The organism is Bacillus sp. iso_77, from assembly GCF_056173625.1.
Genome location: NZ_CM149683.1, coordinates 2,355,349 through 2,413,019, shown reverse-complemented (window position 1 = coordinate 2,413,019; position 57,671 = coordinate 2,355,349). Strand labels below are relative to the sequence as shown.

At 41.3% G+C, this 57,671-nt stretch carries 55 protein-coding genes, 1 other RNA gene, 3 pseudogenes and 2 other annotated features (2 of these 61 only partly in view); of the genes and pseudogenes, 50 read left to right on the top strand and 9 right to left on the bottom strand.

Annotated elements, in window-relative coordinates:
- The 4 genes and pseudogenes from recJ to dtd form a co-directional block, all read left to right on the top strand.
- Positions 1-1,223, top strand: the 3' portion of a protein-coding gene (gene recJ, locus AC0VYC_RS12405; RefSeq protein ID WP_072368029.1) for a single-stranded-DNA-specific exonuclease RecJ. It extends 1,111 nt beyond the left edge of the window; 1,223 of the gene's 2,334 nt are visible here — the last part of the coding sequence; its start codon lies off the left edge, out of view; its stop codon occupies positions 1,221-1,223.
- Between the two features lie 23 nt (positions 1,224-1,246).
- Complete coding sequence (locus AC0VYC_RS12400; RefSeq protein ID WP_008342729.1) at positions 1,247-1,759, top strand: adenine phosphoribosyltransferase; 513 nt, start codon at positions 1,247-1,249, stop codon at positions 1,757-1,759.
- A 142-nt stretch (positions 1,760-1,901) separates the two neighbouring features.
- Positions 1,902-4,111, top strand: a pseudogene (locus tag AC0VYC_RS12395) (RelA/SpoT family protein).
- An 18-nt stretch (positions 4,112-4,129) separates the two neighbouring features.
- Positions 4,130-4,573: a D-aminoacyl-tRNA deacylase gene (gene dtd / locus AC0VYC_RS12390; protein WP_472594360.1), complete on the top strand. Its 444-nt coding sequence runs from the start codon at positions 4,130-4,132 to the stop codon at positions 4,571-4,573.
- Between the two features lie 96 nt (positions 4,574-4,669).
- On the opposite strand, the gene AC0VYC_RS12385 is transcribed toward dtd, so the two are convergent.
- A complete protein-coding gene (locus tag AC0VYC_RS12385; RefSeq protein ID WP_144684074.1) occupies positions 4,670-6,250 on the bottom strand; it encodes an SH3 domain-containing protein in 1,581 nt (526 codons plus the stop codon).
- Positions 6,251-6,387: 137 nt separating this feature from the next.
- Here AC0VYC_RS12385 and AC0VYC_RS12380 point away from each other — a divergent pair, with 137 nt between their 5' ends.
- The 5 genes from AC0VYC_RS12380 to AC0VYC_RS12360 all read left to right on the top strand — a co-directional run bounded on the left by AC0VYC_RS12380 (position 6,388) and on the right by AC0VYC_RS12360 (position 11,116).
- A complete protein-coding gene (locus tag AC0VYC_RS12380) occupies positions 6,388-6,558 on the top strand; it encodes a YrzK family protein (RefSeq protein ID WP_003216250.1) in 171 nt (56 codons plus the stop codon).
- Between the two features lie 58 nt (positions 6,559-6,616).
- Positions 6,617-6,856, top strand: a binding site (T-box leader).
- 73 nt (positions 6,857-6,929) lie between these two features.
- Positions 6,930-8,204: a histidine--tRNA ligase gene (gene hisS / locus AC0VYC_RS12375; protein WP_024718378.1), complete on the top strand. Its 1,275-nt coding sequence runs from the start codon at positions 6,930-6,932 to the stop codon at positions 8,202-8,204.
- Positions 8,205-8,222: 18 nt separating this feature from the next.
- A complete protein-coding gene (gene aspS / locus AC0VYC_RS12370; protein ID WP_026050119.1) occupies positions 8,223-10,001 on the top strand; it encodes an aspartate--tRNA ligase in 1,779 nt (592 codons plus the stop codon).
- Between the two features lie 77 nt (positions 10,002-10,078).
- Positions 10,079-10,259, top strand: a non-coding RNA gene (gene ssrS / locus AC0VYC_RS12365) — 6S RNA.
- A gap of 92 nt (positions 10,260-10,351) precedes the next feature.
- A complete protein-coding gene (locus tag AC0VYC_RS12360) occupies positions 10,352-11,116 on the top strand; it encodes a tRNA threonylcarbamoyladenosine dehydratase (RefSeq protein ID WP_008342718.1) in 765 nt (254 codons plus the stop codon).
- A gap of 32 nt (positions 11,117-11,148) precedes the next feature.
- Here AC0VYC_RS12360 and AC0VYC_RS12355 read toward each other — a convergent pair whose 3' ends face one another.
- On the bottom strand, positions 11,149-12,414 hold the full coding sequence (locus tag AC0VYC_RS12355; protein ID WP_047946496.1) for a replication-associated recombination protein A: 1,266 nt from the start codon (positions 12,412-12,414) through the stop codon (positions 11,149-11,151).
- A 207-nt stretch (positions 12,415-12,621) separates the two neighbouring features.
- On the opposite strand from AC0VYC_RS12355, the gene cymR reads away from it, so the two are divergent.
- The 8 genes from cymR (at position 12,622) to AC0VYC_RS12315 (ending at position 19,440) form a co-directional block, all read left to right on the top strand.
- The gene (gene cymR, locus AC0VYC_RS12350; RefSeq protein WP_008342713.1) at positions 12,622-13,041 is read left to right on the top strand and encodes a cysteine metabolism transcriptional regulator CymR; all 420 of its coding nucleotides are present in this window, start codon (positions 12,622-12,624) and stop codon (positions 13,039-13,041) included.
- Between the two features lie 18 nt (positions 13,042-13,059).
- Positions 13,060-14,202 (top strand): cysteine desulfurase family protein, encoded by a 1,143-nt coding sequence (locus tag AC0VYC_RS12345; RefSeq protein ID WP_008342711.1) that lies wholly within the window; start codon positions 13,060-13,062, stop codon positions 14,200-14,202.
- A 94-nt stretch (positions 14,203-14,296) separates the two neighbouring features.
- Complete coding sequence (gene mnmA, locus AC0VYC_RS12340; RefSeq protein ID WP_041506814.1) at positions 14,297-15,415, top strand: tRNA 2-thiouridine(34) synthase MnmA; 1,119 nt, start codon at positions 14,297-14,299, stop codon at positions 15,413-15,415.
- Between the two features lie 61 nt (positions 15,416-15,476).
- Positions 15,477-16,130, top strand: a complete 654-nt coding sequence (locus AC0VYC_RS12335) for a tetratricopeptide repeat protein (protein WP_008342707.1) — start codon at positions 15,477-15,479, stop codon at positions 16,128-16,130.
- A 19-nt stretch (positions 16,131-16,149) separates the two neighbouring features.
- Positions 16,150-18,534 carry an SF1B family DNA helicase RecD2 gene (gene recD2 / locus AC0VYC_RS12330; protein WP_475388564.1) on the top strand — a complete coding sequence of 795 codons (2,385 nt, stop codon included), beginning with the start codon at positions 16,150-16,152 and terminating at the stop codon, positions 18,532-18,534.
- Positions 18,535-18,624: 90 nt separating this feature from the next.
- The gene (locus AC0VYC_RS12325; RefSeq protein WP_340959296.1) at positions 18,625-19,083 is read left to right on the top strand and encodes a PRC-barrel domain-containing protein; all 459 of its coding nucleotides are present in this window, start codon (positions 18,625-18,627) and stop codon (positions 19,081-19,083) included.
- Between the two features lie 13 nt (positions 19,084-19,096).
- The gene (locus AC0VYC_RS12320) at positions 19,097-19,288 is read left to right on the top strand and encodes a hypothetical protein (RefSeq protein ID WP_003216308.1); all 192 of its coding nucleotides are present in this window, start codon (positions 19,097-19,099) and stop codon (positions 19,286-19,288) included.
- A gap of 20 nt (positions 19,289-19,308) precedes the next feature.
- The gene (locus tag AC0VYC_RS12315; protein ID WP_008342695.1) at positions 19,309-19,440 is read left to right on the top strand and encodes a YrzQ family protein; all 132 of its coding nucleotides are present in this window, start codon (positions 19,309-19,311) and stop codon (positions 19,438-19,440) included.
- 38 nt (positions 19,441-19,478) lie between these two features.
- Here the strand turns inward: AC0VYC_RS12315 and AC0VYC_RS12310 are convergent, their stop codons facing one another.
- The 4 genes from AC0VYC_RS12310 to AC0VYC_RS12295 form a co-directional block, all read right to left on the bottom strand.
- Positions 19,479-20,129 (bottom strand): amino acid ABC transporter permease, encoded by a 651-nt coding sequence (locus AC0VYC_RS12310; protein ID WP_008342693.1) that lies wholly within the window; start codon positions 20,127-20,129, stop codon positions 19,479-19,481.
- Between the two features lie 16 nt (positions 20,130-20,145).
- Complete coding sequence (locus tag AC0VYC_RS12305) at positions 20,146-20,799, bottom strand: amino acid ABC transporter permease (protein ID WP_268363284.1); 654 nt, start codon at positions 20,797-20,799, stop codon at positions 20,146-20,148.
- Positions 20,800-20,879: 80 nt separating this feature from the next.
- Positions 20,880-21,689, bottom strand: coding sequence for a transporter substrate-binding domain-containing protein (locus AC0VYC_RS12300; protein ID WP_113767040.1), 810 nt, complete (start codon positions 21,687-21,689; stop codon positions 20,880-20,882).
- Positions 21,690-21,703: 14 nt separating this feature from the next.
- Positions 21,704-22,432 carry an amino acid ABC transporter ATP-binding protein gene (locus AC0VYC_RS12295; RefSeq protein WP_007501456.1) on the bottom strand — a complete coding sequence of 243 codons (729 nt, stop codon included), beginning with the start codon at positions 22,430-22,432 and terminating at the stop codon, positions 21,704-21,706.
- Positions 22,433-22,656: 224 nt separating this feature from the next.
- On the opposite strand from AC0VYC_RS12295, the gene AC0VYC_RS12290 reads away from it, so the two are divergent.
- From AC0VYC_RS12290 to AC0VYC_RS12215, 16 genes and pseudogenes are all read left to right on the top strand, one after another.
- Positions 22,657-23,721 (top strand): AI-2E family transporter, encoded by a 1,065-nt coding sequence (locus tag AC0VYC_RS12290; RefSeq protein WP_017358104.1) that lies wholly within the window; start codon positions 22,657-22,659, stop codon positions 23,719-23,721.
- 43 nt (positions 23,722-23,764) lie between these two features.
- Positions 23,765-23,972, top strand: a binding site (T-box leader).
- 79 nt (positions 23,973-24,051) lie between these two features.
- The gene (alaS, locus tag AC0VYC_RS12285) at positions 24,052-26,688 is read left to right on the top strand and encodes an alanine--tRNA ligase (protein WP_039167093.1); all 2,637 of its coding nucleotides are present in this window, start codon (positions 24,052-24,054) and stop codon (positions 26,686-26,688) included.
- 89 nt (positions 26,689-26,777) lie between these two features.
- Positions 26,778-27,044, top strand: a complete 267-nt coding sequence (locus AC0VYC_RS12280; RefSeq protein ID WP_024718370.1) for an IreB family regulatory phosphoprotein — start codon at positions 26,778-26,780, stop codon at positions 27,042-27,044.
- 3 nt (positions 27,045-27,047) lie between these two features.
- Positions 27,048-27,464 (top strand): Holliday junction resolvase RuvX, encoded by a 417-nt coding sequence (gene ruvX / locus AC0VYC_RS12275; RefSeq protein ID WP_003216519.1) that lies wholly within the window; start codon positions 27,048-27,050, stop codon positions 27,462-27,464.
- 15 nt (positions 27,465-27,479) lie between these two features.
- Positions 27,480-27,764: a DUF1292 domain-containing protein gene (locus AC0VYC_RS12270; RefSeq protein WP_017358102.1), complete on the top strand. Its 285-nt coding sequence runs from the start codon at positions 27,480-27,482 to the stop codon at positions 27,762-27,764.
- A 156-nt stretch (positions 27,765-27,920) separates the two neighbouring features.
- Complete coding sequence (locus tag AC0VYC_RS12265; RefSeq protein WP_475388559.1) at positions 27,921-28,487, top strand: biotin transporter BioY; 567 nt, start codon at positions 27,921-27,923, stop codon at positions 28,485-28,487.
- Positions 28,487-29,944, top strand: a complete 1,458-nt coding sequence (locus AC0VYC_RS12260; RefSeq protein WP_475390053.1) for an acyl-CoA synthetase — start codon at positions 28,487-28,489, stop codon at positions 29,942-29,944. Before AC0VYC_RS12265 ends, AC0VYC_RS12260 begins: the two co-directional genes overlap by 1 nt.
- The gene (locus AC0VYC_RS12255; protein ID WP_327871837.1) at positions 29,932-31,020 is read left to right on the top strand and encodes an acetyl-CoA C-acyltransferase; all 1,089 of its coding nucleotides are present in this window, start codon (positions 29,932-29,934) and stop codon (positions 31,018-31,020) included. The genes AC0VYC_RS12260 and AC0VYC_RS12255 overlap by 13 nt, the downstream gene beginning before the upstream one ends.
- Positions 31,021-31,093: 73 nt before the next feature.
- On the top strand, positions 31,094-32,176 hold the full coding sequence (gene mltG, locus AC0VYC_RS12250; protein WP_024718365.1) for an endolytic transglycosylase MltG: 1,083 nt from the start codon (positions 31,094-31,096) through the stop codon (positions 32,174-32,176).
- Positions 32,177-32,388: 212 nt separating this feature from the next.
- Entirely contained in the window at positions 32,389-33,054 is a 666-nt protein-coding gene (locus AC0VYC_RS12245; RefSeq protein ID WP_008342672.1) for an O-methyltransferase, read from the top strand.
- Entirely contained in the window at positions 33,051-33,980 is a 930-nt protein-coding gene (locus AC0VYC_RS12240; protein ID WP_008342670.1) for a peptidase U32 family protein, read from the top strand. The genes AC0VYC_RS12245 and AC0VYC_RS12240 overlap by 4 nt, the downstream gene beginning before the upstream one ends.
- A 20-nt stretch (positions 33,981-34,000) precedes the next feature.
- Positions 34,001-35,269, top strand: coding sequence for a peptidase U32 family protein (locus tag AC0VYC_RS12235; RefSeq protein WP_017358097.1), 1,269 nt, complete (start codon positions 34,001-34,003; stop codon positions 35,267-35,269).
- 7 nt (positions 35,270-35,276) lie between these two features.
- A pseudogene (gene udk / locus AC0VYC_RS12230) lies at positions 35,277-35,908 on the top strand (uridine kinase).
- Positions 35,909-36,556: 648 nt separating this feature from the next.
- Positions 36,557-37,029: pseudogene (gene greA / locus AC0VYC_RS12225) on the top strand (transcription elongation factor GreA).
- A gap of 50 nt (positions 37,030-37,079) precedes the next feature.
- On the top strand, positions 37,080-38,822 hold the full coding sequence (locus tag AC0VYC_RS12220) for a peptidoglycan D,D-transpeptidase FtsI family protein (protein WP_327871838.1): 1,743 nt from the start codon (positions 37,080-37,082) through the stop codon (positions 38,820-38,822).
- Positions 38,823-38,889: 67 nt separating this feature from the next.
- Positions 38,890-39,552, top strand: a complete 663-nt coding sequence (locus AC0VYC_RS12215) for a YrrS family protein (protein WP_007501430.1) — start codon at positions 38,890-38,892, stop codon at positions 39,550-39,552.
- Between the two features lie 140 nt (positions 39,553-39,692).
- Here the strand turns inward: AC0VYC_RS12215 and AC0VYC_RS12210 are convergent, their stop codons facing one another.
- Entirely contained in the window at positions 39,693-39,899 is a 207-nt protein-coding gene (locus AC0VYC_RS12210) for a YrzA family protein (RefSeq protein WP_024718362.1), read from the bottom strand.
- A gap of 187 nt (positions 39,900-40,086) precedes the next feature.
- Between AC0VYC_RS12210 and AC0VYC_RS12205 the strand changes: the two genes are divergently transcribed.
- The 7 genes from AC0VYC_RS12205 (at position 40,087) to AC0VYC_RS12175 (ending at position 44,760) form a co-directional block, all read left to right on the top strand.
- Positions 40,087-40,728, top strand: coding sequence for a class I SAM-dependent DNA methyltransferase (locus AC0VYC_RS12205; protein WP_327871839.1), 642 nt, complete (start codon positions 40,087-40,089; stop codon positions 40,726-40,728).
- 15 nt (positions 40,729-40,743) lie between these two features.
- Complete coding sequence (gene mtnN, locus AC0VYC_RS12200) at positions 40,744-41,439, top strand: 5'-methylthioadenosine/S-adenosylhomocysteine nucleosidase (protein ID WP_039167112.1); 696 nt, start codon at positions 40,744-40,746, stop codon at positions 41,437-41,439.
- 45 nt (positions 41,440-41,484) lie between these two features.
- Positions 41,485-42,408: a PLP-dependent cysteine synthase family protein gene (locus AC0VYC_RS12195; RefSeq protein WP_024718360.1), complete on the top strand. Its 924-nt coding sequence runs from the start codon at positions 41,485-41,487 to the stop codon at positions 42,406-42,408.
- A gap of 1 nt (position 42,409) precedes the next feature.
- Positions 42,410-43,558 carry a bifunctional cystathionine gamma-lyase/homocysteine desulfhydrase gene (locus tag AC0VYC_RS12190; RefSeq protein WP_327871840.1) on the top strand — a complete coding sequence of 383 codons (1,149 nt, stop codon included), beginning with the start codon at positions 42,410-42,412 and terminating at the stop codon, positions 43,556-43,558.
- A 72-nt stretch (positions 43,559-43,630) separates the two neighbouring features.
- On the top strand, positions 43,631-43,861 hold the full coding sequence (locus AC0VYC_RS12185; RefSeq protein ID WP_148943687.1) for a YrhC family protein: 231 nt from the start codon (positions 43,631-43,633) through the stop codon (positions 43,859-43,861).
- Positions 43,862-44,304: 443 nt separating this feature from the next.
- On the top strand, positions 44,305-44,439 hold the full coding sequence (locus AC0VYC_RS12180; protein ID WP_008342648.1) for a YrzI family small protein: 135 nt from the start codon (positions 44,305-44,307) through the stop codon (positions 44,437-44,439).
- Between the two features lie 159 nt (positions 44,440-44,598).
- On the top strand, positions 44,599-44,760 hold the full coding sequence (locus AC0VYC_RS12175) for a hypothetical protein (RefSeq protein ID WP_154666048.1): 162 nt from the start codon (positions 44,599-44,601) through the stop codon (positions 44,758-44,760).
- 43 nt (positions 44,761-44,803) lie between these two features.
- Here the strand turns inward: AC0VYC_RS12175 and AC0VYC_RS12170 are convergent, their stop codons facing one another.
- Entirely contained in the window at positions 44,804-44,929 is a 126-nt protein-coding gene (locus AC0VYC_RS12170; protein WP_008342643.1) for a YjcZ family sporulation protein, read from the bottom strand.
- A 267-nt stretch (positions 44,930-45,196) separates the two neighbouring features.
- On the opposite strand from AC0VYC_RS12170, the gene AC0VYC_RS12165 reads away from it, so the two are divergent.
- The 5 genes from AC0VYC_RS12165 to AC0VYC_RS12145 all read left to right on the top strand — a co-directional run bounded on the left by AC0VYC_RS12165 (position 45,197) and on the right by AC0VYC_RS12145 (position 50,893).
- Positions 45,197-45,799 carry a class I SAM-dependent methyltransferase gene (locus AC0VYC_RS12165; protein ID WP_017367683.1) on the top strand — a complete coding sequence of 201 codons (603 nt, stop codon included), beginning with the start codon at positions 45,197-45,199 and terminating at the stop codon, positions 45,797-45,799.
- Positions 45,800-46,224: 425 nt separating this feature from the next.
- Positions 46,225-47,439: a formaldehyde dehydrogenase, glutathione-independent gene (gene fdhA, locus AC0VYC_RS12160; protein ID WP_017367682.1), complete on the top strand. Its 1,215-nt coding sequence runs from the start codon at positions 46,225-46,227 to the stop codon at positions 47,437-47,439.
- 209 nt (positions 47,440-47,648) lie between these two features.
- Positions 47,649-48,593, top strand: a complete 945-nt coding sequence (locus tag AC0VYC_RS12155) for an ABC transporter ATP-binding protein (RefSeq protein WP_327871841.1) — start codon at positions 47,649-47,651, stop codon at positions 48,591-48,593.
- 19 nt (positions 48,594-48,612) lie between these two features.
- Positions 48,613-49,779, top strand: a complete 1,167-nt coding sequence (locus tag AC0VYC_RS12150) for an ABC transporter permease (RefSeq protein WP_475388551.1) — start codon at positions 48,613-48,615, stop codon at positions 49,777-49,779.
- The gene (locus AC0VYC_RS12145; protein WP_327871843.1) at positions 49,772-50,893 is read left to right on the top strand and encodes an ABC transporter permease; all 1,122 of its coding nucleotides are present in this window, start codon (positions 49,772-49,774) and stop codon (positions 50,891-50,893) included. The genes AC0VYC_RS12150 and AC0VYC_RS12145 overlap by 8 nt, the downstream gene beginning before the upstream one ends.
- A gap of 138 nt (positions 50,894-51,031) precedes the next feature.
- Here the strand turns inward: AC0VYC_RS12145 and AC0VYC_RS12140 are convergent, their stop codons facing one another.
- Positions 51,032-51,925 carry a LysR family transcriptional regulator gene (locus tag AC0VYC_RS12140; protein WP_335350377.1) on the bottom strand — a complete coding sequence of 298 codons (894 nt, stop codon included), beginning with the start codon at positions 51,923-51,925 and terminating at the stop codon, positions 51,032-51,034.
- 130 nt (positions 51,926-52,055) lie between these two features.
- Between AC0VYC_RS12140 and AC0VYC_RS12135 the strand changes: the two genes are divergently transcribed.
- The 5 genes from AC0VYC_RS12135 to AC0VYC_RS12115 all read left to right on the top strand — a co-directional run.
- Positions 52,056-53,498, top strand: coding sequence for an alanine/glycine:cation symporter family protein (locus tag AC0VYC_RS12135; RefSeq protein ID WP_475388548.1), 1,443 nt, complete (start codon positions 52,056-52,058; stop codon positions 53,496-53,498).
- On the top strand, positions 53,495-54,652 hold the full coding sequence (locus AC0VYC_RS12130; RefSeq protein WP_212361339.1) for an iron-containing alcohol dehydrogenase: 1,158 nt from the start codon (positions 53,495-53,497) through the stop codon (positions 54,650-54,652). Before AC0VYC_RS12135 ends, AC0VYC_RS12130 begins: the two co-directional genes overlap by 4 nt.
- A 232-nt stretch (positions 54,653-54,884) precedes the next feature.
- Entirely contained in the window at positions 54,885-55,634 is a 750-nt protein-coding gene (locus tag AC0VYC_RS12125; RefSeq protein WP_025207689.1) for a glucose 1-dehydrogenase, read from the top strand.
- Between the two features lie 371 nt (positions 55,635-56,005).
- The gene (locus tag AC0VYC_RS12120) at positions 56,006-57,226 is read left to right on the top strand and encodes an MFS transporter (RefSeq protein WP_327861748.1); all 1,221 of its coding nucleotides are present in this window, start codon (positions 56,006-56,008) and stop codon (positions 57,224-57,226) included.
- A gap of 70 nt (positions 57,227-57,296) precedes the next feature.
- Positions 57,297-57,671: the start of a 2,3-butanediol dehydrogenase gene (locus AC0VYC_RS12115; RefSeq protein ID WP_008342621.1), read on the top strand. Its footprint extends 666 nt past the window's final position; 375 of the gene's 1,041 nt are visible here — the first part of the coding sequence; it begins with the start codon at positions 57,297-57,299; its stop codon lies beyond the right edge, outside the window.

Sequence of the window (57,671 nt, the reverse complement as noted above, 5' to 3'; positions counted from 1 at the left end):
GTCCGGCTATTGTGCTTGGAATAGATGAAGAAACGCAGATGGCGAAAGGGTCAGCCCGAAGTATTCCTGGCTTTGATTTATTTTTCCATTTGAGCAAGTGCCGTGACATCCTGCCGCATTTCGGTGGACACCCGATGGCAGCAGGAATGACACTTCGAGCGGATGATGTTCCTTTACTTAGGGAAAGATTGAATCAATATGCAAATGAAACGTTGACAGAAGAAGATTTCATTCCAATTCAACGGGTCGATGCAGTATGTAAAGTGGACGAAATGACGGTGCAAGCCATTGAAGAAGTGGGGCTGCTGTCCCCGTTTGGCATGCAGAATCCTAAGCCGTTCATTATGATTGAAGACGCCCAGCTTGAAGACATCCGAACGATCGGGGCCAATCAAAATCACATTAAAATGTCACTAAAAGACGAAGACAAGCTGCTCGACTGTGTCGGTTTTCACCAAGGCAAACTAAAAGAAGAACTTGTCCCAGGGAGTCAAATTTCTGTCGTTGGTGAGGTCTCGATTAATGAATGGAATAACCGAAAGAAACCTCAGCTCATGCTAAAAGACGCTAGAGTCGATGAATGGCAGCTGTTTGATTTACGCGGGAAAAAAGATTGGGAAAAGAAAGTATCAACACTTGATCCAGCAAAAACGATGGTCTTCTGTTTTGACGAAGAAACAAAAAAGCAATCGGAGCTGGTGGATATTCCGATTCATCTTATTGATGCAGAAAATGTATCCACGTTTGATGTGCAGGAAAAGTATGTGATCTTTGCCGATGTTCCTGCCGATGAACACTTGCTCAAGCTGCTTTTAGAAAATCAACAACCAGCAAGAATTTATACGGTGTTTCAGCGGAAAGAAGATCACTTTATGTCCTCATTCCCGAGCCGTGATCAATTCAAATGGTTTTATGGGTTCTTGTTCAAACGGGGAAGTTTTCCTATTAAAGAACAAGGCATGGAGCTTGCCAAACATAGAGGTTGGACAAAAGATACAATCATTTTTATGACAAAGGTGTTTTTTGAACTCGGTTTTGTTAAAATAGAGAATGGTGTGCTGTCAATAGTGCGTGATGCCCCTAAAAAAGATTTAACGGCATCATCGTCTTATACAGCAAAACAACGATTGATGGAACTCGATCAAACACTAACATATTCCTCAGCCAAAGAGCTGAAGGAATGGCTGAATAGCATGATGAGCGAAGTCTCACCTGTGCTTTGACGTACGAGGAGGAAAAGGAAAAGATGGATTTAAAACAATATGTGACAGTTGTACCTGACTACCCAAAGGAAGGTGTACAATTTAAAGATATTACAACGTTAATGGATAAAGGCGAAGTGTACCGTTATGCAACGGATCAAATCGTTGAATACGCGAAGGAAAGAGATATTGATCTCATTGTTGGACCTGAAGCGCGTGGATTCATTATTGGCTGCCCTGTAGCATACGCACTTGGTGTAGGTTTTGCCCCAGTTCGTAAAGAAGGAAAGCTTCCTCGTGAAGTCATCAAAGTCGATTACGGTTTGGAATACGGTAAAGATGTATTAACGATTCATAAAGATGCAATTCGTCCTGGTCAGCGTGTACTGATCACAGATGATTTGCTTGCGACAGGTGGAACGATTGAAGCATCCATCAAGCTGGTTGAGGAATTAGGCGGCGTTGTGGCAGGGATTGCATTTTTAATTGAGCTGACGTATCTTGATGGCAGAAAGAAGCTTGACGGTTACGACATCTTGACGTTAATGCAATACTAATGGAGTTTTACGAAAAAAGCACTCAGTAAGAAGGGTGCTTTTTTCCTATCAAAAATCTTTTAGCGGACTTCTTCTCTTTACATCTATCGAATTTTTCTTGATAATAAACTACAATACAGTTTTCATTTAAAAAGGTGATTCCATGGCGAACGAACAAGTTTTAACGGCGCAGCAGGTCATTGATAAGGCAAGAGAATACCTGTCCGCTGAACATATTCAATTTATAGAGCGTGCATACGAATATGCTGAAAATGCTCACAAGGAGCAATACCGGAAATCCGGTGAGCCCTATATTATCCATCCTATTCAAGTGGCGGGAATTCTTGTTGATCTTGAAATGGACCCTTCGACCATTGCTGGCGGCTTCTTGCATGATGTTGTCGAAGACACGGATGTGACATTAGAAGATTTAAAAGAGCATTTTAACGAAGAAGTAGCCATGCTTGTTGATGGTGTGACAAAGCTCGGAAAGATTAAATATAAATCACAAGAAGAACAACAGGCTGAAAACCATCGTAAAATGTTTGTTGCAATGGCGCAGGATATTCGCGTCATCTTAATTAAGCTGGCAGACCGTCTTCACAATATGAGAACACTCAAACATCTTCCGCAGGAAAAGCAGCGAAGAATTTCAAATGAAACCCTTGATATTTTGCACCGCTTGCGCACAGATTAGGGATTTCAAAGATTAAGTGGGAGCTTGAAGATACAGCCCTCCGCTATTTAAATCCGCAGCAATACTACCGGATTGTGAATCTCATGAAGCGTAAACGAGCGGAACGTGAGGAATACTTGGACGAGGTTGTCAATGAAGTAAAAGACCGCGTGTCTGAGGTGAACATTAAGGCTGAATTCTCCGGCAGACCGAAACATATTTATAGTATTTATCGAAAAATGGTCATGCAAAATAAGCAATTTAATGAAATATATGATTTGCTGGCTGTACGTATTTTGGTTGACAGCATTAAAGACTGCTATGCGGTACTTGGTATTATCCATACATGCTGGAAGCCGATGCCAGGCAGATTTAAGGATTATATTGCGATGCCAAAGCCGAACATGTATCAGTCTCTTCATACAACGGTGATTGGTCCAAAAGGGGACCCGCTTGAAGTTCAGATTCGTACAGTGGAAATGCACGAAATTGCGGAATACGGAATTGCGGCACACTGGGCGTATAAAGAAGGCAAAGAGTCAGCAGAATCGACGGAAGAAGCCGTTTTCCAGAAGAAGCTGTCTTGGTTTAGAGAAATCCTTGAATTCCAAAATGAATCCACAGATGCGGAAGAATTTATGGAATCGTTAAAAATCGATCTCTTCTCTGATATGGTGTTTGTATTTACACCAAAAGGTGACGTCATCGAGCTGCCGTCTGGTTCCGTACCAATTGATTTCTCATACCGGATTCATTCGGAAATTGGGAATAAAACAATCGGAGCCAAGGTCAACGGTAAAATGGTCACACTTGATCATAAGCTAAAAACAGGTGACATTATTGAAATTCTGACATCTAAGCATAGCTATGGACCAAGCCAGGATTGGGTCAAACTTGCCCAAACCTCCCAAGCGAAGCACAAGATCAGACAGTTTTTCAAGAAACAGCGCCGTGAAGAAAATGTCGAAAAAGGCCGAGAACTTGTGGAGAAAGAAATTAAAAACCTTGAGTTCGATGTTAAAGACATCTTGACCGCTGAAAATCTGCAAAAAGTGGCCGATAAATTTAATTTCTCAAATGAAGAGGACATGTATGCAGCTGTCGGTTATAACGGAATTACGGCACTCCAAGTGGCGAATCGTTTAACGGAAAAAGAAAGAAAACAAAGAGATCAGGAAGAACAAGAGAAAACCGTTCAAGAAGTGTCTGTAGAGTCAAAACCATATCACGGGAAAAAACGGGAAGCTGGCGTGCGAGTGAAAGGCATTGATAACTTGCTTGTCCGTTTATCTAAGTGTTGTAATCCTGTTCCTGGTGATAGCATTGTTGGCTTTATTACAAAAGGCCGTGGCGTATCTGTTCACCGTGATGACTGTCCGAACGTGAAGACAGGAGAAGCGCAGGAACGGTTAATCCCGGTTGAGTGGGAGCATGAACAGCCTGCTCGAAACCGTAAAGAATACAATGTGGAAATCGAAATATTAGGATATGACAGACGCGGCTTACTTAATGAGGTGCTTCAAGCAGTCAACGAAACCAAAACGAACATCTCGTCGGTTTCTGGTAAGTCTGATCGTAACAAAGTGGCGACGATCCATATGGCGATCTTTATCCAAAATATTAACCATTTGCACAAAGTGGTCGAACGCATCAAACAAATCAAAGACATTTACTCAGTTCGCCGATTTATGAATTAGAAAGGAAGTATATCGTCTATGAGGCTTGTTGTTCAGCGTGTGACGAGTGCATCTGTGAAAGTAGAAGAAGAGATCACAGGTGCCATCAATGAAGGCTATATGGTGCTCGTTGGGGTTACACATGAAGACACAGAAGAAGATGTGCATTACTTAGCTGAAAAGCTCGCACACTTGCGTATTTTTGAAGATGAAAACGGGAAAATGAATCGTTCTTTGTTAGATGTAAAAGGAAGTGTACTGTCTGTGTCTCAATTTACCCTTTATGGTGATACGAGAAAAGGCAGACGGCCGAACTTTATGAAAGCTGCCAAACCGGATGTAGCGAATTCACTTTACGAATGCTTCAATGAAACGCTTAGAGAAAAAGGCATCCATGTTGAAACTGGACGTTTTGGGGCGATGATGGACGTCTCATTGACCAATTCAGGACCCGTCACCATCTGGATGGATAGCAAAGAATAGATTCACTTTAGACTGTAGATAAACTCTTGCTGAGAGTTTGTTTAGAGTCTTTTTCTTTTGCGATCAAACAAAAAAGAGGCGCGCGGCCTCTTTTTTCTATCGGAAATATTGTTTTAATCCTTCTGTCATTCCTTCTGTCACTCGTTCTTGGTAAGAGGCGCTATAAATGATCGCTTCTTCTTGAGGATTGCTTAAATAGCCGAGTTCATATAAAAGGGAAGGGCGCTTGTTTTCTCTTAAAACAAAATAATCTCCAAATTTGACTCCTTTATCAGGGATCTGTGATCGTTTTGCGACTTCCGTATGAACGCTTGTCGCCAGACGTTGATCTTTGGATGCCTGATAATAATATGCGGTGCTCCCTCTGATACTTGGGTCCATAAAGCTATCATAATGAAGACTAATAAATGCATCTGCATTTCGGTAATGTGAAGTGGCAACCCTCGATTGAAGGCTGATGAATGTATCATCACTTCTTGTTAAATAGACATTTGCTCCAGAAGCTCTTAACTTACCCGCCAGCAAATGAGCGGTTTTGATCGTGATATTCTTTTCAAATGCACCGTCTGCGCCGATCGTGCCGCTGTCTTTTCCGCCATGCCCAGGATCAAGAACAATTGTTTTGCCTTTTAAAGATCCAGTGCCAGACGATGAATCCTGCTGAGGTCTTGGTGCTTCGCTGCTATTTTTCTTTGTTTGAACGACCCAGCTGGCCACGTAGCCTGTTCCGCCGTTTGATAATGTCACCTCGTACCAGTCACCTTGCGTACGAACAATTTGATAAGCAGCTCCTTTTGTTGCTCTTTCTGCAATTCCAGCAGAGGTAGAAGCGCTTTTTCTAATATTCGTCCCATCATAAACGATGTACGCTTTCTGATGAGATGACGAAGAGGATGAATTCTTTTCAGGTGCTGCACTTGCTCCCTGGTTTGAGACAATATAATAACTTGCAACCCAGCCTTTAACGCCTTTTGCTTCGATTTCATACCAGCCATTTTGCTCCCGTAAAATGGTGACTTGAGTGTTGCGGGAAAGTGAAGCGGCCACTTGTGCGTTTGGTGCCGCCGATTTTCGAACATTCAAGCTTGATACGCCAACTGTGCCGGACTGTTTAGAACGAGCGGGCTCAGCTGAACTGGATGAAGAAGCGTTTTGTCCGCCAGAAATATAATCAGAGTGGACCCAGCCTTCCGCTTGTTTGTACGATATTTTTGTCCATTCGCCGCTTGTGTCCAGCTTTTTAGCGGAAGCGCCCTGCGGGAAAGTGCCAATGACTTGATAGGAAGTCCCTGGGCCTGTCCGAATGCGAAGGTCAGAGGCTGTTGACGTAATTGAACTGCTTCCTTGCGTACTTTGACCTTGCGTCTTTTGCTTAGCAGGCTTTTGTGCATCAGATGACTTGGTAATCAGCCATGAGACGACCCAGCCTTTTTGTCCGTTCGATAGCCCGATCTGTACCCATTCTCCTTGTTCAGTGAGAATCGGGTAGCTTTCTCCTCGTTTCACAACTGCTGCGATCCCGTAGCTTAAACCTGGTCCGGTTCGCACATTGATTTCATCTGTTGCAACGACAGCTTGATCTGTTTGAGCCGTCGCATGTGTCATTGGCCAAGTGCTGGCAATGAGGACAAAACAGGTGAGCAGCAACATCATGTGATGGTGTGTTTTCAGATTCAAAACGGTGTTTTCCCCTCCCTTGTAAAACCGATGAATGTTAATTCGTTATGTAATGGATGAATTCCTTGCAGTTTCCCTAATAAAATTGAATCAATCTGTTTATACTAGATAAAAATGTGATAAAAGGATGTACAAACATGAGATTAAGCAGAAAATTAGGACGAGTGCAATATAATGGACATCGTGATATCGACCGCTGGCAGCACGACGAAATGGATCAACCAGGCTTCCTTGAAGAAACAGCATCTGAATACGGATGCACATCAAAAGAAGAGCTGGAAAAGAAAAAGAGACACGGCAAGGGTTGACAGAGTGGCAGCACCGACCTTATTATAATATAAATCAACACACTTGAAAATTTAAAATGTGGAACTGATGATAGAGAATAGTAGGGTAAATTGCGTGAGCAGAGAGGAATCGCCTTAGGCTGAAAGCGAATCCGCATGGCATTTATCACGAAAGAACACTCTGTAGGTTTCCTGCTGAACACTCAAAAAATGAGTCATTAGGCGGAGAACGTGAATCTGCGTTAAGGATTTGAGCGGGAACATGGCTAGATCATGTTCCAACTAGGGTGGCACCACGGGTATAACTCTCGTCCCTACTATACACATAGTAGAGGCGGGGGTTTTTTATATGTCCACATAAAAAATGAATGATGGTCGTAGGAGGACGAAAAATGAGTTTTAATATTCCAAGAGGCACACAGGATATTTTACCGGGAGAATCAGAACGCTGGCAGTATGTTGAACAAATTGCGAGAGATACATGTGCAGCCTTTCAATACAAAGAAATCCGCACACCGATTTTTGAGCATACGGAACTATTTGCACGAGGAGTAGGCGAGTCAACAGATATCGTTCAAAAAGAGATGTACACATTTGAAGACAAAAAAGGACGTAGCATCACACTTCGCCCAGAAGGAACAGCTTCGACTGTCCGTTCTTATGTTGAAAATAAACTGTTTGCACAGCCTGCACAGCCTACAAAGCTGTACTACATTGGACCAATGTTCCGCTATGAGCGTCCACAAACGGGAAGATATCGTCAATTTTATCAATTCGGAATTGAAGCGATCGGTTCAAAAGATCCTGCCATTGATGCAGAGGTCATTTCATTAGCGATGAGTGTGTATGAGAAAGCGGGTCTTTCCAACTTAAAACTCGTCATTAACAGCCTTGGTGACAAAGAAAGCCGTGCAGATTACCGTCAAGCACTTGTCGAGCATTTTGAACCAAGAATTGATGAATTCTGTCACGACTGCCAAATTCGTTTACATCAAAATCCATTACGTATTCTTGATTGTAAAAAGGACCGCGATCACGAACTGATGGCAACGGCACCATCCATTCAAGATTACTTAAATGAAGAATCACGGACTTATTTTGAAAAAGTAAAACAATACTTAACCGATCTAGGCATTGAATATGTCGTCGATCCGAACTTAGTGCGCGGTCTTGATTATTACAATCACACTGCCTTTGAGATTATGAGTAATGCAGAAGGCTTTGGCGCGATCACAACATTAGCCGGTGGCGGCCGTTATGATGGACTTGTTGAAGGAATTGGCGGTCCTGAATCACCAGGTATCGGCTTTGCGATGAGTATTGAACGTTTCCTATCAGCGATTGATGCAGAGAAGATTGAGCTTCCTGTTCAAGACGGCATTGATTTATATATTGCGGCATTAGGAGATCAAGCAAAAGATTATGCTGTTGGCTTATTGAATCGCCTAAGAAAAGAAGGCATTTCAAGTGAAATGGACTATACAGCGAAAAAGCTAAAAGCACAATTTAAAGCGGCAGACCGCTTGAAAGCCAAGTTTATTGCAGTTCTTGGTGAAGATGAGCTGGCGCAGCAAATTGTAAACGTAAAAGATACGACAACGGGTGAACAAATTGAAGTGAAGCTTGATGAGCTGATTCAAATGATGAAAGCCCACCAGAAAGCGTAAAGAAGGAGTGGAATGTTTGTGTTTGGTAGAACTTTTTATTGTGGAGAAGTAACAGAAGACCAAATCGGTCAAACCGTTGTATTAAAAGGATGGGTACAAAAACGTCGTGACCTTGGCGGATTAATCTTTATTGATCTGCGTGATCGCACAGGCATTGTGCAAGTTGTCTTTCATCCAGACCAATCAAAAGAGGCTCTTGAGACAGCAGAATCGATTCGGAATGAATATGTCCTTGATATTAAAGGGACAGTGGTCGCAAGAGAAGAAGCCACGATCAACCCAAATTTAAAAACAGGCAAAATTGAAATTCAAGTCGACACAGTCACTGTTTTAAATGAAGCCAAGACGCCTCCATTTGTGATTTCTGATCAAGCAGATGAGGTATCAGAAGATGTGCGCTTAAAATACCGCTACCTAGATCTTCGCCGTCCTGCGATGTTTGAAACGATGAAAATGCGACATGAAGTCACAAAAGCATTCCGCCATTTCTTAGATGATCACGGCTTTCTAGACATTGAAACGCCAATTTTAACAAAAAGTACGCCAGAAGGTGCGCGTGACTATCTTGTGCCAAGCCGTGTACACGAAGGAGAATTCTATGCGTTGCCGCAGTCTCCGCAATTATTTAAGCAATTGCTCATGGTGTCTGGGATGGACCGCTACTATCAAATCGCTCGTTGCTTTAGAGATGAAGACTTGCGTGCTGACCGTCAGCCGGAATTTACACAAGTCGATATTGAAATGTCCTTTATGAGCCAAGAAGACATCATGACGCTTGCTGAAGAGATGATGGCAAAGGTGATGAAAGATGTCAAAGGTGTTGACCTGACATTGCCATTACCTCGTATGACGTACGATGAAGCGATGAATTCCTATGGTTCTGACAAGCCAGATACCCGATTTGACATGAAGCTTGTCAACATTTCAGACACGGTAAAAGACTCAGATTTCAAAGTCTTCAGCGGTGCTGTAAACAATGGCGGAGCTGTCAAAGCGATTAATGTCAAAGGGGCTGCAGCAAACTACTCAAGAAAAGACATCGATGCACTTGGTGCATTTGCAGCGAACTATGGTGCAAAAGGTCTTGCTTGGCTAAAAGCTGAAGGGACAGAGTTAAAAGGACCAATCGCTAAATTCTTTGATGAGTCAAAACAAGCAGAATTAAAAGAACAGCTTCAAGTTGAAGAGGGAGACCTTTTACTTTTTGTCGCTGACAAAACGTCTGTTGTCCATGATGCGCTTGGCGCACTTCGTTTAAAACTTGGCAAAGAGCTTAAACTCATCGATGAGTCTGTCTTCAATTTCTTATGGGTAGTCGACTGGCCGCTCCTTGAAAAAGATGAAGAAGAAGGCCGCTTCTATGCTGCCCACCATCCTTTCACAATGCCAGTTCGGGATGATCTTGAATTAATTGAAACAAGTCCAGAAGATATGAAAGCTCAAGCGTATGATCTTGTGCTGAACGGCTATGAGCTTGGCGGAGGTTCTATTCGTATTTTTGAAAAGGACATTCAAGAGAAAATGTTTGGTTTACTTGGCTTTTCTAAAGAAGAAGCGTACGATCAGTTCGGCTTCCTTCTTGATGCATTTGAGCATGGTGTGCCTCCGCACGGCGGAATTGCGCTTGGGCTTGACCGCTTAGTGATGCTGCTTGCCGGCCGATCTAACCTAAGAGATACCATTGCGTTCCCGAAAACGGCAAGTGCAAGCTGTGTTCTCACAGATGCTCCTGGCACTGTAAGCGCAGCGCAGCTAGATGAACTGAGCTTGGCTATTAAAACAAAAGTAAAACAGTAAAATAGGCGCATGTTTATAGGCATGTAAACGCTTGAAAAAGGGACATGCCTATGATATGCTTTCATCAACCAATAAATAAAGTCCTGATACGTACGGTGGTTACCTAGTTTTGACCGAACATTTTTTTCTACGGGAGCTTGCCTTTCCTTTCTGCATAAATGCCTCTTCTGAGGACTTATAAAGTGAGGAAGAAAGCACCCACCTGCATGGTGCGGGGTTCAAAACGAAGGAAAAGCTGGCGGCGTGATCGGGACTTTTTTGTGTTTTTTTCTATTTGAGAAGGATGACGGAGAACGCTGAATATGATATGATTCTTTCGATTCATTTTAAATAAAGGTGGAGTGAGGCACTTGTTACATCAGTTTTCAAGAAACGAGCTTGCCATTGGCAAGGAAGGCTTAAATATATTAAAAAACAGTACAGTTGCAGTGCTTGGAGTAGGCGGCGTAGGTTCTTTTGCAGTAGAAGCCCTTGCTCGTTCAGGTGTTGGCCGTATTGTTCTTGTTGATAAAGATGATATTGATATTACAAATGTAAACCGGCAGCTGCCAGCTCTGCTATCAACGGTTGGGCAGCCTAAAGTTGACTTAATGCAGGCAAGAATTGCTGACATCAACCCAGAATGTGAAGTTGTTGCGCTCAAAATGTTCTATACAGAAGAAACATATGAACAATTCTTTGAGTATCCACTTGATTATGTCATTGATGCATCAGATACAATTCATTATAAAATTCATTTAATGAAAGAGTGCCTGAAACGCGATGTGAACATTATTTCGAGTATGGGTGCTGCAAATAAAACAGATCCGACACGCTTTAAAATTGATGACATCTCGAAAACACATACAGACCCAATTGCGAAAGTCGTCAGAACACGCCTGCGGAAGGAAGGCATTCGTAAGGGAATTGAAGTTATTTTCTCTGATGAAAGTCCGATTGTCATTCGTGAAGATGTGAGAAAAGAAGTTGGAAATGATGAAGCGAAAATTCGTAAGGCACAAATGCCGCCATCATCCAATGCGTTTGTTCCATCTGTGGCTGGACTGATCATGGGTGGTCATGTCATTATGAAATTGTTAAAAGACATTCCGATTACACGTGTGAAAGATAAATAAACAGCCCGCCTGCTTAGAGCAGGGGGCTGTTTTTATTTTTGCCGTCTTAAATTTTCATACACTTGCTTTAGTGCACCTTCAAATTTTCCAGTTTGCTTTGGTTCATAATATTGTTTGTTTTTCAGCGGATCAGGTAAATATTGCTGCTTCACCCAGCCATTTTCATAATCGTGCGGATATAAGTAATCGGCGCCCCTTCCAAGTGCTGCTGCTCCTTTATAGTGGGCGTCTTTTAAATGAACGGGAACTTCACCAATTTTCCCCGTGCGAATATCATGCAGTGCCGCATCAATCGCTTGGTAAGCGGAGTTTGACTTTGGAGAAAGACACAGTTCAATCACGGCATTAGCGAGTGGAATTCGTGCTTCTGGAAAACCAACTCTCTCAGCTGTTTGAATAGCGCTTAACACACGTGGCCCTGCCTGCGGACTGGCTAGGCCAATATCTTCATAAGCCATCACAAGTAATCGTCTCGAAATGCTTTCAAGGTCTCCCGCTTCAATGAGTCTTGCAAGGTAATGAAGCGCAGCATCTGCGTCAGATCCTCTAATGGATTTTTGAAAAGCCGAGAGGACATCATAATGGGCATCACCGTTTTTATCATGCGAGAAGCTCTTTTTTTGTAAACATTCTTCTGCTGCAGCTAGAGTGATCGTGATCTGTCCAGATTCATCCGCTTTTGTCGATAAGACGGCTAGTTCAAGCGCATTTAAAGCGGAACGCACATCTCCTCCGCATCCATTTGCAAAATGATTCATTGCCTCCTCATCAACTTTGACCGAATAACCGCCAAGCCCGCGATGTTCATCCTGTAAAGCTCGAGATAATGCAGCTTTAATTTGCTCTGTTTCCAGCGGCTTCAGCTCAAATATTTGTGTCCGGCTGCGGATGGCTGGGTTAATCGCATGATACGGATTAGCTGTTGTCGCGCCAATTAAAATGATCATGCCATTTTCTAAATACGGCAGAAGGAAATCCTGCTTCCCTTTATCGAGTCTGTGGACTTCGTCTAAAATCAAGATGACCTGACCACTCATTTTCGCTTCAGCGGCGACAGCTTCCATATCTTTTTTGTTATGAATCACCGCATTCAATGTACGGAAGGCAATGCTTGTACTGCCAGCGATTGCAGTTGCAATGGATGTTTTGCCGATTCCCGGCGGTCCGTATAAAATCATCGAGGACAAATGTTTCGCCTCGACCATTCGTCTAATAATTTGACCTTCCCCAACGAGATGCTCCTGCCCAATAATGTCTCCAATATGACTTGGGCGCATCCGATACGCTAAAGGTTTCATGATTATCTCTCCTAAAGCAATGTCTTGTTTGTATAGAGTACCGAAATTTCTTCAAATAGAAAAGGGATGCGTCCTCGTTTTGAGCTCAGAACCCGCAAATGAAAGTTGGCTAAAAGTATGATATAATTGCTTTTGGTCTATATAAGCGTATATGAAATCAGAAAAATAATTGATGACATAGAAATAGAAAACGCAGAGGTGTTTAACTTGAAAATTTCTACTAAAGGCAGATATGGTCTGACGATCATGATCGAATTAGCCAAAAAACATGGCGAAGGCCCTACATCATTAAAATCAATCGCTCAAAACAATGATTTGTCTGAGCATTATTTAGAGCAGCTTGTATCACCACTTCGCAATGCACGTCTTGTGAAAAGTATCCGCGGAGCGTATGGCGGCTATGTGCTTGCCCATGAGCCAAACGAGATTACAGCCGGTGATATTATTCGTGTATTAGAAGGACCTATTAGTCCTGTTGAAGTGATTGAAAACGAAGAACCAGCAAAGCGTGCACTTTGGATTCGTATTCGTGATGCAGTAAAAGACGTACTAGACAATACAACTCTTGAAGACTTGGCAAGCTATAAAGATGACGAGGATCAAGAGGCGTATATGTTCTATATTTAGATCAGAGGTGTACCGGAAATGGAACGTATCTATTTAGATCATGCAGCCACAACGCCGATGGATCAGCGAATTGTGGACAAGATGATGCCTTACTTTACAGAGATATTTGGCAATCCCTCTAGTATTCATTCATATGGGCGCGAGGCAAGAAAGTGGCTCGATGAAGCAAGGGAAGTCATTGCAGGAGAATTACACTGTAAGCAGCAGGAGATCATCCTCACAAGCGGAGGAACAGAGGCAGACAACTTGGCCATTACAGGTGTGGCAATGGCAAGGCAGCATGAAGGAAAACATATCATCACAACAAAAACTGAGCATCATGCAGTGCTGCATACATGCGAACGCTTAGAGAAGCTTGGTTTTGATGTGACGTATTTAGATGTGGATCACACTGGATTGATTCATCTTGATCAATTAAAACAAGCACTAAGAGACGATACAATTCTTGTGACCATCATGTATGGCAATAATGAAACGGGTGTGATTCAGCCAATTAAAGAAATTGGTCAACTTTTACACGAACACACTGCTTATTTTCATACAGACGCAGTACAGGCATTTGGGACAATATCAATTGATGTCACAGAACTTCATATCGACCTCTTATCTGCGTCCGGTCATAAACTAAATGGCCCGATGGGAACAGGCTTTTTATACGTGAATGAGCGTGTAAAACTTTCACCGCAGCTATTCGGAGGAGAACAAGAGAGAAAACGCCGTGCTGGCACTGAAAATGTAGCGGGAATCATTGGACTTGCAGAAGCAGTTCAATTAACAAAGCAAAATAGAAGAGAAAAAGCAGTGCATTATGGTAAGCTCAAAGAAGCGATGCTGCAAGTATTCGAAGAGGAATCACTCAATTTCTCTATCAATGGACATCCGAAAGAGACATTGCCGCATATTTTAAATGTCCACTTCCCGGGCGTTTCCATTGAATCGTTACTTGTGAACTTAGATATGGAAGGGATTGCTGTTTCAAGCGGGTCAGCATGTACGGCTGGATCTGTCCTTCCTTCGCACGTATTAAGCGCCATGTATGGTGAAGAAGCAAAAGAGCTGACATCCTCAGTCAGAATAAGCTTCGGTCTTGGAAATGAAGAGGAACATGTGAAGCAGGCGGCGCATAAGATAGCGGCTGTCGTGAAACGCCTAGCCAAATAAATGCTTCCTTTTGTTCGTGTGTGAAAAATGAAACAGCTAGGCACCTGAAGAACGAAACGCGCACGTTGTTTCATTGAAATTGGAGTTGATGAAGATGACAAAAAGACCTGAAGACACAAGAGTTGTGGTCGGTATGTCCGGAGGCGTCGATTCATCAGTTGCTGCGCTCATGTTAAAGGAGCAAGGCTATGATGTGATCGGCATATTTATGAAAAACTGGGATGACACAGATGAAAATGGTGTATGTACAGCAACGGAGGACTATGAGGATGTCATTCGTGTTTGTAACCAGATTGGAATCCCATATTATGCAGTGAATTTCGAGAAACAGTATTGGGACAAAGTGTTTCAATATTTTCTTGATGAATATAAAGCAGGCAGAACGCCGAATCCAGATGTCATGTGTAATAAAGAAATTAAGTTCAAAGCATTTCTTGAGCATGCATTGTCGCTTGGAGCGGATTATTTGGCAACAGGCCACTATGCCCGTGTCGACAGAACCGGCGATGAAGTGAAAATGCTAAGAGGTCTTGATACAAACAAAGACCAAACTTATTTCTTGAATCAGCTGACTCAAGAACAGCTTGAAAAAGTGTTGTTCCCAATCGGCGATTTAGAGAAAAAAAGAGTGCGTGAATTAGCGAAAGAAGCAGAGCTCGCAACAGCAACGAAAAAAGATTCTACGGGCATCTGCTTTATTGGGGAAAGAAACTTTAAAACGTTCCTTAGCCAATATTTACCTGCACAGCCCGGTGTGATGCAGACAATGGACGGAGAAGTAAAAGGTGAACATGATGGACTCATGTATTACACGATCGGTCAACGCCAAGGACTTGGCATTGGCGGAAGCGGTGATCCGTGGTTCGTTGTTGGGAAGGACTTAGAGAAAAATATCTTATTTGTTGAACAAGGCTTCCACAATCCGCTTTTATACTCTGAAAGTATTTCAGCTGTTAACATCAGCTGGACGCGTCCTCATATTGTCGGCGAAAACGGTGAACTCACATGCACAGCGAAATTCCGATACCGTCAAGAAGACCATCATGTAAAAGTCAAAATGACAGGTGAGCAGGAAGCAATGGTGATCTTTGATGAACCCGTTCGTGCTGTCACTCCAGGACAAGCTGTTGTTTTTTATGATGGCGAAGAATGTCTTGGCGGCGGGACCATTGACGATGTCTTTAAAGATGGCCAAAAGCTGTCGTATGTGTAACATGTGTTAAAAACCTCAACGTCGCTGTTGAGGTTTTTTAATGAAAGGATGAAGAGAGCGAATGAATCATAACGAAATCGGTATTGAAGCTTTAAATCAAGGGAACATCGAACAGGCAGCTGAAGCTTTTACGAAAGCCATTGAAGAAAGCCCAAAGGACCCGGTTCCATATATCAACTTTGCGAATTTACTTTCAAGTGTTCATGAATTTGAACGTGCTTTGAACTTCTTTCAAAAAGCCATTGAACTTGATCATACAGCAGCTGCAGCCTATTACGGAGCAGGAAATGTTTACACGATGAAAGAAGACTTTATGAAAGCGAAAGACTATTTTGAGCAAGCGCTACAAGCTGGAATGGAAAACAGTGATTTGTTTTATATGTTAGGGCAGACACTGATGAAATTAGAGCAGCCAAAGCTTGCGATGCCTTATCTTCAGCGTGCAGTTGAGCTAAACGAAGAAGACAACGAAGCAAGATTTCAATTTGGCATGTGCTTAGCGAATGAACATCTGCTGGAGGAAGCGGTCGCAGTCTTTACTGAAGTGATTACGCGAGATCCGCAGCATGCAGACGCCTTTTATAATGCAGGCGTTGCGTATGCGTATTTAGAGAAAAAGGACGAAGCGCTTGAAATGCTAGGAAAAGCCATTGACGTGCAGCCTGATCATATGCTTGCATTGCATGCGCAAAAGCTGATTCAAGAGGCAGAATAACCGGAAGGAGGGAAGACCTGTGCAGGAACATCCAGATCAAATGAAGCTTGAAGATGAACCGTTTTTAAAAGGGACGGTTCAAGCCGTTATTTTCCATAACGAAAGTAATTTATACTCGGTGTTAAAAGTAAAAATCATTGAAACATCAGAGAATTTAGAGGAAAAGACAGCATCTGTCACAGGGTACTTCCCAGCACTTCATGAGGATGAAACCTACACCTTCTATGGCAAAGTCACAAGTCATCCGAAGTTTGGCGAGCAGTTTCAAGCCACTCATTTTCAAAAGGAAGTCCCTACAACAAAGCAAGGCATCATTCATTATCTCTCTAGTGACTTGTTTGAAGGGATTGGAAAAAAGACGGCGGAAGAAATCGTCGGCAAGCTTGGCAATCAGACGCTTCATCAAATTATGCGTGATCCGTCTGTGTTGTATGACGTCCCTCGCCTGTCAAAAAAGAAGGCAGATAAGCTGGCTGCCGCTCTTCAAGAGCATCAAGGGCTTGAGCAAATCATGATTAGCCTGAATCAATATGGTTTTGGTCCTCAGCTTAGCATGAAGATTTACCAAGTATACGAGAGTGAAACGTTGCAGAAAATTGAAGAAAACCCTTATCAGCTCGTCAAAGACGTCGAGGGGATTGGCTTTATTAAAGCAGATGAACTCGGCGCTAGAACAGGGATATCTGGAAATGATCCAGACCGCATTCGTGCAGCCCTTTTGTATACCGTTGAGACAGCAAGCCTGCAGGACGGTCATACGTACATACAAACGAAAGATCTGATCGTCGAAACCCGTAAACTGCTGAATCAAACCGGCAATGACTACAAAGTGACTGAAATGGACGTTGCCAATCAGATCATTGCACTTGGTGAAGGGAAAGAAATGATTATTGAAGATGAGCGCTGTTATCATCCGTCGCTCTTTTATGCGGAGCAAAGTGTGGCAAAACGCATTCAAAAAATTGTCGCTCAAACGGAATATGCAGATCAATTTCCTGAATCAGAATTTCTGCTTGCACTCGGTGAACTGGAGGAACGGCTTGGTGTCCAGTATGCACCAACCCAAAAAGAAGCCATTCAAAAGGCACTCATGTCTCCAATGCTGCTTTTAACAGGCGGACCGGGTACAGGGAAAACGACGGTCATTAAAGGGATTGTCGAGCTTTATAGCGATCTTCACGGCGTATCTCTTGACCCGGGTGATTATAAAAAAGATGAAGCATTTCCGTTCGTGCTTGCCGCACCAACTGGACGTGCTGCGAAACGAATGACAGAATCCACTGGACTTCCTGCTGTGACCATTCACCGGCTGCTAGGCTGGAATGGATCAGAAGGCTTCTCACATGATGAAGACCAGCCGATTGAAGGAAAACTTGTCATCATTGATGAATCGAGTATGCTGGATATTTGGCTGGCGAACCATTTGTTTAAGGCGATCCCAGATCATATTCAAGTCATTATGGTTGGAGACGAACATCAACTTCCATCTGTCGGACCTGGTCAAGTGTTAAGAGACCTGCTTGCGTCACAAGCTATACCGGCAGTTACACTAACTGATATTTACCGGCAGGCAGACGGTTCAACAATTGTTGAGCTTGCGCATGATATGAAAAATGGCGTCCTGCCAAAAGATATTACTGCACGTTCAAAAGACCGATCCTTTATAAAATGCTCAGCTGATCAAATGAAAGAAGTCATTGAGAAAGTCGTCAGCAATGCTGCTCAAAAAGGCTATTCAGCTAAAGACATTCAGGTACTTGCGCCCATGTATAAAGGAAAAGCAGGCATTAATGAGCTCAATAAAATGCTGCAGCACATTTTGAATCCTAAAAAACCAAAGGGCAGAGAAATCCCGTTTGGTGATGTGGTGTACCGGACCGGTGATAAAGTGCTTCAGCTTGTGAATCAGCCGGAGAACAATATTTTTAACGGTGATATTGGCGAAATTGTCTCGATCTTTTATGCGAAAGAAAACACGGAAAAAGAAGATATGGCGGTCATCTCCTTTGATGGAAACGAAATCACGTTTACGAAAAAAGATTTTCATCAATTTACACACGCTTATTGTTGCTCGATTCATAAATCCCAGGGCAGTGAATTCCCAATCGTGGTGCTGCCAGTCGTGAGAAGTTATTATCGAATGCTTCGAAGAAATTTGCTTTACACGGCCATAACACGAAGTAAAAAGTTTTTAATTTTGTGCGGTGAGGAATCAGCATTAGAGTGGGGCGTGAAAAATAATGAAGACTCCCTCAGACAAACATCTTTAACCATGCGTCTTACTGAAACGGAAGAAATCATGGACGCTGAGCTAGCAGCCCTCCAAAAAGAACTTCCTTTCAGCGTACACGATGCCAATATTGGCATGGAGGGAATCACCCCGTTTGATTTTATGCAAGAGTAAATGGCTTCCTTCATGGAAGCCATTTCTTCGTATGAGTCATAGAGGAAACGCACACGATAAGACTGTTCCGAAAAGGTGGTTGATCACATTTTGAGAACATGTCGAGAGCTTGAAGGACTGACGATCTATACAGACGAGCTGTCTCATTCACTTGGGGCGATCAAAGATATTTGCTTTTTAGCCGGCGGCAGCTGCGGGGGATATGTTTTAGATGGGAAAAAGAAAGACTGTGCTTTCATTCCATTCTCAGCTGGCGACAAACTGACAGACAAAGGTCTATATGTGAGCTGCCAGAAGGGCATCGAGATAGATACCTCCGCCCCATCCTTCTTCTTTTCGAAATTAAAAAAGAAAATGATCCGTACGCCAGATGGTGAAACATTAGGTGTTTTGGAAGATGTATACTTTTGTACAAATTCGGGCACAATCGTAGCATATGAACTCTCGGACGGCTTCTTTACAGAGCTATCAGGGATTCGAAAGCAGCTGCATGCTGCCGGAACCTTGATGGATATTCAAAAAGAAGCACTTGTTCTAAACCGAACGTAAAGAGGTGCTGAGTATGCTCATTTGCCCAAATTGCAAATGTAAAGACATCGGAAAAATTGGGGTCAATCAATATTATTGCTGGGGCTGTTTTATTGAATTGACACTGTCAAAAGGCAAAATATCTACTCACCAAGTGGAGGAAGACGGTACACTAAGCAGTTTAGACGACCTGTTTAGTGACGATGAACGTTCAATTCAACTATAAGTGTTAAGGGGGAATTTCGAATGGGCAAAATGACTTCTTCACTATTAACGCTTGGTGCAGGTGCACTCGCATATCACTTTGCAAGTCGATATGATATGCCATCTAAGCGGGATATGAAAAAGATGAGAAAACGAGTTATGCGAATGCTTTAAACAAAAAGGGACATCCACCATGAGCGGATGTCCTTTTTTTATGCCTGCCTGTACTCTAATCTCCGTGCAAGTATAGACAAGCTGAAGTTCACAACAAAATACATCATGGCCGCCAAGAGGAAAATAGGAAGTAAATAAGATTGGCTTTGACCATTTAAAATCTGCGCGTGATGCAATAGTTCTGGAAGGGCAATCACAACGGCAAGCGATGTATCTTTTAAAAGAGAAATAAATTGACTGACAATCGGCGGGACCATTCGGCGTAATGCCTGTGGCATGATAATCATTTTTAATGTTTGTATATAGGTTAAACCAGAGGATCTGGCCGCTTCGATTTGTCCTTTATCAATTGATTTTAATCCGCTGCGAATAATTTCTGACAGCATGGCAGATTCAAACACGGTTAAAGCCGCAATGGCAGAGGCTGTAATGCTTAGCTTAATGCCGATTTCAGGCAGGGCGAAATACGTAAAAAAGATGATCAGCAAAAGCGGCAGGTTCCGAACGGTTTCAACAATGACCGCAAGCACCTTTGATAAAATAGGGATTTGTGCGAACCTCAATGTGCCAACGACTAATCCGATGATAAAGCTTAAAATGATGGAGATAAAAGCCACTTTTAAGGTGACAGCAAATCCTTCAAGTAAAAAGGCGAGATGATCGGGCTGGTAGGCACCTATAAAATCCATTGTGTTTTCCTCCTTTCTAGTGGCTTCGGGCTAATCTTTTTTCTAAATAACCAACGCCTAGACTAAGCGGAATGGTCAATAGAAGATAGAACATGGCAACAAAGATGTATACATCAAATGTCACAAACGTTCTCGAAGCGATAAGGTCTCCTTGGTACATCAGATCAAACCCTGCAATGACACCTAAAATAGACGAGTTTTTCACAAGGTTGATAAATTGATTCCCAAGTGGTGGAATGACAATTTTGATTGCTTGCGGCAGAATAATATATCGCATCGTTCCGCTATATGACAGACCAGAAGCTCTAGCTGCTTCCATTTGTCCAAGCGGTACAGCTTGTATACCTGCACGAATGGCTTCAGCGATAAAAGCAGACGTATAAATGGAGAGGGCAATGGTTCCTGCTGTAAAGCCATCTGCCACAATGCCAAGTACCGGTAAACCAAAAAAGAACACAAAGGTGATCAATAATAACGGAATATTCCGAATAAATTCCACGTAAGCCGTCCCTAACCAGTTGAGCGGCCTTAGTGGCGCAATTCTCATAATGGCAATGAGTGTACCGATGAAAAAGCTTCCAATCAACGCAATGACACTTGCACCAATCGTATATTTAAACCCTTCTAAATAAAGATGGAAGTTCTCAGTTAAAATGGAAAACCGCAGCAATCAGTTCACTTCCTTCCTAATCAATAGAGGAGCCGGCAAGCGGCTCTCCTGAGGGTGTTGAGATTGATCGAGTCAATTGATTATTCTTTGATCCATTTTTTATGAATCTTGTCATACTCTCCATTATCTTTTAATGCCTTTAACGCTTTATTAATGGCTTCTGTCAATTTTTCATCGCCTTTTTTCACAGCGATGCCATAAGGCTCATCGGTAAATGTTCCGCCAACGACTTCATAATTTGAATCTTCGTCTGCCATGCCAAATAAAATTGCATTATCAGTTGTCAGAACTTGCCCTTGATTTGATTTTAAGGCTGTAAAGGCTTCTTGGTAATTTTCAAATTCTAAAACGGATGCTTCTGGTGCTTTTTCGCGAATGTTTTGAGAAGAAGTGGACCCTTTCACTGCAAGCACCTTCGTACCTTTTTTAAGATCATCAATCGATTGAATGTCGCTGCCTTTTTTCACAAGCAGTGATTGTCCTGCTTCAAAGTAAACATCTGAGAAATTGACCTCTTTTTTACGCTCTTCTGTGATCGTCATTGTGGCAACAATGGCATGAATATCTCCTTTTTGCAGTAAAGGAATTCTTGTTTTAGATGTCACTTCTTTGAATTCTGCTTTTCCTTCATCACCGAGCATTTCTTTAGTGATCGCTTTTGCGATATCAATATCAAACCCTTCAATATCCCCGCTACTAGGATTTTTTAGACCGAATAAACGAGTATCGTTTTTCACACCGAAAACGATTTTTTTGTCTTTCTTAATGGCTTCTAATGAGCTGCCTTGTTTTGCATCAGTTGAGCCTTTCTCGGCAGATCCACAAGCAGCGAGAGCGATCATACAGAAAGTCATCAACAGTAATAGGCCAAAGCGTTTCATTTTTTTCATCAAATTCATTCCCCCTAGTGATTTAAAATACGGCTTAAAAAGAGCTGAGCGCGTTTCTCGCGCGGTTTTTCATAAAAGGCAGCTGGTGTAGATTCTTCAAGAATTCTTCCTTCATCAATAAACACAATGCGGTCTGCGACTTCACGGGCAAATCCCATCTCGTGCGTGACAACGACCATTGTCATTCCTTCCCTTGCCAGCTGTTTCATCACATCTAGCACCTCACCGATCATCTCTGGATCAAGAGCTGATGTTGGTTCATCGAAAAGCATGACCTCAGGTTTCATTGCAAGTCCCCTTGCGATTGCCACACGCTGCTGCTGTCCTCCTGAGAGTCTAGAAGGGTAGGTGTCTGCTTTTTCAGGAATGCCAACTTTATTTAAATAAAATTCAGCTGTTTCCTTTGCTTCTTCTTTGCTCACTTTTTTAACCTTCATCGGCGCAAGCATAATGTTTTCAAGCACCGTCTTATGCGGATAAAGATGGAAGTGCTGAAACACCATCCCGATATTTTGCCTGATGAGATTGATGTTGGTTTTCGGATGCTGAACAGACACTTGATTGACAAGGACTTTTCCTTCATCAATGCTTTCAAGACGATTGATACATCTGAGCATCGTGCTTTTTCCAGACCCTGAAGGACCGATGATCACAACAACCTCACCTTTTTGAATATGTAGGTTAATGTCCTTAAGTACATGGAACTGGCCGTAATGCTTGTTGACTTCTTCGAATGTGATCATGAAGAACCTCCTCTTCTAATGATTGAGTTAAAGCGGATTCTAGCATAAATGAGGCAGAAATAAGAAAATAATGGAATATTTTCTAACGAGATTTTACAGCAAACAGTGACTTTGGATGGAGCCGTATGTTTCATGTGTATTCATTTTTAACAAAGTTAGGACAAATTTTATTTACATGGATAATTGCAGAAGTTGGTTAAACAATAAGAAGAGAGGTGAAAAAGGTGAAGAAACGTCCGATCGAGTTTCTAATATATGCTGCAGGTGTACTGCTTGTCCTTGCGTCTTTACTCATTTTGGTTCAGCTAGACGAGTTATGGATGCCTATTTTTTTATTGCTCAAAGCGGTTTTGATCCCGCTTCTTATCGCTATTTTTATTTCTTATCTTCTTTATCCCATTGTTGAAAGACTACATAAGCGAGGTTTGCCAAGGACGGTCAGTCTCTTATTGATATATGTGCTGTTTTTTGGCGGCATTGGTTTGGCTGTGTATAAAGGGGCACCGGTTTTAATCGCTCAGTTAAATGAATTGTCGGAGCAAATTCCCATGCTTGCCGAAACGTATAATGGTGCTTTATCGCATGTTCATCGTCATACAAGCCACTGGCCTGATGGACTACATGAACGACTGGATCGTTTTATTGTCCAATCTGAGACGTATGCCGCAAATGGGGCAGAGCGGATGATTCTTAGCTGTAAAGTACTGCTTGATTACGCCTTAGTTGCTGCACTTATTCCTTTTCTTGTCTTTTATATGGTGAAAGATATGAACACGATGAAGCGGGCAGCATGGTATTTAACCCCGCCAAGCTTCCGAAAAAGGGGACATGCCTTTGTGAAAGCAGTGGATGACTCACTTGGGGATTATATTAGAGGGCAATTGCTTGTCTGTTCTTTAATTGGGGGAGCTGCTGCCATTGTTCTTTGGCTGTTTCATATTCCATATCCGCTTGTACTAGGTATGTTAATCGGTGCAACGAATGTCATTCCGTATTTTGGCCCGATTATTGGAGCGATTCCAGCTGTCTTTATCGCTTTTACCATCTCAGTGAAGTCAGTGATCATTGTGCTAATTACAGTAGCCGTGCTTCAATTTTTAGAAAGCAATGTACTGAGTCCGATCATTGTCGGGAGAAGCCTGCATATGCATCCTGTCGTAATCATGCTGGTGTTACTCGCTGGAGGTGAGCTGTTTGGCTTGATTGGAATGATTTTAGCCGTGCCGTCCGCAGCTATTATGAGGGTCATCATTGTGCAATATATTCACATGAGACGAAGCGTTCATTGACAAGACGAGCCGAGTTGTCTATAATAATTTCGATTCATACATATTGAATTCAATGACGGACCCGAGTACGTTAAAAAGCTGTTGCAGAGAGAGGCTTTGTTTGCTGAGAAAAGCCTTATCAGACCTTTAACGGAAGCTAGTCCCGAGTGCAGATAAACACTGCCGCTCTCTTCCGGCGTTATCGGATGTGAAGGTGATAGACGCATATGTCTATAATCAGGGTGGTACCGCGAGAGCATCTCGTCCCTGTGTAAGTAGTTTTTTGCTTGCATAGGGCGGGATGTTTTTTCGTTTGTGTGAAGATTGAGGAATAAAAAAGGAGGATTTATGATGAAAACTTTAACTTCAGCTCAAGTACGTCAAATGTTTTTAGATTTTTTTAAAGAAAAAGGACATGCTGTCGAACCGAGTGCGTCCCTCGTACCGCATGACGATCCAACACTTTTATGGATTAACAGCGGGGTGGCAACATTAAAGAAATACTTCGATGGCCGCGTCGTGCCTGAGAATCCGCGTATTTGCAACGCACAAAAATCAATTCGTACAAATGACATTGAAAATGTAGGGAAAACAGCACGCCATCATACGTTTTTTGAAATGCTGGGCAACTTCTCTATTGGAGACTATTTCAAAGAAGAGGCAATCGAATGGGCTTGGGAATTCCTCACAAGTGACGAGTGGATTGGCTTTGATCCGAATCTGTTATCTGTAACGGTACATCCAGAGGATGAAGAAGCGTATGTTCTTTGGAGAGATAAAATTGGTGTCCCTGAGGAACGAATTATTCGTCTAGAGGGCAACTTCTGGGATATTGGCGAGGGGCCAAGTGGTCCGAATACAGAAATTTTCTATGATCGCGGCGAAGCATATGGCAACGACATGAACGACCCTGAATTATATCCAGGCGGAGAAAATGAACGTTATCTAGAAGTATGGAATCTTGTTTTTTCTGAATTTAACCATAATCCAGATGGTACATACACACCGCTTCCGAAGAAAAACATTGATACAGGAATGGGTCTTGAGCGTATGGTCTCTGTGATTCAAAACGTACCGACGAACTTTGACACAGACCTATTCATGCCGATTATCCGTGCGGTAGAAACAATTTCTGGAGAAAGCTACGGTGAGTCGAAAGAAAAGGATACAGCATTTAAAGTCATTGCTGATCACATTCGTACTGTTGCCTTTGCCGTAAGTGACGGAGCACTTCCTTCTAATGAAGGCCGAGGTTATGTGTTAAGACGTTTGCTGCGCCGTGCTGTGCGTTATGCAAAAACGATCCATATCCACCGTCCATTTATGTATGACCTAGTTCCAGTTGTTGCGGAGATCATGAAGGATTTCTATCCAGATGTTCAAGCAAAAGAAGAATTTATTGCAAAAGTGATCAAAAATGAAGAAGAGCGTTTCCATGAGACACTGAATGAAGGGTTAGCCATTTTATCAGAAGTGATCAAAAAAGAACGAGACAATGGCAGCTCACAAATTTCCGGTAAAGATGTGTTTAAGCTTTATGACACATATGGATTCCCGGTCGAACTCACAGAAGAATATGCAGAAGATGAGAACATGACAGTCGATCGTGAAGGCTTCCAGCTAGAAATGGAGAAGCAGCGTGAACGTGCAAGAAATGCTAGACAAGATGTAGGTAGTATGCAGGTTCAAGGCGGGGCTTTAGGCGATATTAAAGCAGAAAGTACGTTTGTGGGCTATGAAAATTTAACTGCAGATGCTCGTATTATCGAATTGCTTCAAAACGGTGAAATTGTCACAGAAGCTCACGAAGGGGAAACGGTGCAAATTTTATTAGATGAAACACCTTTCTATGCGGAAAGCGGCGGACAAGTGGCGGATAAAGGAACGTTAAAAAGTGCCGAAGCGATCATTGATATCAAAGATGTGAAAAAGGCGCCAAACGGCCAGCATGTCCACGAAGGAGTCGTCGTAAGTGGTACGGTTCAAAAAGGCATTGAAGTCACTGCGGAAGTCGAATCAGCGCTTCGAAAAGGCATTGTGAAAAATCACACAGCGACACATCTTTTGCACCAAGCGCTAAAAGATGTATTGGGCAGCCACGTTAACCAAGCGGGTTCACTTGTGAATGAAAACAGACTTCGCTTTGACTTTTCTCACTTTGGACAAGTAACAAAAGAAGAATTGTCACAAATTGAAAAAATCGTCAACGAAAAGATTTGGGAAGGCATTTCGGTTGCCATTGACCTGAAACCAATTGCTGAAGCAAAAGAAATGGGCGCAATGGCGCTGTTTGGCGAGAAGTATGGCGATATTGTCCGTGTGGTGCAAGTGGGTGATTACAGCATCGAGTTATGCGGAGGCTGTCACGTTCAAAACACTGCGGAGATCGGATTGTTTAAAATTGCATCTGAATCGGGTATTGGTGCTGGAACACGCCGTATTGAGGCTGTAACAGGTAAAGGTGCTTATGAAGAATTAAATGATCAGCTTGCGATTTTAGAAAAGGCAGCTAATGAACTGAAATCAAATACAAAAGATGTACCAAAACGCATCGCTTCCTTGCAGGCTGATTTAAAAGAAGTTCAAAGAGAAAACGAATCACTTCTTGCGAAATTAAGTCAAGCAGAAGCTGGCTCTATTTTAGAAAAAGTCATCGAAGTTGGCGGAGTGAACGTGTTAACTGAAAAAGTAAACGCCAAAGACATGAACCATTTAAGAACGATGGTTGATGACTTAAAAGCGAAATTAGGTTCAGCTGTCATCGTACTTGGTGCCGTTCAAAATGGAAAAGTCAACATTTCAGCCGGTGTGACGAAAGACGTCATTGAAAAAGGTCTTCATGCAGGAAAACTTGTGAAGCAGGCAGCTGAAATTTGCGGCGGAGGCGGAGGCGGACGCCCAGATATGGCACAAGCAGGCGGTAAACAGCCAGAAAAGCTTGAAGAAGCACTGGCAACTGTCGAAGAATCTGTCAAATCCGTTTTATAATCAGTCAATGTAGTGTAGAATAATGGTATTAGATGAGCGGTTAGAAAAAAGCTTGCTAGTAGAATGTTGGAAGAGAGGTGCAAGAAGCAGTGAGTTCATTTGATAAGACAATGAAGTTTAACTTCTCTGATGATTCAGCTGAAACCAATGTGAATGAAGTGCTCATAACAGTTTATGACGCACTCCAAGAAAAAGGATACAACCCGATCAATCAAATTGTCGGATACTTGCTGTCAGGCGACCCTGCTTATATTCCAAGACATCAGGATGCACGCAACCTAATTCGTAAACTAGAACGAGACGAATTAATTGAGGAATTGGTTAAATCGTACTTAGAGACACATAAAGAGGCGTAAAACATGAGAATTTTAGGCTTAGATTTAGGCACGAAAACCCTTGGTGTGGCAATCAGTGATGAAATGGGATGGACAGCTCAAGGGATTGAAACCATTAAAATTGATGAAGCAGGCGGAGACTTTGGTCTCAGCCGCCTGTCTGAGATCGTCTCGCAATATGGAACGGATAAAATTGTACTTGGTTTTCCAAAAAATATGAACGGTACGGTCGGTCCAAGAGGCGAGGCCAGCCAATCATTTGCGAAAGTGTTAGAAAACACGTACAATGTTCCTGTTGTGCTTTGGGACGAGCGTCTGTCAACGATGGCAGCAGAAAAAATGCTCATCTCTGCAGATGTGAGCAGACAAAAGCGTAAAAAAGTCATTGATAAAATGGCGGCTGTTATGATCCTTCAAGGATACTTAGACAGCTTAAATTAAAATGAGGTGAATCAAATGGAACACGGAGAAAAGCAAATTACAATCGTTGATGATAATGGAAATGAGCAGCTTTGCGAAGTACTATTTACTTTTGAAAGCGACCATTTTAACAAATCATATGTTCTTTACTACCCAATTTCTGAACAAGATAACGAAGAGATTGAAATTCATGCATCAAGCTTCACACCAAACGAAGACGGTGAAGATGGCGAATTAGAGCCAATTGAAACGGATGAAGAGTGGGACATGATTGAAGAAACGTTAAATACGTTCTTAGATCAAGAAGACGAAGAAGAATAGAACGAATAAAAGGCCTGTGAACATGATCTCTGTGATCTTTCTTCACAGGTCTTTTTTTACATTCTATATGTAAACTATTATTGAAATTTAGTTGACATATATCACTCGACCTTTTACGCTATTTTTATCAAAAACATCGAGTGAGGGGTATGAAAATTGAAAATTCACGATATGATGCAAATGGCATTCATGACAGCAGTTATTGGGATGTTAGGATTGATTCCGCCTATTTTTCTTGCGTTTACACCTGTACCAATCACCTTACAAACCGCAGGTCTTTTGCTTGCTGGAGGGCTGTTAAAACCAAAGCAAGCCCTGATTAGTTTACTTCTGTTTCTTCTAATAGTGGCAGCAGGCGCACCTCTTTTATCTGGAGGGAGAGGCGGAATAGGGGTCTTTTTTGGGCCAAGCGGTGGTTTTTTACTTGCTTATCCAGTGGCTGCCTTTATGATCAGTCTGTGGCTGAACCGGCTGAAGAAAGTGACGGCCTTACGACTATTTTTAATCTATGCGGTATGCAGTATCGGGATATTATATATAGCCGGAATTCCCTTTCAAGCCATGATGATGCATATAAAGATCACGCAAGCAGCTCTGTTCAGCGTCATTTATTTACCGGGTGATCTGATCAAAGCAGGGATATGTGCCGTCTTCACGGTGAAAATCATTCAAGCGATGTCATATCGAAAAAGGGACTTACATAGAGGGAGGCGAGCAGTTTGATGAGAATAACGGAAAGCTATGCAGCTCATGCAAAAGTGAAGCCAGATCAGATGGCGATCAGAGATGAAAAAGAGAAGATCACTTATGAAGAATGGCATGAGCGTGTGAAGTCATCTGCACAATGGTTAAAAGAAACGCCTCATCAGCAAAAAAGAGTCGCTTTTTTATTATCAAATGGTGTTCCGTTTCTCCAACTATTTGCTGGCGCAGCTTCTGCAGGATGGACAGCGGTGCCTCTTGATCCGCGGTGGAGTGATAAGGAATGCGCGGAAAAGCTCTTATTAAGCGAGGCAGACCTTGTCATTGTGGAAGATCGATATATCAAAAGAATTGAAAAGTACAAGCTGGATATGCCAGTGCTCTCTTTATCTGAATGGAAAGAAAGAATCAGTCTCAGCATAAACGTTCAATCGAACAAAAGTAATACGGAGGAAGATCCTGCTTTTTATATGGGTTTTACTTCAGGATCAACGGGATCACCCAAAGCCTTTATAAGACGCCAGCAGTCATGGATTGAGAGCTTTCGCATGACAGCTTCCATCTTTGGGATCACACATAAAGATCATGTACTGATTTTGGGCACACTTTTATCCTCTCATTTTTTATACGGTGCGATCAGCACACTTTATTTCGGGGGCACCGTGACATTGTTAGAAAAATTTGTGCCAGATAAAGCAAAGAACATCTTAGAAAGAGGAGACATCACGGCTATTTATACGGTTCCGACCATGACAGAATCGTTACTGCAAATGGATGCTTTCGGAAAGAATCCGCTTCTTGTCCTGTCGTCTGGTGCAGATTGGGGAAACTCTTCAAAAAAACAGCTCGTCAACCGCAATCCCCACATCACATTTTTTGATTTTTATGGAACATCAGAATTGAGTTTTATCTCCTATTTATCTTCAGATGATTTTTTGCAAAAGCCTACTTCTGTCGGAAAGCCTTTTCCTTCTATTCAGGTTGAAGTCAGAAGGGCAGATCAAACCGTTTGCAAGCCAAATGAAATAGGGAGAATTTATGTGAAAAGCCCAATGTCTTTTTCAGGCTATTTACAAGATGAAAAGCCGCCCGAAGAGTGGCTGACCGTATATGACATGGGGTGGCTCGACGAGGATGGTTACTTGTATATGAGCGGTCGCGAGAATGGCATGATTGTCTATGGGGGACTGAATATTTTTCCAGAGGAAATTGAGCGTGTGCTGAATGAACAGCCAGAGGTGAATCGGTCAATCGTGATTGGACTTCCTGATCCTTATTGGGGCGAAATCCCTGTTGCCATTATTGAGAATGTACAGCAAACAAAAATCATTCGGCAAGCTGTAAAAGAAACATTAGCGGCATACAAAGTACCAAAAAAATGGCTCGTCACGGACAAAATGATCGAAACATCAGGAGGGAAAATCGCTCGTGCCAGTATGAAAAAGTGGGCGGAGGAACAATTATCATGCAAGCCGTGATCGTACAAGCGAAGCGGACGCCCTTCGGTGAGAAAAATGGAATGTTGAAGGATTACCGGCCAGAGCATCTAGCTGCGCCCTTGATCCAGCATTTTTCAAACGTGACCAAGCCAGATGACATCATTTTAGGCAATGTCGTCGGGGGTGGTGGCAACATTGCCCGTCTGTCCTCGTTAGAAGCAGGGCTTTCATTACATATTCCGGGTATGACCATTGATAGGCAGTGTGCTTCCGGTCTTGAAGCCATTAGAACAGCGTGCATCATGATTCAGTCGGGGGAGGGATCAATGTATATCGCTGGTGGAACGGAAAGCATTTCTCGGTCACCAATGAAAGAAAGGGCCCGCTTTTCTCCAGAGTGGATAGGGGACCCTCATATGGGGGAAGCGGCAGAGCTGACGGCGTCGAGATTTTCAGTTGCGAGACAAGAGCAAGATGACTATGCACTTTTAAGCTGGGAACGAAGTATAAGCGCATTCAAGCAAGGAACGTATTCAGAAGAAATTGTTCCGATTGGCGGGATGAGTACAGATGAAGCGGCAGCTAAAATAAGACCGATTGCAAGCTTGATAAAGCGGGCAAAACCTGTCTTTTTACCAGGCAAAGGTACTGTGACTGTGACCAATAGCTGTAAAGAAGCAGATGGTGCAGCTGCCGTGGTTGTGATGGAAAGAGCGGAAGCGGAGGCAAAAGGCTTCAGCCCTATGCTGCGGTATATCGGGAGTGCCGTGACCGCTATGGACCCGCATTATCCTGCTGCTTCACCAATTGATGCAATCAATAAACTTTTACATAAAGAACAGGTGAAGATAGAAGATGTTGCACTTTTTGAAATCAATGAAGCGTTTGCGCTCAAAGTAGTACTCATTGCCCGGACACTAGGTATTCCTTATGACCGTATCAATAAAAGAGGCGGTGCGCTTTGTCTTGGTCATCCATATAGCGCCTCGGGAGCTGCTATGATGGTGAGACTGTTTTACGAAGCCCGCGCCTTACCGAATGGAAGTTATGTCATGGCTGCAATTGGCAGTGGAGGCGGTGTCGGTTTAGCCACACTATGGCAAGTTCTGTCATGACATGCATGAGCAAGTAATTGCCGAACTCCGTCGAATCATGTACTATAAAAGCTAGATGTGAGGAGGGCCATGCATGTTTTCAGAACAAAAGAAACGACCATTTTTTAAACGAAAAATGGGGATCGTCCTGTTATCTGTACTTGCTGTGATTATCATTGCAGCATTATCAGGTTTTTTATATGTAAAATCAGCACTCGGGCCGGTCGATCAAAAAAGCAAACAAACCATTAATATTCATATTCCAAATGGGACATCTGTCAGTGGAATTGCGAGCATTTTAAAAGAAAATGAGCTGATTTCAAATGACACGATTTTCACTTACTATGCAAAGTACAAAAAAGCGTCAGGCTTTAAAGCGGGCTATTTTCATCTCAAACAAACAATGGATGCGGATCAGCTAATTCAAAAGCTGACATCTGGCGGGACAGATTACGCATTTCAGCTTGTGATACCTGAAGGGAAACAGTTGTCTGATATTGCAACTATTATCGCAAACCAGACGAATTTTTCAGCGAAGGAAGTTGAAGCGAAGCTGGATGATCCAGCCTTTATTAAAAAATTGATGAAAAAATACCCGAAAACGGTGACATCACAAGTGAACGGGAAACAGGTCAAGCATCCGTTAGAGGGATATTTATTCCCGGCGACGTATCCGTTTTATCGTGAGGATGAATCACTTGAAACCATCATTGACACGATGATTAAACAAACAGATCAATATGTGAAAACGTATGAAAAGGACATGAAAAAGAGAAAGATGTCCATCCATGATGTCCTAACGATGGCATCCCTGATAGAAATGGAAGCAACCGAAAAAACAGACCGGTCAAAAATCTCAAGTGTGTTTTATAACCGGTTGAAAAAGGACATGCCGCTTCAAACAGATCCAACCGTTCTTTATGCGCTTGGCGAGCATAAGTCCCGTGTTTATTACAAAGATTTAAAAGTGAAATCACCTTATAATACGTATACAAACAAAGGGCTGCCGCCTGGACCTATTGCCAATGCTGGAGAATCTTCTTGGAAAGCAGCACTCCATCCAGAGAAAACAGATTTTGTTTACTTCCTAGCAAAGAAAAATGGGGAAGTCGTCTTTACGAAAACGTTAAATGAGCACAACAAAGCAAAAGCGAAATACATCACTGGCAGCAACTAGCGCTCATGTGAAAGGAAAAAGACTGTAGACAATGGTGAAATTGCCTGCAGTTTTTTTCGTTGTTATATCCATTTTATAGGTTCGCAATTACCACATCTTTGTGGTAAAATATATCGGGTTGTTTTTACTTAGATGAACGAAAGATTGACGAGAAAGAGAGCTGCAGCAGGCAGGACTCTTCTTTTTCAGGTCATGAAGGAGCTAGACATATAATGACAATCGAAGATGATCAAATAAATGATTATATTGAAGATTTAATTGAGCCGAGTCCTGATGCCATCGCTCAATTAGAGGAGTATGCGAAAGAGCATCATGTGCCAATCATGGAAAAGGTGAGCATTGAACTGTTATTGCAGCTGCTTTCTTTGAAAAAACCAAAGAAGATTCTTGAGGTTGGGACAGCGATTGGCTATTCAGCGATTCGAATGGCAGAAGCTTTGCCAGATGCTGAAATCTATACGATTGAGCGAAATGCGAAACGTTATGAGGAAGCGACACGAAATATTGAAGAATTACATTTCAAAGATAGAATTCACGTGTTTTTTGGCGATGCGATCGAATCAGCTAAAACGGTTCAGACGATGGCGCCCTATGATGTGATCTTCATTGATGCGGCAAAAGGCCAGTATCAACGCTTTTTTGAGCTGTTTGAACCGATGCTGTCCGATGACGGAATGATTATTACAGACAACGTATTATTTAAAGGCTTAGTTGCGACAAATTATGAAGAAGAAATTGAAGATAAACGAAAAAAACAATTAATAGGCAAAATTGATCGATACAATCAATGGCTGATGTCAAATCCTGACTACCAAACGTGTATCATTCCGGTTGGAGATGGGATCGCTATTAGTACAAAAAGAGGTGACCAATCATGAAAAAACCAGAATTGCTTGTGACGCCAAGCAAGGTGTCGGATGTACTGCCACTCATTGAAGCGGGTGCTGACGCATTTTTAATAGGTGAACAAACATATGGAATCCGTCTTGCAGGTGAGTTTTCAAGAGAAGATGTGAAACAAACGGTTCAACTCGCACATGCACATCACAAAAAAGTATATGTCGCCATGAATGCGATTTTTCATAATGACCGTGTGGCACTGCTTGGAGATTATTTAACCTTTCTCGATGGGTTAAACGTGGATGGTGTCGTTTTTGGAGATCCGGCAGTGATCATGGCCGCAAAAGAAACAGGTGTCAACTTGAATCTGCACTGGAGTACAGAAACAACTGGGACAAACTATTACACTTGTAACTACTGGGGCAGAAAAGGCGCAACACGTGCTGTTCTTGCCAAAGAACTCAATATGGATAGCGTGATTGATATCAAAGAAAACGCCGAAGTGGAGATTGAAATTCAAGTCCACGGCATGACCTGTATGTTCCAATCCAAACGGACACTTGTTGGCAACTATTTTGAATATCAAGGTAAACAAATGGACGTGGAAGGCAGAAATATGGAAGAAGGTCTATTCCTTCACGACCAGGAGCGTCAAAACAAATATCCTATTTTTGAGGATGAAAATGGCACACACATTATGAGTCCAAATGATGTATGTATGATTGATGAATTAGAAGAATTTGTCGACGCAGGCATTGACTCATTTAAAATTGACGGAATTTTAAAGTCACTTTCTTATATGACAGAGGTGACATCCCTCTATCGAAAAGCCATTGATTTACTAGTGACTGATAAGGAAGCCTATGAAGATCAGAAAGATGAATGGGTGGAGCGTATTGAAGAGATCCAGCCTGTCAACCGTTCAATCGATACAGGGTTCTTCTTTAAAGAAACGGTTTATTAAGATAAAAGGAGGCAGAGGAAATGGCACTTTTAAAAGATGGAATTTCTGAAGTGATCGATGGAAAACGTGTCATTACAAAAAAACCAGAACTGCTAGCGCCAGCAGGTAACTTAGAAAAACTAAAAATTGCTGTGCATTATGGAGCAGACGCTGTTTTTATTGGCGGGAAAGAATTTGGACTTCGTTCAAATGCAGATAACTTTTCAATTGAAGAAATGGCAGAAGGTGTCGCATTTGCGAACAAATACGGTGCTCGTATTTATGTGACAACGAATATTTTCGCCCACAACGAAAACATGGACGGGCTGGAAGAATATCTTCAAGGGATTGAAGGAGCCGGTGTAGCGGGAATTATTGTCGCTGATCCACTCATCATTGAAACATGCAAACGAGTAGCTCCAAAGCTTGAAGTTCACTTGAGCACACAGCAGTCTCTTTCAAATTGGAAAGCGGTGCAGTTTTGGAAGGAAGAAGGGCTTGAGCGTGTGGTCCTTGCACGTGAAACAAGCGCCCTAGAGATTAAAGAAATGAAAGAAAAAGTGGATATTGAAATCGAAACGTTCATTCACGGGGCGATGTGTATTGCTTATTCTGGCCGCTGCGTGCTCAGTAACCATATGACAGCGAGAGATTCAAACCGCGGAGGCTGCTGCCAATCTTGCCGCTGGGATTATGATCTTTATAAACTAGAAGGCTCTGAGGAAGCGCCTTTATTCGGTGAAGAAGATGCTCCATTTGCGATGAGTCCAAAAGATTTAAAACTCATCGAATCCATACCGCAAATGATCGAAATGGGAATTGATAGCTTAAAGATCGAAGGACGAATGAAGTCCATTCATTATGTAGCAACAGTTGTCAGTGTCTATCGTAAAGTCATTGATGCTTACTGTGCGGATCCAGACAATTTCGTCATTCAACAAGAATGGCTCGATGAATTAGACAAATGTGCCAACCGTGACACGGCTCCTGCCTTTTTTGAAGGTGTACCAGGAACGGATGAACAAATGTTTGGCATTCACGGAAAGAAAACGACCTTTGATTTCGTCGGTCTTGTACTTCATTATGATGAACAAGAACAAATTGTCACATTACAGCAGCGTAATTTCTTTAAAGCTGGCGACGAAGTTGAATTTTTCGGTCCAGAAATCGAAAATTTCACATGCAAGATTGAGACGATTTGGGACGAAAAAGGGAACGAACTCGATGCCGCTCGTCATCCACTGCAAATTGTGAAATTTAAGCTTGATCAAAAAGTATACCCTAGCAACATGATGAGAAAGGGGAAATAACCGGCACATGGGGAAAAAACCAGTGGTGATTGGAATCGCTGGCGGCTCGGGTTCAGGTAAAACGAGCGTCACCAATTCCATTTACGAAAAATTTAAAGGACATTCAATCCTCATGCTTCAGCAAGATTTATATTATAAAAATCAAAGTCATATGCCATTTGAAGAGCGCCTGCTGACCAATTATGATCATCCGCTTGCTTTTGACAATGACCTGATGATTGAGCATGTAGAAGCGCTGCTAAAGTACGAGTCCATTGAAAAACCAATTTATGATTTTAAACTAAACACACGTTCAGAAGAGACGGTACATGTTGAGCCCAAAGATGTCATCATCGTTGAAGGAATCTTTGCTCTTGAAAATGAACGTCTAAGAAACTTAATGGATATTAAACTGTATGTGGATACAGATGCAATCTTCGGATCATTCGCCGTATTTTACGTGATACGAAAGAAAGAGGCAGATCGATTGATTCCGTGATTGAACAATATGTATCTGTCGTCAGACCGATGCACAATCAATTCATTGAACCGTCAAAACGATACGCGGATATCATCATTCCAGAAGGTGGACAAAACCATGTCGCAATAGACCTCATGGTGACAAAAATTCAAACGATTCTTCAAAACCGCGGAGAGTAAATGGTGGAGAAGAACAAAGACCTTTACGACGTAAAGGTCTTTTCAACATCCTGCTCTTGTAGTCAATACTTTAGTAATGGCTAGTCCGAAATCATCGGTGAGCATTGTAAGAAGCAGTCCTCTGAATAAAAGATTTGATATGATAGGAAAACAATGCTGCGAAATGGAGACAGGAAAATCACGATGGGATGCTGAAAGTTTCAGTTATTCCTGCTTTGTAAAAGTATATTAAAAAAACGACAAACAAATCATCACAAATTTTCAAACAATTCTTGATCAAAATGCAATTTTGTAATAATATAGCATAGACATATCGTACACTGACCATATTATGTATTGGAAGATGGAGAATGGATAAGCTATTCTTCTACATATGATCGAAATGGCCGAACGAGGTACAGGAGCTTCCTGTGCCTTTCCACAGTTTGTGCGATGAAGATAATATATCATCATGAGACCGCTGCTGTTCCTGCCTAATAAAAAGGCATAATAGTTGCATCTAAAAGGGACGCCATGTAAGATGGACTTTTACGAATATGGGACAGAAGGAATGAGGGCCGGAATATGTCCTCATTCTTGTATATTTCAGTCGTCACTCACATGCAGAAAGCTTGTATGATGAGGATTAATAGAAGGAGTGAATGATTCATGGCACAAGAGAAAGTATTTCCAATGACAGAAGAAGGAAAGCGCAAATTAGAAGAAGAGCTTGAATATTTGAAAACGGTTAAACGTAAAGAGGTTGTAGAGCGTATTAAAATCGCTAGAAGTTTTGGAGACCTCTCTGAAAATTCGGAATATGATTCTGCTAAAGAAGAGCAAGCGTTTGTAGAAGGTCGTATTACAACGCTTGATAATATGATTCGTAATGCCAAAATTATTGAAGATGAAGGTAACTCAAATATTGTTTCACTCGGTAAAACGGTGACATTCGTTGAATTACCGGACGGTGAAGAAGAGTCTTATACGATTGTAGGAAGTGCAGAAGCGATCCGTTTGAAGGTAAAATTTCAAACGATTCTCCAATTGCAAAAAGCCTTTTAGGCAAACAAGTAGACGACAAAGTCACGGTTCAAACACCTGGCGGAGAAATGTTCGTCCAAATTGTAAAAATTTCATAATTACGTTTATACGATCAACACCTCGTCCACAATAGGGACGAGGTGTTTTTATGCTGAAAACAAGAAGAATCCAATGGACAAGTGTCATTATTTTTATCTTATTGCTCGGTCTCCTATTTAGACTAGCGGAAATTCAGTTGTTTTTCACAGAATCTTTTTCAAAGCTTGATATTAATTTGATCCAAGAAAGTGTCAGGCAGCGGACAGAAGAAGTAGTCATTTCAGACGGACGCGGCGAATTTTTAGATCGAAACGGCGAGGCACTTCTCACAAAAGAAGAGCCTGCGGTCATCATATTTCCTTTCCTGCAATATGACCTCCCTCACTTAAAACAAACCGCTTCTATACTTGAGATGGAAGAAGATGAATTGAAGAGCCAGCTGACAGAAACGAAGAAACCACTCATTTTAAAAGATGATATCACGAAAAAAAAGCTAAAAGACATCAATGATATGAAATATTCAGGTGTTTACGGCGTATATATGAAAGAGAAGGACAAAAAAAGACTTGCCCTCCACACATTAGGTTTCACAAGCGAGAATCCAGAACTCTTGAGAAAACGTTATCCGGACAAAAAAGAGCTTTCGATTCGCACTGAGATCGGTACATTCGGTTTGGAAAGTACATTTGACGAATTTCTATTACCAGAGCAAGACACAAAATTGTTATATCATGTGGACGGAAGGGGAAACCCTTTGTTTGGGATGGACGTCAAATATACAGCAGAAGCTCATTCGTTTTATCCGCTGCAAGTGCAGACAACCATGGACGAAGACATGCAGAGGGAAATGGAGAATGTTTTCAAAGCACAAGGTCTTGAAAAAGGCGGAGCGATTCTGCTCGACATTCAAAATAGCAGTGTGCTGGCGATGGCGAGTGTTCCAAATGTGACCAGCAAAAACCGGCATGAGGCAAGAAATTACATGCTGACCGCAATGGCTCCCGGTTCTGTATTTAAAACGGTCGTACTTGCCGCAGCGATTGAAAAAAACTTGAACCAACCACAAACGATGTATGATTGTCGAAAGAATTTATATGGAGAGCCAGAAGGAAAGCAGGAAGTACTGAATCTGTCTGAAAGCTTTGCGCAAAGCTGTAATTATACATTTGCGACACTCGCTGAGCAGCTCATCCAAACAGATGATCAAATCCTTGAAAAGACAGCTTCAAAGCTGGGGCTTGTGGATCGAGCCGGCTGGGAAGGGGATGTATACCATAAGCAACAATTCAAACAGTTTGATCGTGAAGAAACAGGCAGTGTGTGGGGAGATAAAAGAGACAAGCATGTCAAAAAAGCCATTGCGCAAACGGCAATTGGTCAAAAAAATGTCAAAACAACCCCCTTACAAATTGCCAATATGATGGCAACGATTGCAAGGGGTGGAGAACGAAAAGAAGTGAGGATTGCAGATAAAGTGATGTATCAAAACGGAACAACGATGCTATCCTTTCAAAACAAACGACCTGATGGTGACAGTATTGACCGCTATACAGCTCAAACCTTGCAAAAGTACTTAAGGCAGGTGGTGACGTCTGACAAAGGAACAGGAAGAAGATTTCAAGACCTGCCGTTCCATATAGCAGGGAAATCAGGCACTGCCCAAACCGGCAGCAAAGACAAACAGGGGAATCCACTTTATCACAAGTGGTTTGCCGGATACTTTCCGGCAGAAAAACCAACATACGCTCTCGTCGTTGTTCACCTTGATGAGGCAAGTGGCCGGGCTAAGACAAATGAAGCGTTTTATGATATTGTAAAAAAGGTCAATGAAATTGAAAAGAAACAGACATAGAACATCCCTTCATGTCATGTTAGAATAGTAACGACTTAGGGAACAGAGGCAAAGGAGTGCAGAGATTTTGAGTAGAAATTCTCGATTTGAACATCGTGATAAGCGCAGAAAGGCGAATATGGTGCTTAACATATTAATTGGTATCGTTGTGGTGCTTATTTTGGTTGTCGCATCGAGTTTGTTAATTTTTAATAGACCACCGAAAGATGTAGCCAACGAACCATCCAAAACAGCACCTGCATCGAGTGAAAATAAACAAAACTCAGAAGAAGATGTGAAAGATCAAAAGAAAGATACATCCGATGATGCGGATGCGAAAAAAGACGATTCATCTGACAAAAAAGACGATACAAAGAAAACAGATGATGAAGAAGAGCCAAACAAAGATGCGTTAAAAGATGCCACAGAAACAGATGGCGGTAAAACAAGTGACGTAGACAAAACATATGAAAACGATAACTGGGAGCCTGTAGGAACAGAGCAATCGGGATCACATACAGCAACCTATGATGCTAACTCAAAAGACTGGAAAGAAATGATCAAAGCCATGTCCTATGCGACAGGAATCTCAGAAGATCAAATGACTGTTATTTGGTTAGGAAATAACGGAGGACCTCAAGATGCAAAAGGAACCATCCGTGATAAATCAACAGGTGAACGCTACCGTGTAGAAATTACGTGGGTGGACGAAAAAGGCTGGAAACCTGTGAAGGTTGAAAAATTAAAATAAAATAAAAACATGCATGCAAAAAGGCTAAAATGAAACTCATTTTAGCCTTTTTCTTCTTTTTAGCGTGATAGAAAACCTTTGCAGTCTAGGAAGGACTAGCACCGGCGTACAGACCTGACTGCCTACACGCTGATCTTTTTTTATGAGACATTCGCTTTAAAATGAACAACTGCTGTATACAAAATCTTATCATCAATGACAGTCGTTTGATGACTCACAGAATGAACAGTCAGCAAGATCGCCTGATTATGTTCAATTTGTTTTTGGATCTTTTGTTCAAGTTCTTTTAAAGACGTTGCTTCAAAAAATTCAATTTTGTCCTTTAAAAAATCCAGTTGAAAATCCATTTCATTCATCCCTCCATGCTCTAGATTCATCATAATCTCTCCCATTCAAAAGGGCAAATATTTTTCTACCCCACTCAGTATTTTTTAGTAGGAAAGAATCAGAAGATGTGGTAGGATAGGAACTGTTCGATGGAATAAAACATACTATACGCATAGGAATAAATAGATAAAGTGGAGGGAAAGAAAAATGGGACGTGAGTTTCTTTCTTTATTTGATCATTGGGCTGAATCTTATGATGACACTGTAAGTGGTCATGACGAGCAGTATAAAGAAGTGTTTCGCCGGTATCCGGCCATTCTAAAAGAGATTACTCGCCGTGCAGGTCAACATGTCATTGAGTTTGGAAGCGGCACAGGAAACCTAACAGCGGCACTGCTTCAAGCAGATAAGAAAGTGTTTGGCGTTGAACCTTCAGAGGCCATGAAGAAAGCGGCTCTTCAAAAAGGAATACCAAATGTATTTCATGACGGAGATTTTTTATCGTTTCCAGCCCCACCTTTTGAGCTTGATACGATCGTCAGTTCATATGCTTTCCATCATTTAACGGACGAAGAAAAAAAACAAGCCATCCACACCTATGGCAACATCCTTCCCTCAGGTGGTAAAATAGTCTTTGCTGATACAATGTTTCAAAATCAAGCAGCACATCAAGCTGCAACGAACAAAGCGAAAGCCGCTGGGTTCGATCAGCTTGCAGAGGATTTAGAAACGGAATATTATCCATCCATAGGTGTGTTAAAGCAAATCTTTGAAGAAGAAGGTTTTAGCACATCTTTTCATCAAATGAATGATTTTGTGTGGATCGTAGAAGCGAAGAAAAGGGAATGAAAGGATGTTTTTGATTTGAAAATCGCAGTGATAGGTGCAATGGAAGAAGAAGTGACGATTTTAAGAGACCAACTAAAGAATGCCACACAAGAAAACATCGCTGGGTGTGAATTTACAACAGGTGTTTATGAAGATAAAGAAGTGATTTTATTAAAATCAGGGATTGGAAAAGTAAATGCAGCGGTCAGCACAACACTTCTGCTTGACCGCTTTCAGCCAGATTATGTGATCAATACAGGATCAGCTGGCGGTTTCCATCACTCATTAAATGTAGGTGATATTGTCATCTCTACAGATGTTAGACATCATGATGTGGACGTGACGATCTTTAATTACGAATATGGACAAGTGCCAGGATTACCAGCTGCTTTCATCGCAGATGATCAGCTTGTGAAGCTGGCAGAGGAATCTGCTTCAGAAATCGATCATATTCAAGTGGCAAAAGGAACGATTGCAACAGGAGATTCATTTATGGATGATCCTAGTCGTGTCGCGTTTGTGAGAGAGAAATTTCCAGAGCTGTATGCAGTGGAAATGGAGGCAGCAGCAGTTGCGCAAGTTTGCCATCTATTTGAAACGCCATTTGTGGTCGTTCGAGCGTTGTCAGATATTGCTGGGAAAGAATCCAATATCTCTTTTGATCAATTTCTAGAGCAAGCAGCGATTCACTCAACAGACCTTGTCCTGCGTATGATAAAGCAAACACAATAAAAGAAGGGGTTTCCCCTTCTTTTCCATACAAAGGAAGGGATTTATATGGCTGTCATACATGATATTACGGAATTAATTGGCCACACACCGCTTTTAAAACTGTCAGGGATGGGTGTGCCGGCAGGTGTTGATGTTTATGCAAAACTTGAAATGATGAACCCAGGCGGAAGTATTAAGGATCGCTTAGGTGATATGCTGATTAAAGAAGCGTTGGCATCGGGCAAACTGCGCCCAGGCGGAACCATTATTGAAGCAACTGCAGGAAACACAGGCATCGGGCTTGCGCTAAGTGCAAGAAAACATCAATTGCATCCGATCTTCTGTGTACCAGAACATTTTAGTCAAGAGAAACAACAGCTCATGAAGGCGCTTGGTGCAGAGATTATTCATACACCAAGAAAAGATGGGATGAAGGGTGCGATTGATCGAGCCCTTGAACTAGAGGCAAGCCTTGACAATGCTTATTGCGTCTTACAATTTAAAAACCAAGTAAATCCATTGACTTACTATAAAACGCTCGGGCCAGAAATATGGTCTGACCTCCAGGGAAACATAGACGTGTTTGTAGCAGGAGCGGGCTCTGGCGGAACGTTTCAAGGCTGTGCTGCCTATTTAAAAGAGCAGAAAGAAGCGCTAAAAACAGTGATCGTGGAACCAGAAGGATCTATTTTAAATGGCGGAAAGCCGGGACCGCATAGAACGGAAGGAATTGGCCTTGAATTTATTCCAGATTATATGGAATCGACTTTATTTGACGAGATTTATACCGTCAGTGACGATGATGCTTTCCGAATGGTGAAAGAAGCAGCTGAAAAGGAAGGTGTTCTGCTCGGAAGCTCGTCTGGAGCCGCTCTATTTGCCGCTTTAGAGGAAGCGAAAAAGGCATCACCTGGGACGGTGATCGTGACTATTTTTCCTGATAGCAGTGAGCGTTATCTAAGTAAAGGTATTTATGAGGGAGGAAAATAAAATGAAGCCAAAAACAATGATGATTCATAGTGGAATCACTGGTGATGAAAAAACAGGAGCCGTGTCTGTTCCCATTTACCAAGTCAGCACCTATAAGCAGCCTAAAGCAGGCGAGCACACAGGATATGAATATTCCAGAACTGCGAATCCAACAAGAACAGCACTGGAAATAGTCATTCGTGATCTTGAAGGCGGGGCAAACGGCTATGCATTCGGTTCAGGGATGGCTGCAATTACAGCTGTGATGATGCTGTTTAACAGCGGAGATCATATCGTACTGACTGATGACGTGTACGGCGGAACCTATCGTGTGATGACAAAGGTGCTCAACCGGATTGGCATTAAAGCCACATTTGTAGACACAAGTGATCCTGAAGCGGTGAAAAAAGCAATTTTACCAGAAACAAAAGCTGTCTATATTGAATCTCCAACCAATCCATTGCTGAAAATGACCGATCTACAAGCCATAAGCCGGATCACAAAAGAAGTTGGCATCTTGATGATTGTCGATAATACGTTTTTTACCCCATATTTTCAAAAGCCGATTTCATATGGGGCTGACATTGTCTTGCACAGTGCCACAAAATATTTAGGCGGCCATAGTGATGTGGTGGGCGGACTTGTCGTGACAGCTACTGAAGAGCTTGGTGAAGAATTGCACTTTGTTCAAAACTCTACAGGCGGTATTCTTGGACCGCAAGATGCGTGGCTTCTAATGCGAGGAATGAAAACGCTCGGGCTAAGAATGGAAGCACATCAACAAAACGCGCAGAAAATCGCTGAGTTTTTAGAACAGCATCCTGCGATTACACGTGTCTATTACCCAGGTTTAAGCGCTCACCCAGGTCATGAGCTTGCAAAAACTCAAGCAACAGGCTTTGGCGGTATGATTTCTTTTGATATTGGAAAAGAAGAAAATGTCGACGTGTTTTTAAGCCAATTGAAATTGTTTACAATCGCAGAAAGCCTAGGGGCGGTTGAAAGTTTAATCTCTGTTCCTGCTCGCATGACCCATGCATCTATTCCAAAAGAGCGCAGAGAAGAGCTTGGTATCACAGATGGTTTAATCCGTATTTCTGTCGGTATTGAGGATATTGATGACTTATTACATGATATTGAACAAGGGCTCGACGCAGTAACGAATGGATAGATTTACATGCCCCTCGCTTTCTCTCACTATGGTAAGCTATCAATAGACATTGATAACGGGAAGGTGAATCAAGTGAAGAAAAAGTGGGATGGTTTAGTGACAGATTACAAGCAATACGCTTTTATTTTGCTTGCTGTCAGCACCTTTTTATATATTGGTACGATTTTACCGAATCAACACCTAGAAGCATCACCAAAAATGCTGATGCTGGCAGTTGATTGTGTTTTCCTATTAGCTGCTTTTCTTTGCGTGAAACGTGCGATCTTTTTTCAAAAAAAGCTACAAGAACTAGATGAAGATTAAGTAAAAAGTCTCCTCATATGATGAGGAGACTTTTTTGATTACACTGGATAATCGGACAAGAATCACTGTAGAAATTTAGTCAAACACACAAAAATCATCTAATTTACTAAAAACAGGTTTACAAAATGGTGCTTGCTGGATATACTTACAAAGTAATTAAAAACGTAAAGGAGGCTGAAGAATATGTTATTCGTATCTACTTGTGATCAATTCAACAACCAATTTCATCATGTCATCAGCCTGTGGAAGAGCTCGTGTCCTTCCTTTACCTTTTACGGTTCACGCTACAAAACTGTTTAAGTAAACGAGGATTTCACGTATCATCCATCGCAGGTTAGAAGACACTGTCTTTTGATCTGCATTTTTGTGTGCCCGCAGGTCAACTGATAAAGAAGATCTGCGGGCTATTTCGCGTGCTGCGAACTGAAGGGAGGTGAGCGTATATGACAATCCATTTATTTTTTATTACTTTGACGATCCAACGTAAATACAAGGACATTGAAACCGTTCTTTATGAACAACAAGTCGAAACGTTTTATGAAGAAATGAAGCAGAAACAACTAAAGTACATGAACTAAAAAGGACAATAAAAACATGAAAAGGAGGAGATTGACATGTTTATGATGCTTGCAATGCTTGATTGTTATACAAGGGAGAAGGACCAGGTTTAGACACGCTCCACATTGATCACCTGCACATATGATAACCGTAAAAGGAGATTGTGAGGTGATCAATGAATGTCGATGTCACCATATATGAGGTTTCCGTCAGTGGGGCACGGGTATGCGTCTATTCCGCATTCTTTAAAGCACGGATACGGCAATCCATACAGAATGCAAAGAGAGCAAGAAGAAATGCTCAGACGCTATATGTACAATTATCCAACCTATTGGTATTAAAGAAAAGGAGCAGGAAACGTTATCGTTTCCTGCTCCTTTTACATTAGCAAATCCAGCTTGCACCGATGATGATTAACAAAATGAACAGTACAACAAGCAATGCGAATCCGCCTGCAAAACCGCCACCGTAGCCACCGCAGTAGCCTCCAGAATAACCGCCAAAGCCCATAATCTAGCACCACCTTTATCTAATCAAGATACATTCATAAAATATGCAGCTCATGCGGAAAACGAAATCAATCTGAGCACAATTAATGAAAATGCCTATTTGTTTAAATATTTTTCATTACGTGCGAAACATTTTCAGAAAAGGTGCCGTCTAATAAAAGACAAAGAAATTAGGACTAGGTCTTAACTTTTGTTAGGCGAGAGCCGATATGAAAAGTAAGAAAATTCGTAAATAGTTTTATTTACTGGTGTAAAGCAGGTGTTGACATTGATTCAAAGCTGGATTGGAAAACAAATGAGGGAACCAAAGGGCTTGTTCTCAAAATGGGTTGCCCGCTATATGGAAAAAAATCATCATAATATCAATCAATGGACGATTCAACTCTTAAATATACAAGAAAACGACCGGATTTTAGAAATTGGTACTGGAAGAGGTATGACATTATCTAAAGTAGCGGAAAAACTTGACCGAGGGAAAGTATATGGAATCGATGCTTCGCGTCATATGGTAAAATACGCGAAAAGAAAACATAAGAGGCTTGTCGAGCAGGAAAAAGCCGTTATCACACTTGGAAAAGCTGAGCAATTACCTTTTGAAGACAGATCATTCAATAAATTATTCACAGTGCAGACCATCTATTACTTGCCAGATATCGAACAAGTCATGAAAGAGGTATATCGTGTTCTTCAAGTGGATGGAGAAGTATTCTTATCTTTTCAAAAGCAGGAACTGATGAAGGAACAAAAACGCTCACAGTCTCTTTCAACGTACAGTGAAGAAGACATCAGCTGTCTTTTTTCAGCGTATCACTTTAGAGACGTCTCTGTTTACCATTATGATACATACATCTGTATCAAAGCCTTAAAATGATGAAAATATTTCCCAGGTAATGAACAAGCACTCAAAAAAAGGCTCTTCGCCAGAAGGGCCTTTTTTGCATGTGGGAATTGATCATTCATCAATAAAAAAGACTCTTCACAAGAAGAGTCTTTTGCATTCATTTCATATGTAGGGGCCAGCCAGGTGTGTAAGGAATGATAGTATATATAAGGAATTTGTTTGTCGATTAAGGATACCTGTCTGGCTTATTCCTTATATCGACAATGTTCTGCAAATGTTTAGCTTTTTTTTCAATATTTTCTTTTTTATTTGACTGGAAAATACATTTTTCTCTCCTAGATAGACATTTGTCACTTATTTTTTGAGTCAATGTGCGGTTAAAAGAAGGAAAAAGCCCGAGAAAGAGAGAATTTTGGAGAGACTTCATTTTTAAACAAAAAGGGAGGAATGAAAACATGTCGGGAAACAAAGGTGTCGTTTACAAAGGAGCAGGAAATGTAGCAGTTGAGGATATTGGATACCCTGATTTGGTTTTAAGGGATGGCCCTGGTGTACCTAAAGCCAATGTTGGACGTAAGTGTGAGCATGGCGTCATTTTAAAAGTGGTGACAACAAACATTTGCGGGAGCGACCAGCATATGGTAAGAGGGCGTACAACTGCGCCTGAAGGACTTGTCCTTGGTCATGAAATTACTGGTGAAGTCGTTGAAGTTGGACGAGATGTAGAGTTTATCCAAAAGGGTGATCTCGTATCAGTTCCATTTAATATTGCCTGTGGTCGCTGCGTCATGTGTAAAGAACAAAAAACCCATGTGTGTTTAAATGTGAACCCCGATCGACCTGGCTCAGCTTATGGATATGTAGATATGGGCGGATGGGTTGGCGGCCAATCGGAGTACGTCATGGTGCCATATGCTGATTTCCAGCTACTCAAATTTCCGGACAAAGATCAGGCGATGGAAAAAATACTTGATTTGACGATGCTTTCTGATATTTTCCCGACAGGTTTTCATGGTGCGTATTCGGCTGGCGTAAAACCAGGCTCTACTGTCTATATTGCTGGTGCAGGGCCAGTAGGTCTTGCAGCAGCACATTCCGCTCAGCTACTTGGCGCTTCTGCTGTCATCGTCGGCGATCTCAATGAACAAAGGCTCGAGCAGGCGAGAAGCTTTGGCTGCGAAACGATTAATTTACGAAAACATGATCGAATCGGTGAACAAATGACAAACATCCTTGGAGAGCCAGAAGTCGACTGTGCGGTCGATTGTGTCGGTTTTGAAGCTTCAGGTCATGGAGATCAAGGAGAAGCACCAGCCACCGTTTTAAATACAATTATGGATATTACCAAAGTTGGCGGTAAACTTGGAATTCCAGGACTTTACGTCACAGAAGATCCAGGTGCTGTGGATGAAGATGCAAAAGTTGGATCTCTGAAAGTGCGAATTGGACTTGGCTGGGCCAAAGCCCATACTTTTGTGACAGGCCAAACCCCTGTCATGCAATATCACCGCAGCTTGATGAAATCTATTTTAAGCGGAAGGGCACAAATCGCCAAAGCCGTTAATGCAACCGTCATTTCCCTTGATCAAGCCCCTAAAGGATATAGCGATTTTGATTCGGGTGTGGCGAAGAAATTTGTGATTGACCCGCATGGCATGATTTCTAAATAATGATCCATCGAAAAAAACTTACAGGATTTTTCCTGTAAGTTTTTTTGTTTATAAATATAAAAAGACCTATACTGTTCTTCTACATTTCATAACGTGATAAAATGAGTAAATTGGAAAAAATGATCTTTAGTTGAAAGACATACCATAAAACGGTTGGCAATGATTGGACAGGATTATGATAGATAGGAAGAATAGAGGAGAGATTGCGATTGCTAAAAGTACAAAACATCATCAAAAATTATGAAGGTAAACAAGTATTAAAAGGGGTTAGCTTCCACTTAAAACAAGGTGAATCATTTGGACTGTTGGGCCCTAATGGTGCAGGGAAATCAACCTTAATCGGTATCATGACAGGACTTATACATGCAACGAGCGGGACTATTACGATTGGAGGCATTGATCTACATAAAGAAACAAAGCATGCACAGCAATTGATTGGCATTGTTCCGCAAGAGATCGCTTTATATTTAGATATGTCAGCAAAAGAAAATTTAACGTTTTGGGGGAAAATGTATGGACTTAAAGGAGAAGAATTAAAAAGCAGAGTACAAGAAATCCTTGAATTAATTGGTCTGGGCAATAGAGCGAATGATAAGGTGAAAGTATTCTCAGGAGGGATGAAAAGAAGAGTGAATATCGGATGTGCGATTTTGCATCGGCCAAAACTATTAATAATGGATGAGCCTACAGTGGGTATAGATCCGCAATCCAGAAATCATATATTAGAAACAGTTAAAACGCTAAATAGTGAAGGAATGACGATTATTTATACGAGTCATTACATGGAGGAAGTCGAATATCTATGTGAAAAAATAGCTATTATGGATCAAGGTTCTTTCATTAAGGTAGGTGATTTAAGTGAATTGGCTGAGTTTGTTGGAGAAAAAAGAGAAATCATTTTTACGATTAAATGTGAACAAGGACAAAAGGATATGGAGCGAGTGTGCCAATATATAAATGAATACCACCCACTTAATGACTTTATGGTGCAGGAAAATCAAATCAAATTATTTGATGACAATCCTCAGCATTTACTAAGTCAACTTATTCAAGGTGTAACCGCATTAAATGTTCAATTAATTTCAGCAGAAGTTGTAGAACCAAATTTAGAAAATGTATTCTTGTATTTAACAGGTAAGAAATTACGAGACTAGACCGAATAGAGGTGAGCATATGAGCATTTGGGTTGTACTGAAAGATCTATTATTGTTTTTTAGGGATAAGAAAAGCTTTTTTACACTTTTTTTTATGCCTATCATATTAATTGCTATATTAGGTGCAGCATTTGGAGATAACATGAAGAAAGATAGCGAAATTAGGATCAATTCATTTCGAGTAGGAATAACAGATCAAGATAAGTCCGCTACAAGTAAAATGTTTCTTTCAACATTGTCTAAGAGTGAACTCAGTGACATATTTGAAGTGAAGGTCACCTCGAAAAATCAGCTAGAGAAAGATTTAAATAGTAGAGACATTACAATGGGTATAATCATCAAGCCGAATTTTGAAAAAAGCATATTAAATCACGATCATGTGCAATTGAATATTTTGAAAGGACCTAATTCAAGCTTACAGGAAATGGTCCTAGAAAATGTGGTTTTGCAATTCTTTCAAAATTATCATATGAATCGTATTCTGATGCCGTTGAATCAAGGTAAAGAAGTGGAGGTCGTGTCTGATCAACTGAAAAATGAACTAGTGAACGAAAGGAATATTCATATCAACAGCCAGCCGATTACATCCTTCCAATACTACGCAGGCGGGATGGGTGTGCTTTTTTTATTAATGACTGTTGTTTTCTTGGTTGGCAGTATGATAGAGGAAAAAGAAGAAGAAGTCTATAAAAGACTATTAGTATCAAAGTTAAGCAATACTAGTTATATCATTGGAAAGTTATTGGGCATTTTTTTAATGAGTATGATTCAACTTGCGGTCGTTATTTTATTTACTAGTTTTGTCTTTAAGGTGAATTGGGGAGAGCCTTTTACTGTTGTTATGATCGGATTTAGTTTTATATTAAATGCTGCGGGTTTAGGGGTGCTGATTGGTTCTTTTATCAATAGAGAAAAAACGTTTAACAGTGTGGGGATTTTAGGAACTCAAGTGTTAGCTGCTTTAGGTGGGAGTATGGTGCCCTTATACTTATTCCCACAATGGTTGATGAATATCAGCTATTTTTTACCTAATTCTCTTGCACTTCAAATGTTTTTGAAAAGTATGGCAGGTGCTGATTTTAGTGAAATTCAAAGCGGATTATTACTTAGCTGTGGGATGGGACTAGCTTTCTTCATCATTGCTTTATTAAGAATGTCTTTTGAAAGGAAGCATCGCTATGCATAAAATATTAGCCATTATCACGTTAAAGTTAAAAGAAACATTAAAGTCTCCATTGGCTCTCATTTTTTTATTTGTTATGCCAATCATATTTAGTTTTATCTTTGGCAGCGCGGCATCAGATACAAAAAAACCCACAGTTGCTTTTGTTCAAAATCCTCAACAAGACGAACTCAATCAGGAAATATTAAAAATGCTCAAAAAGAACACGACATTTCTTTGGATAAAGGCGTCTGAAATTGAAGCGGAAGAATTAGTATCTGATGAAAAGGTAATTGCGTCGGTTAAAGTCTCTGATCAATTAGAGTCCCATTTAAAAGAAAATAAAGAGATTTTTGATGTGACAGTTTATAAGAAAACTGAGGAATATGCAGTCTTATCTCCCTATTTAAAAGAGGCAGCAGCGATCATTTATCAGATCAATTACGGTGTGAAAGATCAGAGAAGTGCTTCTCTCACCACTGCATTGAATAAGTTAAATGAATCTGGCACCATTTCGTTGGTTGAAAAAAAACAAGATGGTCAAGCAAACCAGCAACCAAATTTAATACCGCTTGGCTTTACCATTATGTTTATGATGTTTGCGATTTCAAGCTCTTTGTCATCTATACATTTGGAGTATAAAAATTATACGTGGCAAAGATTGCTTTCGAGTCCCATCCATAAAATATATGTACTTCTGGGCTATTTAATGGCATATTTCCTTCTTGGATGGATACAATTAGGTGTTCTTTTGACCATCTTATCTATTTTCTTTAATGTCTACTTAGGCAACCTGTTTCTTATTTTATTGTTCGGATCATTTGTTATAGGCCTTGTCGTAAGTTTAGGATTTATGATAGCTACTTTATCTCAAACAAAAAAACAAGCTGAAATCTTTAGTGCAATTGTCATTGTAGGATCGTGCATGCTGGGTGGTATTTATTGGCCTCTAGATATCGTTCCAGACATTATGAAGAAGATTTCTCTGGCTATACCGCAAACATGGATGATGTCTGGTTTTGGTGAGATCATGAGCGGCAATGTTAATCTTTCTATCTTATTATTAAATGCGACGGTTTTAATTGCTTTTACGGTGATCTTTATGATCATTGGTTTGAAGAGTATCAGATCCTATTAATCCTTTGTTCTTCTAAAAAGCCCTCTATAGCTATGTAGAGGGCTTTTTGTATACACGTGATTTACTTTAAATGATTGGATAACTCGTTAATATTTAATGGTGAAAGAAATTGAAGGCTGCCCAAATAAATATTTCACATTACCCATTGAGAAGGATATATTCCTCTGTTAAATCAACAAACGCCTTCAAAGCAGGAGACATCCATTTATTTTTATGCCAGAATAGTTGGATTTTCGTTGTGAGACAGGGTCCCATCCAATTGATTTTAATCATATGGCCTTCTGTTATTTCTCTTTTTATAGAAATTTCGGGAAGTACAGCAATTCCTAGACCAGCCATTACACATTTTTTAATGGCTTCTACATCTGCTAGTTCTAGTTTGCTTCTCGGTTTTGCTCCTGCCTGTGTCAAAGAGTGTTCGAAGGCATAACGATAATCGCAGTCTTCAGTTAACAACAATCTTTGCTCGTCTAAATCGATAGGATATATTTTTTGTTTTTTGCTCAATGGATTTGTTGGACAGCATACAATGGCCATCGGTTCATCTTTTAATTCTTTTACAATTAAATGTGAGGATACGACAGGATTCATCGATAATAGGGCGACATCAATTTGTCCTTCCAGTAATAGATTTAAAACATCCTTTTCAGCTATTCCGGGACGAAAAATCAGTTCTACTTTAGGATACGTTGTTTGAAAGTCCGTTAAAATATGAGGAAGTCGATAGGTACATTGTGTTTCAGATGCACATATTCTCAAAATGCCGCTTGGCTCACTCATTCCGCCAACAGCCTCTAATGCTTCTCCTGTTAAACCTAAAATCTTATCCGTATAATCTTGAAACTTCATGCCAGCTTCTGTTAAAATCACCCTTTTTCCAAGCCTTTCAAAAAGAGGGGTTCCTAACTCTTCTTCTAATGCAGCGATATTTGCTGTGATACTAGATTGAGCATAGCCAAGTATTTGTGCTGTTTTTGTAAAGTTTAATACTTTTGATGCTGTTTGGAACATCATCAGTTGCTTTATTTCCAACGTCAATCCCTCCTAAATCGGATGAGCCGATTGATGCAATCAGAAAACTTCTATAGATAGATCATAACATTTTTACTATGATAAAAGTAGGCGCTTTCATTATTTAGAATGTTCAGATTTTATAGGGGGGATGGCTTTGTTTGAAACGATTGTCAATTCAATAAATGACTTTTTATGGACATATATTTTAGTCGTTATGTTAATAGGGATTGGAATCTACTTTACGGTGAGAATGAAGTTTATGCAAATTGTCTTACTAAAAGAGATCTTCCGTTCTATTTTTGAAAAAGCCCCAAAAATAAAAGGGAGTCAAGACATTTCTTCAATGCAAGCTTTCTTTATCGGAGCAGCGACGAGGATTGGAACTGGAAATATGGCAGGTGTTGCTATTGCCATCACAGTTGGTGGTCCTGGAGCTATTTTTTGGATGTGGTTTGCAGCAGTTTTAGGGGGAGCTTCTGCATTTGTCGAAAGCACACTCGCTCAAATATATAAAGTGAGAACAAGTGATGGTTTTAAAGGGGGGCCAGGCTATTATATACAAAAGCAATTTGGACTGAAATGGCCAAGTAGGATCTTTGCCTTTTCTGTTATTCTTAGTTTTGGCTTGATTTTTAATGCAGTACAAACGAACACCATCACAAATGCCTTTCGATATTCATTTGGTATCAGTCCAATTGGCATGGGGGTATTCGTAACCATTCTTACGGCTCTCATCATTTTTGGTGGTGTAAAGAGAATTGCCCGCTTTACCCAAATCATTGTGCCAATCATGTCCTCGTTTTATATTATCTTAGCACTTTATGTGATTTTCACAAATATCGCTGATGTACCCGCAGCATTAGCAAGTATTATGAAAAGTGCGTTTGGATTAGAGCAAATGGTTGGAGGCGGAATCGGCGCTGCAATAATGAACGGTGTCAAACGTGGTTTATTTTCCAATGAAGCAGGAATGGGAAGTGCGCCAAATGCAGCAGCTGCTGCCCATGTTTCACACCCAGTAAAACAAGGGTTTGTTCAATTATTAGGCGTATTTTTTGATACATTAGTTGTTTGTAGTTGTACAGCATTTATTATTATGCTATCAACAGTAGAAACAGCAGGTGATTTGTCAGGTATTGAAATTACTCAAGCTGCAATGGCGCAGCATTTCGGTTCTTGGGCTAGTATTTTCTTAGCATTTGCGATCTTTACTTTTGCATTTAGCTCCATTGTAGGTGGCTACTATTACGGTGAAGCCAATATCGGTTTTATTCATCACAGTGTAACCGCGCTATTCGTGTATCGAATCACTGTTTTAATGATGATCATGTTTGGTGCTCTCGCCAACTTACAAATCGTTTGGACGTTAGCGGACTTGTCGATGGCGATTATGGCTATTGTTAACTTGGTTGCCATTGCGATTTTAGGCAAATTTGCTTTTGCGGCTCTAAATGATTACATGGGACAAAGAAAGGTAGGAAAAAACCCTGTTTTTTACGCTTCTACCATTCCAGGTTTAAAAGGAATAGAATGGTGGGGAGCAGAAAAACAAGCGATTAAATCAACAAATGAAGGGGTAGAAAATCAATGATAAATTTTGAATATGATTGTCATACGAAAATGATCATGGGGACTGGAAAATCTAAAGATATTGCCTCTATTGTAGAGGACATTGTTTTGCCTAGTGCTACAATTATGATTGTGACTGACCCTGGTGTAAAAAGCGCAGGATTGGTGACGCCTATTGAAGCATATTTGCAAGAAGCTGGTTATTCAGTTGTCGTCTTTGATCAAGTATCTCCAAACCCAAGAGATCATGAATGTCTAACGGGTGCAGAGCTCTTTAGAAAAGTACAAGCATCAGCGGTTATTGCGATTGGTGGAGGCAGCCCGATGGATACGGCAAAAGCCATTGCTTTATTAGGTCCAAATGGCGGTAATCCTGAAGAGTATATAGCAGGGAAGAAGGCGTACACAAATGTATCACCCTTAATTTGTATTCCAACCACGGCTGGAACTGGCTCTGAGGTGACCCGTTCATCTGTGATTACGTTAGCTGCTTCACATAAAAAAATCACCTTAAAACATGCCTTGCTTCGACCAACTATTGCGATTTTGGATCCTGCTCTTACTTCTACTGTGCCAAAAAGTATAACAGCGGCAACAGGTGTTGATGCACTGGTCCATGCGATTGAAGGCTATACATGTAAAGAAACAAACCCTATATCTAAGGCGATGGGGGCAAGCGCAATGAAAACCATTGTGACCTATTTACCGAAGGCGTATGAAGACGGGTCTGATTTAGAAGCAAGATACAAAATGCAGGAAGGCAGTTTACTCGCTGGCTTATGCTTCGGTTCCGCTGATGTAGCAGCCGTGCATTGTTTAGCCGAAGCGCTCGGCAGTCTTTATGATACGCCTCATGGTATCGCAAATGCTGTGTTTTTACCTTATGTCATACAATTTAATGCAACTGAAAACAAATCATTGCACATAGAGCTTGCAAACATCATGGGCTTTGCAGATAAAACGGATGCAGATGATGTGGCGATTCAAAAATTAATGGATGGTATGTATACATTCACAAAGAATTTAGGTATTCCATCACTAAAAGAATTATCTTATGTAAAAGTAGAAGATTTTGAAAAAATGGCTGAACTAGCAGAACAAAACAACTCTACAAAAAGCAATGTTCGTGCCGTTACGAAAGCGGACTACTTAGATATACTAAAGGCTGCTTTTTAAGTCATACAGAAAAAGAGCCGAATAGAATGACTGAATGATATACACAAACTTTCCCAGACTTTACACAAGAAGCAAACGACTATGTCGTCAATATGGAGAATTACAAATATACCACCCTCCTAATGTATGATTTAGGTGGTGGTTTTTCTATGTCCCATTTGACTAGGTATCATGTATACATGAGTGGTATGATAGACGACAACATCTCAAGAGAGAAAGGATAGGATAAACGATGAACTTTCACAATAAAACAGTTGTCATCACTGGCGCAGCCAATGGAATTGGTGAGTCGATTGCGTATGGCTATGCGAAAGAAGGGGCGCGTGTTGTGCTTGCGGATATTGACGAAGAGAAGGGCAAGCGCTTGGAAGATCAGCTGAAAAAGGAGTCCTTTGAGGCTTTTTTTAAAAAGACGGATGTGAAACAAGAGAAGGATATTCAAGACATCATGTCGGCTGCTGTGGCTCGTTATCAAACGATCGATATTCTCATCAATAATGCAGGGGTTATGTGTACAAAATCGCCTTATGAGCTAACGGTTGATGAGTTTGATCATGTGCTGCATACAAACCTACGAGGTGCTTTTTTATGTGCAAGGGAAGCGGCACGTTATATCAAAGAGAATCCAAACGGCGGTTCCATTGTGAATATTTCATCTACCCGTGCGACCATGTCAGAGCCTCATACAGAAGCGTATGCTGCATCAAAAGGCGGGATATCAGCACTTACTCATGCGCTGGCTGCTTCTTTTAGTCAGGATCACATAACAGTAAACAGCATTTCCCCTGGATGGATTGAAACGAAGGATGAGAAAAGCCTGCGAGAAATTGACCATCAGCAGCATCTTTCCAATCGAGTAGGAACACCAAAGGATATTGTCAAAGCTTGTTTTTATTTAACAGACGAAGACAATCAATTTGTGACAGGAACCGATTTGGTTGTTGATGGCGGTATGACGAGAAAAATGATTTATGCGGATTAACATGAAAAAACATTGACGTCTTGACGGAGGCGAAGTACAATATAGAACAATTCAGCTGAAGATCGTGATGAAAAAAAGATAAAGCGCAAATAGAGAAGAGTATGTAATGGCTGCCTCACACAGAGAACTCCGTGAAGCTGAGAAGGAGCTGGGAAGCGTTACAGAACCAAGCCTCTTAGCTCTGCACCGGATTCATTGTGATGGTGGTGCAGCGGCATTCTCCCGTTATAGAGAAGGGTTAGCGATAACCTGCTAAGGTTCATCTGGTAACAGGTGAATGAACTGAGGTGGCAACGCGGAGTCAATCCCGTCCTCAAGACAGAAATGTCTTGGGGGCGGGATTTTTTTATGACAAAAAGGAGGGAATCATAGTGAAAAAACATTGGCGGGATATGAGCATGTTACTTGGAGCGATTGGTATTGCGAACATAGGAGAATGGATTTATATGATTGCTCTCCATCTGCTGATTTTTCAGGAAACGGGCTCCGTTCTTGCTGTAACAGCCGTCTATATGTTAAGACCTGTCTCGGCTCTTTTAACAAATAGCTGGTCTGGTAGTTTAATAGATAGACTGAATCAGCGGAATGTCATGATCAGTCTAGATCTATGCCGGGCCATTCTGATTGCTTGTTTACCCTTTGCCTTATTTTCAGGCCACTTATTGATCGTATATGTGATGCTATTTCTCATTCATATGGCACAAGCCATGTTTCATCCAGCTTCGATGGTGTATATGACAGCACTAATCCCGGCGGATAAACGAAAACGGTTTAATTCCATTCGATCTTTGCTTCAGTCTGGTGGATTTTTACTCGGACCCGCCGTAGCAGGGTTGCTTTTTCTCATTGGTACACCAGTCCTTTCAATTTATGTAAATGCAATCTGCCTTTTGATATCTGCTGTTTTGACGATGTGTTTACCGATTTTGTCAAAAGCAGCCGGGGCACAAAAGGGCTTTTCTCTCTCGGTATTAAAGGAAGATGCAAAACTTGTATTTCGTTTCAGTCTCACATCCAGGCAAGTGATGGCCGTGTATTTATTATTTAGTGCCGCCATCACGGTGCTGCCGACTGCGATTGACTCACTTGAAGCAGCTTTTGCAAAGGAAGTGCTGATGTTGACCAATACCGAATATGGATTTCTTGTCAGTGTAGCTGGAGCAGGGATTATCGCAGGGGCATGTCTCAATACGGTCATTGTCGAAAGGCTGCCTATTTCAGTGATGCTTGGTGCGGGAAGTTTGTTTGTGGCTTTTGGATACTTGATCTATGCTTTTTCAAGCACATTGACTGTCGCAGCAGCTGGCTTTTTTGTTCTCGCTTTCTTTTTAGCATTTGCAAACACCGGTTTTATGACTTTTTATCAAACGAATATCCCGGTAGAGGTTATGGGGAGAGTGGCAAGTTTTTATGCGTTATGTGAAGCTGTTCTGACGATGATGATGACAGGAATATGCGGCGCATTGGCGCATGTTTTATCGATACGTACTTCTGTCATGATTGGCTGCCTATGTATGCTTCTTATTTGTCTGTTGCTATGTTTTGTCATTTTTCGTCCATTGACTGTCAAAAAAATAGTGCATCTTACTTAGAAAATTAAAAAAATTATGTTATCATTATTTAAGTAAGTTAATTAAATTGATGAGAAAAGGAGTCTTACAAATGAAAGCACTACGCTGGCACGATCAAAAGGACATTCGACTAGAGGAAATTGACGAACCAACAGTTGCTCCAGGAAAAGTGAAACTGAAAGTAAAATGGTGCGGCATTTGTGGTAGTGATTTACATGAATATTTAGGCGGACCAATCTTCATTCCTGTGAATGAACCTCATCCACTTACAAAAGAAAAAGCACCCATTACACTGGGACACGAGTTCTCTGGTGAAATTGTAGAAGTTGGAGAAGGCGTGAGTAATTACAAAGTAGGCGATCGAGTGGTTGTTGAACCTATTTTTGCAACTCACGGGCACCAAGGTGCTTACAACTTAGATGAAAACATGGGCTTCTTAGGACTTGCTGGTGGCGGTGGAGGATTC

What these genes read in the sequence shown, in the direction of transcription:
- AC0VYC_RS12400 (WP_008342729.1), top strand. Translation starts at nt 1,247, where the DNA reads ATGGATTTAAAACAATATGTGACAGTTGTACCTGACTACCCAAAGGAA.
- dtd (WP_472594360.1), top strand. Translation starts at nt 4,130, where the DNA reads ATGAGGCTTGTTGTTCAGCGTGTGACGAGTGCATCTGTGAAAGTAGAA.
- AC0VYC_RS12380 (WP_003216250.1), top strand. Translation starts at nt 6,388, where the DNA reads ATGAGATTAAGCAGAAAATTAGGACGAGTGCAATATAATGGACATCGT.
- hisS (WP_024718378.1), top strand. Translation starts at nt 6,930, where the DNA reads ATGAGTTTTAATATTCCAAGAGGCACACAGGATATTTTACCGGGAGAA.
- AC0VYC_RS12355 (WP_047946496.1), bottom strand. Translation starts at nt 12,414, where the DNA reads ATGAAACCTTTAGCGTATCGGATGCGCCCAAGTCATATTGGAGACATT.
- AC0VYC_RS12345 (WP_008342711.1), top strand. Translation starts at nt 13,060, where the DNA reads ATGGAACGTATCTATTTAGATCATGCAGCCACAACGCCGATGGATCAG.
- mnmA (WP_041506814.1), top strand. Translation starts at nt 14,297, where the DNA reads ATGACAAAAAGACCTGAAGACACAAGAGTTGTGGTCGGTATGTCCGGA.
- AC0VYC_RS12335 (WP_008342707.1), top strand. Translation starts at nt 15,477, where the DNA reads ATGAATCATAACGAAATCGGTATTGAAGCTTTAAATCAAGGGAACATC.
- AC0VYC_RS12320 (WP_003216308.1), top strand. Translation starts at nt 19,097, where the DNA reads ATGCTCATTTGCCCAAATTGCAAATGTAAAGACATCGGAAAAATTGGG.
- AC0VYC_RS12315 (WP_008342695.1), top strand. Translation starts at nt 19,309, where the DNA reads ATGGGCAAAATGACTTCTTCACTATTAACGCTTGGTGCAGGTGCACTC.
- AC0VYC_RS12310 (WP_008342693.1), bottom strand. Translation starts at nt 20,129, where the DNA reads ATGGATTTTATAGGTGCCTACCAGCCCGATCATCTCGCCTTTTTACTT.
- AC0VYC_RS12300 (WP_113767040.1), bottom strand. Translation starts at nt 21,689, where the DNA reads ATGAAAAAAATGAAACGCTTTGGCCTATTACTGTTGATGACTTTCTGT.
- AC0VYC_RS12295 (WP_007501456.1), bottom strand. Translation starts at nt 22,432, where the DNA reads ATGATCACATTCGAAGAAGTCAACAAGCATTACGGCCAGTTCCATGTA.
- alaS (WP_039167093.1), top strand. Translation starts at nt 24,052, where the DNA reads ATGAAAACTTTAACTTCAGCTCAAGTACGTCAAATGTTTTTAGATTTT.
- ruvX (WP_003216519.1), top strand. Translation starts at nt 27,048, where the DNA reads ATGAGAATTTTAGGCTTAGATTTAGGCACGAAAACCCTTGGTGTGGCA.
- AC0VYC_RS12270 (WP_017358102.1), top strand. Translation starts at nt 27,480, where the DNA reads ATGGAACACGGAGAAAAGCAAATTACAATCGTTGATGATAATGGAAAT.
- AC0VYC_RS12260 (WP_475390053.1), top strand. Translation starts at nt 28,487, where the DNA reads ATGAGAATAACGGAAAGCTATGCAGCTCATGCAAAAGTGAAGCCAGAT.
- AC0VYC_RS12255 (WP_327871837.1), top strand. Translation starts at nt 29,932, where the DNA reads ATGCAAGCCGTGATCGTACAAGCGAAGCGGACGCCCTTCGGTGAGAAA.
- mltG (WP_024718365.1), top strand. Translation starts at nt 31,094, where the DNA reads ATGTTTTCAGAACAAAAGAAACGACCATTTTTTAAACGAAAAATGGGG.
- AC0VYC_RS12245 (WP_008342672.1), top strand. Translation starts at nt 32,389, where the DNA reads ATGACAATCGAAGATGATCAAATAAATGATTATATTGAAGATTTAATT.
- AC0VYC_RS12240 (WP_008342670.1), top strand. Translation starts at nt 33,051, where the DNA reads ATGAAAAAACCAGAATTGCTTGTGACGCCAAGCAAGGTGTCGGATGTA.
- AC0VYC_RS12235 (WP_017358097.1), top strand. Translation starts at nt 34,001, where the DNA reads ATGGCACTTTTAAAAGATGGAATTTCTGAAGTGATCGATGGAAAACGT.
- AC0VYC_RS12220 (WP_327871838.1), top strand. Translation starts at nt 37,080, where the DNA reads ATGCTGAAAACAAGAAGAATCCAATGGACAAGTGTCATTATTTTTATC.
- AC0VYC_RS12210 (WP_024718362.1), bottom strand. Translation starts at nt 39,899, where the DNA reads ATGGATTTTCAACTGGATTTTTTAAAGGACAAAATTGAATTTTTTGAA.
- AC0VYC_RS12205 (WP_327871839.1), top strand. Translation starts at nt 40,087, where the DNA reads ATGGGACGTGAGTTTCTTTCTTTATTTGATCATTGGGCTGAATCTTAT.
- AC0VYC_RS12195 (WP_024718360.1), top strand. Translation starts at nt 41,485, where the DNA reads ATGGCTGTCATACATGATATTACGGAATTAATTGGCCACACACCGCTT.
- AC0VYC_RS12190 (WP_327871840.1), top strand. Translation starts at nt 42,410, where the DNA reads ATGAAGCCAAAAACAATGATGATTCATAGTGGAATCACTGGTGATGAA.
- AC0VYC_RS12180 (WP_008342648.1), top strand. Translation starts at nt 44,305, where the DNA reads ATGACAATCCATTTATTTTTTATTACTTTGACGATCCAACGTAAATAC.
- AC0VYC_RS12175 (WP_154666048.1), top strand. Translation starts at nt 44,599, where the DNA reads ATGTCGATGTCACCATATATGAGGTTTCCGTCAGTGGGGCACGGGTAT.
- AC0VYC_RS12170 (WP_008342643.1), bottom strand. Translation starts at nt 44,929, where the DNA reads ATGGGCTTTGGCGGTTATTCTGGAGGCTACTGCGGTGGCTACGGTGGC.
- fdhA (WP_017367682.1), top strand. Translation starts at nt 46,225, where the DNA reads ATGTCGGGAAACAAAGGTGTCGTTTACAAAGGAGCAGGAAATGTAGCA.
- AC0VYC_RS12150 (WP_475388551.1), top strand. Translation starts at nt 48,613, where the DNA reads ATGAGCATTTGGGTTGTACTGAAAGATCTATTATTGTTTTTTAGGGAT.
- AC0VYC_RS12145 (WP_327871843.1), top strand. Translation starts at nt 49,772, where the DNA reads ATGCATAAAATATTAGCCATTATCACGTTAAAGTTAAAAGAAACATTA.
- AC0VYC_RS12135 (WP_475388548.1), top strand. Translation starts at nt 52,056, where the DNA reads ATGGCTTTGTTTGAAACGATTGTCAATTCAATAAATGACTTTTTATGG.
- AC0VYC_RS12130 (WP_212361339.1), top strand. Translation starts at nt 53,495, where the DNA reads ATGATAAATTTTGAATATGATTGTCATACGAAAATGATCATGGGGACT.
- AC0VYC_RS12125 (WP_025207689.1), top strand. Translation starts at nt 54,885, where the DNA reads ATGAACTTTCACAATAAAACAGTTGTCATCACTGGCGCAGCCAATGGA.